Consider the following 56,592-nt stretch of genomic DNA (forward strand, 5'->3'; position numbering starts at 1 on the left):
CGCCGACGCCGCTGAGGCCGGCATCAACCGCATCTGCCAGGACCAACAGCTCGCATGGTCCTTCCTGGCCCACACCGGACTGGAAATCCACCCTCCAACACCACACAACTAACGAAAAGCTCAGTAGACGCACGCGCCTTTGCGGTAGTGACGGTCATGGATTGGTCAGGTGGTGCCACTGGATGGTTTGGTCGCAGATCGCGTCCAGGAGTGCGGGGTCGTGGCTGACCATGAGGGCGGCCCGGTCGTCCTCTCGTACCTGGGCGAGGAGGAGGTGAAGGAGGGTGGCGGCGCTGGAGGCGTCGAGCATGGCGGTCATTTCGTCGCAGAGCAGGTAGCGCGGATGGGCGCCCAGGGTGCGGGCCAGGCAGGCGCGTTGGAGTTGGCCGTCGCTGACTTCGTGGGGGCGGCGGTCCAGGAGGTCGGGGGTGAGCCCGACCAGGGCCGAGAGGCGGTCGGTTTCCTCAGGTGGTGCCGTGGGTGGGAGGTGGGCGGAGACGATGCGGCGGAGGGTATGGCGGGGGTCGGCGGCGGCTCTGGGGTGTTGGAAGACCACGCCGATACGGCGGCGCTGGCCGGCGGGTGCGGCGTAGCGGAAGCGTTGGACGGGTTGTCCGTCGAGGTGGAGCCGTCCGGTGCGGGGCGGGTGCAGGAGTGCCAGGACGCGGATGAGGGTGGATTTGCCACAGCCGCTGGGGCCTTGAACACCGATGATGCGACCTGGTTGGAGGGTGATCGACAGGCCGTTCAGGACGTTGGGACCGTGGCGGTAGCCGGCGGTCAGGTTGGTGGCGCTCAGCATCACGGGTCTCCAGCGGGATTCGTCGTGGTCTGTCGCGCGGGCTTGTGATCGAGGACCGGTGAGCCGTTGGGAGGGTGGGCGCAGGCGAGTGCGCGGCCGTTGGTCAGGCTGGTCAGGGTGGGGTCGTCGCGGCAGGTGTCGCGTTGGGGGCAGCGGGGCCGGAAGGCGCAGCCCGGTGGCAGGTCGGAGAGGTTGGGCGGGTGGCCGGGCAGGGGATGCAGGCCGCGGCTTGGAGTGGCGGCCAGGAGCCCTTGGGTGTAGGGGTGCCAGGGGTCGTCGAGCACTTGGTCGGCGGGTCCGCGTTCGACGATTCTGGAGGCGTACATCACGGCGAGGTCGGTGGCGGCGCGTTCGGCGGCGGTGATGTCGTGGGTGATGAGCAGGACGGCGCGGCCGTCGTCGGCGAGTGCGCGGAGTGCGTCCATGGTGTGGTCGACCAGAGGGCGGTCCAGGCCGGAGGTGGGTTCGTCGGCCAGGACGATGTCGGGGTCGGCGGCCAGGGCGAAGGCGAGTACGGCGCGTTGTGTCATTCCGCCCGACAGTTCGTGCGGGTAGCGATCCAGGGCGGCGGGATCCAGGCCGACACGTTCGGCGAGCCGGTCGGCCTCGGCGCGGCGGTCGCGTGTGCCGGGACGCAGTTCGCGCAGCGTTTCGACCAGTTGTGCGCGGACGGTGCGTACGGGGGTCAGGGCGGTGGTGGCCGACTGCGGGACCAGGGCGATGCGGCGGCCGCGGACTTGTCGTGCCAGGACGCGTTCAGGTGCGGTCGTGAGCTCCAACGGGGTCGGGTCGCGGTGCAGCCAGACCTGGCCGCGCACTTCGGCGTTGCCGGGCAGCAGGCCGAGCAGGGCCGAGGCCAGGACGCTCTTTCCGCAGCCGCTTTCCCCGACGAGGGCGAGCAGCCGTCCCCGGTGCAGTTCGAACGACACGTCGGTGACGGCTTGGACGATGGAGTCGCGGAGCCGGAACCGTACTGACAGATCCTGGGTGCTGAGTAGTGGTCCGGGTCCGGTCACAGCGCCAGCTCCGATCGCCGCCGGGGGACGATCCGGTCGCGCCACCAGCCGGCCAGGCCCGCCACCGCCAGGGTGACCGCGATGAGGACGCCGGCGGGTGCGGCGATCGTCCACCAGGCTCCGAGCAGGACATCGTCGCGGCTGTCGGCGACCATGGTGCCGAGACTGGCCAGGTGCGGGGGCAGGCCCAGGCCCAGGAAGCTGAGTGCGGTCTCGTGCCAGACCGCGTGCGGTAGTAGCAGCACCGCTGCCAGCGCCGATTGCGGGGCGACCGCGGGTAGCAGATGGCGGGTGAGGACGGTCATGCGGGACGCGCCGCCGGAGATCGCCGCGTCGATGTAGGGGCGTGTGCGCAATGACAGCACCTCGGCGCGGACGATGCGGGCCACGGTCGTCCAGTGCGTCAGTGCGATGGAGGCGATGACCGCGAGCAGCGACCCGCGATACAGCGCCACGATGAGGATGCCCAGCAGGAGGTGGGGCACGGCGTTGACGCCGTCCACCAGCCGCATGACGACCGCGTCCACGATGCCGCCCGCCGTGCCTGAGGCGGCGCCGACCAGGGTGCCGAGCACCGTGGCGACCAGGGCGCAGGTGACGGCGACGATCAGGGAGACGCGGGCGCCGGCGGCGGTGCGGGCCAGGACGTCGCGACCGGCGTCGTCGGTGCCGAGCGGGTGTCCTGGCTCGGGGGCGTGCCGGACCGCGTCGTAGTCGACCATCCCGGTCGCCGCGTCCCCGGCCATCAGCGGCAGCGACAGTATGAGAATGATCAGTGGCGTCAGCACGGCCGCGGACGCGGCCAGCCGGACCCGCGCGGATGCGGCGGCGCCGGGCCGTGCTGAGCCACCGGGACGGCGCCGCCCGGCGGGCCGCCACGTCTGGAGCCGGGATGCGGACCCGGCGGCCGGTTCGTTCATGGCCTCATCCATCGGCGGACGCTCTCGGATCGATCAGCAGGACGGCGATGTCGGCGCACAGGTTTCCGGCCGGCACCGCTGCGGTCGCCAGGAGGGTGAGCGCGACCAGCAGCGGGAAGTCGACGTTCAGCCCGGCACGGACCATCGCCCCGGCCACCCCCGGCCAGGAGAACACCTCCTCCACCAGCACCACACCCGTCACCAGTTCGGGCAGGCGGGTGCCTACCGTGGTCACGAACGGCAGCAGCGCCACCGGCAGGCCGTGGCGCAGCACGACGGTGCGTTCGGGCAGGCCGCGTGAGCGCGCGGCGGTCACATGGTCGTCGGCGAGCGCGACCAGCAGTTGCTGCCGCACGGTCAGAATCAGCCAGGGGAGCTGCGCGACCCCCAGCACCAGCGCGGGCAGGACCAGGTGCCGGACGGTGGAGCCCGCCCCGGACGCACCGGTGGCGTCACTGACCCCGCCTGCGGGCAGCAGCGGCAGCGCCACCGCGAACACGGCGATGGCGCCCAGGCCGAGCAGGAAGGTCGGCAGCCCTTCCAGCGAGTGCGCGAGGGTGACGGTGAACCGGTCGATCCACCCCCCTTGCCTCCAGGCCGACACCACTCCCAGCGTCAGCGCGAGCACTACGGCGACGGCCAGGCCGGTGCCGGCCAGCAGCAGCGTCCAGGGCAGCCGTTGTGCCACCACCTCACTGACCGGCTGGCCGAAGCTGCGGCTGGTTCCCCAGTCGCCGCCCAGCACGTTGCCCAGCCAGTCGCCGTACTGGGACCAGATCGGCTTGTCGAGCCCGAGTTCGGCGCGGGTACGGGCGATGTCGGCCTCGGCGGCGGTGAAGATCCGCGTCCCGTAGTACTGGTAGACCGGGTCGAACGGCGAGGCCGCGCCCAGCAGGAACACCACCGCCGACACTGCCAGCAGCAACGGGACCGCCACCAGCGCGCGCCGCAACACCATCCGCCGGGCCACGCGCCATCGCCCCGGCTTGTCCAGTGAGACGCTCACGCGCGGGGCGCCCATTTCTCCAGGTTCCACCACGGCCCCCACAGCGGGACGCCGTGCGCGTGGGGATCGACGACCGGCTGATAACCCGACCATTGGCCGCGCACTACGTAAGTGTGCATCAAGAAGACCAGGAACACCCACGGCGGGTCTTCCACCAGCCGCCGTTGCACAGCCCGGTACGCCTGAGCGCGTGATGCGGTGTCGGTGGCACGGCGCGCCTTGTCCAGCTCGGTGTCGACGATGGTGTCCTGGTAGGAGCCGGGGTTGTTGAAGCCGTCCTCGGCCTGCGAGGAGTGCAGCAGCCCATAGACGACCAGATCGGGATCGAGCGGGGTGCCGCCGCCCATCAGCAGCGCGTCCCGCTTCATCCTGGGCTCGATCGCGTCCCAGCCCAGCCCGACCAGGTCCACCTTGATGCCGACCTTGCCCGCATCAGAGGCGAACCCGCCGGCCAGTGCCTTGCGGACCGAATCATCGGCCGGATACATCAGCGTGAACCGCGCGGCCTCGCCGCCCCTGAAGCGCACGCCATCTTTTCCGGCCCGCCATCCCGCCGCGTCCAGGATCCGCGCCGCCTCAGCCGGATCGTGCCGGAACACCGCCGACGGGTCGGCGAACTCGCGCAGCACCTGCGGGACGGGACCGTAGGCGGGTTCGCCGCGTCCGGCCAGCAGCGCCCGGATCATCCCGTCCCGGTCGACCGCCAGGTTCAGTGCCCGCCGGATCGCCAGATCGCCGGTCACCGGGTTCTTCTGCGGCAGCATCACGCCGCGGTAGTCCGCGCTGTCATGGCCGTACACCCTCATGCCCTCGACGCCGGTGAACGTTTCCGCCAGCGCGGGCGGCAGGACCGTTCCATCGAAGTCCCCGCGCCGCATCCGCTGCGCACGCGTGTTGTCATCCGGGACGAAGACGATGGTGACCTTCTTGATCTGTGGCGCACCGCCCCAGTACCGGTCGTTGGCGGTCAGGACCAGGCGCTCCCCCTTGCGCCACTCGGCGAACCGATACGGCCCGGTGCCGACAGGACGGCTGTTGAACGGGGAGGCCTCCAGCTTGCCTCCGGTCAACGCCTCGGACGGAACGATGCCCAGCGTCAGCTTGTGCACGAACGGCGCATAGGGGTACCGCAGCCGGAACTCCACCGTGCCGGGCCCGGTCTGGCGTACCTGCTCCAGCATCCTGTACGAGGAGGCCACCGGCGAGGCCGCCTTGGGATCCAGCAGCGTCCGGTAGGTGGCGATCACGTCCTCGGGTCCGAAGGCCGACCCGTCGTGGAAGGTCACACCCGAGCGCAGCCGTACCGTCCAGACCTTCCCGTCCGCCGACGGCGTGGGCACAGTCGTGGCCAGTGCCGGCTGCGGGCGGCGCTGTGCGTCGTGCGTCACCAGCCCGTCGAAGATCTTGCCCTTGCCCTCTTCGGCGAAGCCCATCAGCGGGTGCAACGCCTCGTCTTCGTAGGGGTCGGCCAGGACCAGTCCGTCCTGCGCCGTCTGATCCTGGGGAGCGGCGCACGCCACCGCCATCGCCGCGGCCATGGCCGCGGCCACGACATACCTCAACAAACCACGCGAAGTGTCGCTCACGCCCAGGACGCTAACCCGGCACGCGCCTTATTGCAATCTTCTCGCAGTTACCTGACACTTGCAATTGGCCTCGGCCGTCGCACGCGGTCATCGGCTGGCATCGATGCGCTGAGTATGGAGTCGGTCATGGGTCGTCCACCGGCGAAGCTTCGCCTCGTGCCCCGGCCTGGCCGGGCAGTGCTGGAGAGGGCGGACATCCTTGTCGGTCTGTACCGTGCGGCTTTCCGCGTGCCACCGTGGAACGAGCCCACCAGCATGGCCGTGATGTTCGCCTGTACCGGTGGCTTTACGTACGACGCCAGCGCCATGTCTGGCGGGGGGCCTGGCTGCCGAAGCCAGGCCGACTGTAATGTTCGTCGGACTCCGCCCTTGACGGCGATGCCAAACCGGCCCCGCGTACGCTGATCTTCGTCCACGCCCGGGCGTGGGAGCGGCGCCCGCCAGACCTGCGAAGGACCTGAGCATGACCCGGGCCTGGCGGACACCGCAGTCTGGATGGACGGGTCAGGCGTTCTTGGCCGCGGTGAGCCGGGCGGCGACGTCGTTCCAGTTCACCAGGTCCCACAGCTTCTCGACGTAGTCCGGGCGCACGTTGCGGTACTGCAGGTAGTAGGCGTGCTCCCAGGCATCGAAGACCAGCAGCGGCGTCGAACCGATACCGACGTTGCCGTGGTGGTCATAGACCTGCTCGACGATCAGCCGCTTGCCGAGCGGTTCCCAGGCCAGCACGCCCCAGCCCGAGCCCTGCACGGTGGCGGTGGCGGTGGTCAACTGCTTGCGGAAGGCATCGAACGAACCGAAGTGTTCGTCGATGGCCGAGCCGAGTTCCCCGTCGGGGCGATCGCCGCCGTCCGGTGACAGGTTGTTCCAGAAGATCGAGTGCAGCACATGCCCGGACAGGTTGAAGGCGAGGGTCTTCTCCAGCCCGACCAGCGCGCCGAACTGCTCCTTGGAGCGGGCCTCGTCGAGTTTGTCCAGAGTGTCGTTGGCGCCCTTGACGTAGGTGGCGTGGTGCTTGGAGTGGTGCAGTTCAAGGATCTCCCCGGTGATCGCCGGTTCCAGCGCGGCGTAGTCGTCGGGCAGATCGGGAAGCTGGTAGGTCGACATGAGGACCACTATTGCAAGTCACCCGCAATTGCATCAACTTTGCAGAGGTGCCTGCTCGCGACGATCCAGACCACGCCGCCGCACGGGTGCGCTAGGCCACCGGCCGCCTACGCCTGGCCGGCCACCGCAGCACGACTCCCCGCCGCCAGGTACTGGAAGTGCTGGCGGCATCGGAGGAGCACCTGACCGCCGAAGCGATCCACACCCGGATCGCCGACAGAGGACGCACCGTGGCCCCCTCGACGGTGTACGGACGCTGGCCCTGCTGCGGCAGATCCGTATCGTGCACACCGTGCCGGCCGACGGTCATTTCACCTACGGACTGGCCAATCACCCCTTGGTGCACGCGTTCGGAAGGGTGAAGAACGAGGCGGTCCTCTCTGCAGGACTACTGGGGTCGTGATTCGGCCACCTACGACCGCGCCGAGGCACACCGGCCTCGGTCGTGGACGCTGCCTGGCGCGGGGCGTTGCTGCGGCCGCCCCCCACCACCCGCTCGAATACTGAATGTCGGCACTGGCACCGGGTTCGTGACGCTGTCGCCGGCGGGGTTCGGGACGTGGTCGGGCTCTACCTGGGCGCGCTGGTGCTCGCGGTCGTCGAGAAGAGCCGGATGCAGGCGATCGACCGCACCGACGCGATTCTGTCGGGCGCCACCGGCCTGTTGGCCGTCCTGGACCTGGCGTCGGGGCCGGTGATCGCCCAGCACCACCGCCACCAGGTCCTGCGGTTCCTCAAACTGATCGACGCCGCCCACGGAACTGGACCTGGTGCTGGACGGCCACGCCACCCACAAGACCGAGAAGGTCGAGCAGTGGCTGATCCGCCACCCCCGCTTCCACATGCACCCCCGGCCGGTAGTTCATGGCTGAACCTGGTTCGAGCGCTGGTTCGCCGAGTTCACCAACCGCAAACCGCGCCGCTCGGCCCACCGAAGCGTCGTCGAGCTGGAGCGCGATGTGCGCGGCTGGGTCAACGAGTGGAACGAGGGCTTGAAGCCTTGGTGTGTGGACCACGCCCGCCGACGAGATCCTTGAAACCCTTGCCGACTACTGCCAGCGGATTAACGACTCAGGACACCAGGTGGTGCGACTGCGGGACTGACCCCGCTGATCACACTTGCAGCTTGGTTGCGTTGTGTCGGCGAAGCGGATTGTCGGTTCTGACTGCACCTGTGCTCCATGCGGACGTGGCGCTCACGGGGTCAGTTGGCGCGTTCGTGTTCTTGTTGGAGTGGGCGCGGAATTTCGGGCTCTTTTGGTTGGGGATCGGGGGTTGATGCATTTGGCGAGGGGTGGGGTGCGCGTAGGTTGCGGATTGTGCCCCAGATTCCCTGGCGGAAGAGGAGGACGACCAGGATGAAGATCGTGCCGGTTATTATGCCGGTTTCTTCGAAGCCGGAGGTTGCCAGGCGGTCTTGGACTTGGACTATGAGGGCTGCCCCTATGGCGCCGCCCCAGAGGGTGCCGATGCCGCCCAGGACGACCATCATTACGGCCTGGCCCGAAGTCGTCCAGTAGACGCCTTCGAGTGAGGCGAAGCCGTGGCCGATGGCGAAGACGCCGCCGGCCGTCCCGGAGAGGGCGGCGGAGAGGACGAAGGCCAGCAGCTTGTACCGGTCGATGGGGTATCCGAGGGCGCGTGCCCGGTTCGGGTTGTCGCGGATGGCCACCAGGACGCGGCCAAATGGTGAACGGACGATGCGCCAGGCGGCGAACAGGCCCGCGAGGAGGAATGGCAGGCCCGCGTAGTAGAAGGAGAACGGCTCGGAAAGGTCGAGGCCGAAGAACTCGCGGGGGATGCCTTGCAGGCCGTTCTCGCCGCCGGTGACGTCCCGCCACTGGTTGGCGACGAAGTACACCATTTGGGCGAAGGCCAGGGTGACCATCGCGAAGTAGATGCCGGTCAGCCGGACCGACAGGAAGCCGATCGGGAGCGCCAGCAGTGCCGCGAACGCGGCTCCGCCCGCGACCGCCACGGGGAACGGCAGGCCCGAGTGCAGGGCGATCAGCCCGGTGACGTAGGCGGAGCCGCCCCAGAACGCGGCGTGCCCGAACGACAGCAGGCCGGTGAAGCCGAGCAGCAGGTCGACGGCCGCGGCGAACAGCGCCCAGCAGGCGATGTCCAGCGCGATCGGCGGATAGATCATCCAGGGCAGGGCGAGGGCGGCGAAAAGGCCGATCGCCAGGAGGAGCGGCCCGGTCCGGCGGGTGCGGGCCAGCCTCGACAGGATCACCGGAAAGCCTCCTCGCGTCCGAACAGTCCGGCCGGGCGCCACAGCAGGACGGCGGCCATCAGGATGAACACGAGCGTCTGCGACAGCGCCGGAACGTAGAAGTTGCCGAGCGCGGTCACCACGCCGACCGCGAACCCGGCGATGACCGAGCCGAACACCGAGCCCAGGCCGCCGATCACCACCACCGCGAACACCACGATGATCAGGTCGGCGCCCATCAGCGGGTTGACCGCGCGCATCGGCGCGGCCAGCACCCCGGCGAACCCGGCCAGCGCGACGCCGAACCCGAACACCGGGGTGACCCAGCGGCCCACGTCGATGCCCAGCGCCCGGGTCAGCTCGGGACGCTCGGTGGACGCCCGGACGATCATGCCCACTCGGGTGCGGGTCAGCACCACCCACACCGCGCCGCACACCAGCAGGGACGCGCCCAGCACGAACACCTGGTAGGTCGGGTAGGTGAACAGGCCCAGGTCGATCGTGCCGCCGAGTTGCGACGGGCGCGGGTACGGCTGGGAGTTGACCCCGTACCGCCGCTTCATCAGGTCTTGCAGGATCAAGGCCAGGCCGAAGGTGAACAGAAAGTTGTAGAGCGGGTCCAGGGGCGTGAGCCGTCTGATGAACAGCCGCTCCAGGACGATGCCGGCCACGCCCAGCAGGAGCGGCACCAGCACCAGGGACAGCCAGAAGTTCATGCCGAAGGAGTCGAGCGCGATGAACGCGCCGAAGGCGCCGAGCATGTAGAAGGCGCCGTGGGCCAGGTTGACCACGCCCAGCATCCCGAAGATGACGGCCAGGCCGAGGGCGAGCAGGGCGTAGAACGCCCCGCTCACCAACCCGTTGAACGCCTGTTGGAGCACGCCGGCCGCCTCAGAGCTTGCAGGCAGGGTCGGGCTGCGGCTGGAACGCCTGCGCCGCCGGGATGGTCTTCAGGATCTTGATGTAGTCCCACGGCTCCTTGACCTGGCTCTTCGGCTTCACCTCTCCCAGGTAGGCGTCGTGCAGAAGCAGATGGTCCTGGGCGCGGATGGTGGCGTTGCGGGCGAACGCGTCCTCGAACTTGTAGCCCTCGAGTTGCTCGACCACGGCGTCGGACTTGTCGGTGCCGGCGCGTTGCACGGCCTCCAGGTACTGCAGGGCGGCCGAGTAGTTGCCGGCCATGTTGGCGGTCGGCCGCTGGCCGACCTTGGCCTGGAACTTGTCGGCCCAGGCTCGGGACTTGGCGTCGAGGTTCCAGTACCACATGTCGGTGTAGCGGGTGCCGGCCAGCGCGTCCGGGCCGAGCGAGTGGACGTCGCTGAGGACCAGAAGCCCGATGGCCAGGCCGACGCCCTTGTCGCGCAGCTTGTACTCGTTGTACTGCTTCACCAGGTTGACCAGGTCACCGCCGGCCTGCATGGTGCCGAGCACCTGCGGCTTGGGGTCGAGGCCGGACGCCTTCAGCAAGAAGGTGGAGAAGTTGTCGTTGGGGAACGGCGTCGGGTCGCTCTTCACCACGTTGCCGCCCGCGGCCTTGATGGCGTTGGCGAACGTCTTCTCCATGTCCTGCCCGAACGCGTAGTCCGGGTAGACGATGTACCAGTTCTTGCTCCCGGCGTTCGTCACCTCGGTGCCGGTGCTGTGGGCGAGCATGTAGCTGTTGTAGCCGTAATGGAAGGTGTACTTGTTGCACTGCTTGCCTTCCATTTCGGTGCTCGCGGCGCCGACGTCGATGAACACCTTCTTCTTGTTCTTGGCCGTGGTGGCGACGGCGAACGCGGCCGAGGAGGTCGGCACGTCCAGGATCACGTCGGCGTGCCGGCGGTCGTAGAGCTCCTGCGCCTTGGAGTTGGCGATATCCGGCTTGTTCTGGTGGTCGGTGGAGATGACCTCGATCTTGTCGGTCACCGCCTTGTCGCCGTATTTGGCCTTGAAGTCGGCCACGGCCATTTTGACGGCCTCGACGGATTTACGGCCGGAGGTGTCGGCGTAGATGCCGGACTGGTCGTTCATCACGGCCAGCACCACCTTGCCGTCGCTGATCTTCCCGCCGCCACCGCCGGGTCCGCCCCCGCAGCCGGCCAGGAGCAGCCCCGCGGCGGCCAGGCCGCCGGTCCAGCGCATGAGCCTCATCAGGTCTCCTTTGTTTCCCAATCCCGGTCGAGGTAGGTCAGATGCCGAGGTAGCCGAGCAGTTCGTGCTCGCGTTCGCGGACCTGGTCGTTGTCCATCGACTCCACCACCCGGCCCTCGGCGAGCAGGTAGTGGCGGTCGGCGACGGTGGCGGCGAAGTGCACGTTCTGCTCGATCAGCAGGACGGTCACCCCGGCGGCCCGCACCTCGCGGAGGATGTCGCCGATCTGCTGGACGATCAGTGGCGACAGCCCTTCGGTGGGCTCGTCGCACAGCAGCAGCCGGGCGCCGGTCCGCAGCATCCGGGCCAGGGTGAGCATCTGCTGTTCCCCGCCCGACAGCTTGGTCCCGGGGAACCGGCGCCGCTCGCGCAGCCTCGGGAACGTCTCGTACACCCGTTCCAGCGGCCACGGCCGCGGGCCGTCGGTGCCGTCGGCCTTGTGCACCGGCGGAAGCGTCAGGTTCTCCTCCACCGACAGGGTGGCGTAGATGCCCCGGTCGTCCGGGACGAAGCCCAGGCCGCGGCGGGCCCTGCGGTGGGGGGCGAGGCGCGTGATGTCCGTGCCGGCCAGCGTGATCGTGCCCGTCGTCCTGCCGTACGCGCCGTGCAGTCCCATCAGGCAGCGCAGCAGCGTGGTCTTGCCCGCGCCGTTGCGGCCGATCAGCGTGACGATCTCGCCCTTGTCGACTCGTATCGACACATCGCGCAGGGCCTGCGCCTCGCCGTACCAGGCGGACAAACCGTCAACGCGCAGCATCGGAGTCTCCGAGGTAGGCGGTGATGACCCGCGGGTCGTTGCGGATCTCGGCGTACGGGCCCTCGGCCAGCACGGTGCCGCGCTGCAGGACGGTCACCCGGTCGGCGAGGCTGGCGACCACGTTCATGTTGTGCTCGACCAGGACCACGGTGCGCCCCGCCTTGATCTTGAGGATGAGCTCGATGGTGCGGTCGACGTCCTCCATGCCCATCCCGGCGGTCGGCTCGTCCAGCAGCAGCACCCTGGGGTCCAGGGCCAGCGCGAGCGCCAGCTCCAGGGCGCGCTTGCGCCCGTACGACAGCGAGCCCGCCGGGACGTCGGCGTGGCCGGCCAGCCCGACCTGGTCGAGCAGTTCGTCCGCGCGCCCGGCGAAGCGGTCCAGCGTCCGGTCCGAACGCCAGAACCGCCAGCCCAGGCCGGTGCCGCCGGCCAGCGCCAGCTCGACGTGCCGGCGCGGGGTCAGCTCGGCGAACAGGCTGGTGATCTGGAACGACCGGGCCAGGCCCAGCCGGGCGATCGCCTCGGGGGCACGCCCGGTCAGCTCCACCCGGCCCTCCAGCAGGACGCGGCCGGCGGTCGGTTTCAGGAAGCCGGTGAGCAGGTTGAACAGGGTGGTCTTGCCGGCGCCGTTGGGCCCTACCAGCGCGTGCACAGCGCCTTCGGCGATGTCGAGGTCCACCCCGTCCACGGCCCGGAACCCGCGGAACTCCCGGACCAGGCCCCGGGCCGCCAGGATGGGGGACGCCGGGGCCTGCGTCGCGACATTGCCTTCCATCAATGCGAACACACGAAGCTCTGGGCGCTGTTGGCGTCGCCCGAACGGTACTTGGGCCAGGACGGGTAATCGCACAGCGGACGGGTGATGCCGGTGCGGCCGTCAATGGCCACCGGCTTGGCGGGCGCCCGCCCCTTCTCGACCCACTGTTCCAGGGCCGTGAGCGAATCCCAGGTGCCGGCGAAGGCGACCGGGCCGAAGTTCGCGTGGTTGACGCCCGGAATGAGGTAGTACCGCAGGAACTTCCGGGTCTGCGCGGGGCCCACCTTTGCCTGCACCCGCCGGTAGTAGTCGCTCGTCGAGCGGTGCGAGACCAACTCGTCCGCGCTGCCGTGGAGGAGGAGCAGTTTCCCGCCGGAGCGCATGAAGGGACGCAGGTCGGAGTTGTTGCGGTCCTGAATGGTGGACAGGTGGCTGATCCGGGGAAGCCACTTGCCCGGGTGCCGGGGGTCGATGGAGAGGGAGTTGTAGCCGGGGTCCCTCGTGAGGAAGTACTTGACCCACTGGTCCCAGAACTGGAGCCCGTATCCGGCCGTCGACGGCATCGGGTTGGCGGGCGCGGTCGTGCCGAAGCCGAGGAAGGGCGTTCTCATGTCGGCCCCCGAAAGGAGGGGGAAGCCGGGGTATTCCCGCTCGCCGCTGGCGAGCCGGTACGGCCAGCGGAACGGTTTGGACGCCGCGACCACCGAGGCGATCTGCGCGTCGGACAGGCACGTCGGGCCCGCGTCGGCACCGTGGGGGCAGCGCAGCACCCGCGGGTCGAGCTCGCAGCCGTCGGCGTTCGAGACGATCTTGTCCTTGATGCCGTCGCGTCCGTCGCACGCGGCGATGGCGCTGTTATAGATGAGCCCCTGCTTCTCGGGCCCGGGGAATGCGCCGGGACGGGACATGATGCGCGCGAGGTAGCCGAGATAGATGATCTCGGCCGCGTTGTTCCATGCCGGGTAGGCGGAGATGACGCCGTCGAAGGAGCTGGGCCACCGTTGGGCGACGACCAGGGCCTCGCGACCGCCCGTCGAGCCGCCCGCGAAGTAGGTCCGGGCGGGCCCTGTGCCGTAGCCATGGCGGATGAGGTACATGGCGGCGTCGTGGGTCTTCTTGAGCGCGTCTCCGGCGGCGAAGTTCCGCAGTGCCTCGTCGTTCACGCCGAACGATCCGTCCAGGGATCCGGTGGGGCCGGCCTGGTGCCCGGAGTCGCTGGCGTAGGTGGCGTATCCGCGGGCCAATGGCGTCGGCCGATCGGCACGGCCGAGCGGCACGTTCATCGCGACGTCGGGGATGGTGCCGTTGTATCCGCCGCCGCCGAACATCATCGTTTTGCGGTTCCACTCGGCCGGCATGGCCACCCGCATCCTGATGTCCGGCGCGGCGGGGTCGACCGGGAAGAGCGCCGCGTCGACCCGGCAGTAGTCGACGGTCACGCCGCTCACGACCTGCGTCACGGACGTCGCCGACTCGACCCGGCCGCCCTTGGTCGGGAGGCCGATCACCGACGCCGGGATCGTCTTGCCCGTTAACCGCGCGCAGGCCGGGGCGCCGCCCGCCGCGAGAGAAGGCGCCGGTCCGAGGGCTATCACCGTGCCCACCGACGCTACGGCGATCGCCAGCCCGGCACGGATCGGCTTGGGTAGTCGACGGGCTCGCGGTGCTTGGCTCATTGCGGACCTCCTCGGGATCACATGGCACGCTGTGCCGTCAAATCCGCCAGTCTCGGCACCAAGTGCCGCTACTATGGCACGCGTCATAAGAGCTCGCAAGGGTCCGCAAGGGTCCGGGCATCGGCTGACTAGACTTCGCGCCACACCACGTCTTAGGGGGGCCGTCGGTGACTTCTCGGCGAATACTGGAGACCAAGTACCGGATCTCGGAGACGGCGATGGCCCTGTTTCTCGAGGAGGGCTACGAGAACGTCACCGTCGAAGCCGTCGCGGGCGCGTCGCGGGTTTCCCGCCGCACCGTCTTCCGGCACTTCGAGAGCAAGGACGAACTCGCTTTCCCCGACCACACCGAACGCCTCGGGCTGGTCCAGCGCCGCCTTGTCGAGTCCGATCCCGACACCGATCCGGTGGAGGCCGTGATCGCGGCCACCGAGGAGTCGCTGCGCGACTTTCTCGGCCGGCCCGAACTGGTCCTGCGGCGTTACAAGCTGACGCGCGTCGTCCCCGAACTGCGGAAGCGGGAGGTCATCGAGCACGAACGCTACGTGGCCCTCACCCGCGCGTTCCTGCGCGAGCGCCTTCCACCGGACACGCCGCCCTTTCAGCCGATGGGCCTCGCCGCCCTCATCGACGCCATCCACCGGTCCGCGCTCGGCAACTGGGCGCGCAGCGGCGGCAAGACCGACGCCATGGCCGAACTCTCGGCGGGAATGGAATGGATCCGCCGCCTGCTGGCCAGCCAATCGACCTTCTCCACCGCCCCGCTACTGCTCGCGGTGCTTCCGGACGCGCCGCAGACGCGCCGCGTCCTCAGTTCCCTGAAGGACGCGGCGCAGGAACTGCTCTGAAGAACTGCGTGACCTCGGGACGAGGTCAGGAATCGCGTTCGGCTCCGATGAGCACATAGCACATCAGGGCCGGCTTGTCGCTGCGGTTGTGCCAGGCGTGGCGCGTTCCCTGCTGGACGACACAGGCGCCGGGAGTGAGTTTGACCTCCTTGCCATTGTCCAGTTCCAGGTGCAATTCGCCTTCCAGGCAGATGCCGTAGTCGATCGTGTCGGTGGTGTGCATGCCGGGGTTGTCGGGCTCGAACACGTCCATCAGCCCGGGCAGCTTCTCGCCGGCCTCCGCCGCCAGTTCCTTCGGGTCGCCGACCTGCTCCGGGGCGGACGACTCCGGCGCCCACCGCAGGAACAGGATGCGGGTTCCCCCGACGCCGGGGAAGAACGGCGACAGCTTCGGCCGCCGGGGCTTGGTGCCCACGGTGGCATGCCCGTCCTCGGTGCCCCAGAACATGTAGAACTGCGAGCCGGGGATGGCGCCGACGCTGATGGGTTCGCCGGGCTGGTCGGTGACGAACACCGAGGTTCCGTCGGGTTCGCGGCCGGTGACGATGAGACGGGGTTCGATGGCCATGATCTCTGCTCCTTCGCGCCTTCGAGGGTGGGTGGCGGAACGCCGGCGGAGCGGGACGCCGGTCTGGCGGAACGCCGGCCGAGCGGGACGCCGGCCCGGCGGGACGCTGGCCTAGTGTTCGTGCAGTTGTCGCAGTTGCCGCTTGGAGAACTTGCCGGTGGCGGTCTTGGGGATCTCGGACACGAAGACCACCTGCTCGGGGATCCACCAGCGGGCGACGTGGCCTTCCAGGTGCTTGCGCACGTCGTCGGCGTCGAGCTCGGCCCCGTCCTTGGGGACCACGTAGGCGACCGGCCGTTCGCCCCACCGTTCGTCGGGCACCCCGATCACGGCGGCCTCGGCGACCCGGGCGTCGGCCATGATGGCGTTCTCCAGCTCGACGGAGGAGATCCACTCGCCGCCGGACTTCACCAGGTCCTTGGTCCGGTCGACGATCCGCACGTATCCGTGCGGATCGATGGTGGCGACGTCTCCCGTCCTGAGCCAGCCGTCCTCGGTGAAGGCCGGGCCGGGCTCGGTCTCCCCGAAGTAGCGCGCCGCGATGGTGGGCCCCATGGCCTGTAGCTCTCCGGGCGTCGTGCCGTCCCAGGGCACCTCCTTGCCGTCGTCGCCGACCAGACGTACCTCGGTCAGCGGAATCGCCGGCCCGGGCGAGCCGATGACGGCGCGCTTGGTGTCGGGGTCCAGGTCGTCGTGCACGGTCGCCAGCCGCGAGGTGGTCACCACCGGGCTGGTCTCGGTCATCCCCCAGGCGTTGGTGAGCGGCAGCCCGATGGCCTCCTGGTACGCGCGCGACAGCGCGTCGTCGACCGCGCCGCCGCCGGAGATGATCATCCGGACGCTGGACAGGTCGTGCTGGGTGAGGTAGGGCCGCATGCCGCGCCAGACGGTGGCCACCGCGCCGGAGAACGTGACGCGGTACCGCTCCATCAGAGAGATCAGCCCGGCGGGGTCGGTCATCGGCCCGGGCAGGACCAGATCGGCGCCGCTCAGTATCGCCGCGTACGGCAGTCCCCAGGCGTTCACGTGGAACATCGGGACGACAGGCATGATCACGTCGCGCTCGTTGATGCCGAAGCTGTCGACCGCCAGCAACAGCACCGCGTGCAGGACGACCGAGCGATGGCTGTAGAGCACGCCCTTGGGATTGCCGGTCGTCCCGGAGGTGTAGCAGAGCGCGGCGGCGGTGTTCTCGTCGGGTATGGAGAACTCCCGATCGAGGGGTGTGACCTCGGCGAGGAGGGTCTCGTAGTCCAGGATCCGCGGGTCGTCCGGGATCGGCGCGTCGGCACCGTCGTCCATGACGATCGCGTACCGCATGCCGGCGTAGCCCGAGATCACCGGCCAGACGACGGGCAGCAGCGAACGGTCGATGAAGATCACGTCGTCGGCGGCGTCCTCGAGGATGTAGCCGATCTGCTCGCGGTACAGCCGATGGTTGACGGTGTGCAGGATCCGGCCGGCGCACGGCACGGCCAAATACAGCTCGACATGCCGTTGGCTGTTCCACGCGAACGTCCCGACGCGGGCCTGGTCGGGAACCTGCAGATGGTCCAGCACCGCCGCGAGGCGGCGGGTGCGCTCGCAGACCTCGGCCCAGGTCGCCACCGTCTCATCGTCGGCGGCGCGGCGCGTCACCACGCGCTTGTGCCCGAAATAGCGCTCGACCCGCCGGAGGACCAGCGGAAGGGCCAGGGCTCTTTCCTGCATCAAACCGTGCATCCGGTCGGCGTCCCTTCTCGCAGGACAACTTAGTGAGCGCATAGTTAGTACTCTGCGGGTTGGTTGTCAACACTTGACGCCCGCCGGAAACCGCAGTAACTATGCGCTCAGTAAGTGCGCGTGGGCGCCACAGACCAGGGAGAGTCCGGCATGCGCAAGGGAATCGTGGTCACGGCCAAGCCAGGGGTCGACGACCTGGCCGCACGGGCCGAAGAGCTCGGGTACGACAGCTTCTGGGTCTACGACACACCGATGGTCAACGGGGACCCCTTCATCGGCCTGGCGCAGTGCGCCAAGGTCACCGACCGGATCAAGCTCGGCGTCGGGGTCACCTCGCCGGCCCTGCGCTCGGCGCCCGCCAGCGCGGCGGCCTTCGCCAGCCTCAACGCCCTCGCTCCCGGCCGCGTCATCTGCGGCATCGGCACGGGCAACACCGCCCGCCGCACGCTCGGCATGAAGCCGACGACCATGGCGACCCTGGAGCGCTTCACCGGCCAGCTCCAGGCCCTCACCTCCGGCGGGACGACCGAGTACACCGAGGGCGACAGGACGCGGGAGATCCGCTTCCTGCACGTCGGCGACTACGTGAACACCGAGGCCCCGATCGAGTTCGTCGTCGCCGCCTTCGGCCTCAAGGCCGCGCAGATCGCCGGACGACGCGGGGCGGGCACCATCTCCTTCGGCCTGCTCGACCCCTCGACCTGGACGGCCTTCGTCGAGGCCCGCGACAACGCGGCCAAGGAAGCCGGCGTAGAGGTGCGGGGCGACTCCTACGTGATGACCTCGATGCACATCCTGGCCGACGGCGAAGACCCGTACGGCCCCGCCGCGCGCGACTCCATGGGGCACGTCGCGATGGCCCTGCTCACCTTCGCCGCCGACAACCCCTCATTCCAGGAGAATCTGGAACCCGAGGAACGCGACGCCGTACAGCGCCTCCTCAAGCGGCGCGGGACGACCGCCACGGCCGACGACCGCCACTTCGTCCTCTACGAGAACTACCTCGGCCGCATCTACCCCGAGGACCGCGACCTGATCGTGCCGTCCCTCGTCGACAAGCTCGGCCTCGTCGGATCCCCGGACGACCTGCGCAAGCGGGTCGCGGCGCTGGAGGCGAGCGGCATCGACGAGATCGTGATTCAGCCCGTGCTGGACCCCGAGCGGGAGATGGCCGACTTCGCGCGGCTCTTCTGAGCGTCGATGGCGGCGAAACGTGGTTCGCGGCGCCGTGTCGCGCCGGCGATGATCCGGCTCGACGACGCTTCCGAGCGGCTGTGGGACGCCGAGCTCCCCGACGTGGCGAGGGCCCTGCTCAGCTCCGCGGTCCTGTGCTTCGCGGCCAAGGGATTCCACGCGACCACCACGCGGGACATCACGACCAAGATCGGGGTCTCTCCCGGGGCCCTGTACGTGCACTTCGAGTCCAAGGAAGAGGTGCTGTACGAGATCGTCCGCGTCGGCCACACCCGGGTCCTGGAGGATCTGCGGCGGCTGCCCGCCGACGAGGACGCGCGCGGCTACCTGTGCGGCGTGGTCGCGACGTTCGTGGCGTGGCACGCCAGGCACCACACGGTCGGCCGGGTCTGCCAGTACGAGCTGGGCGCGCTGTCGCCCGAGCACTACGACAAGATCCTGGCGCTGCGCGGTGAGATCAACAACATCTTCCGGGAGGCGATCCACCGGCGCGTCGGAGATGCGCGCATCTCCGACGCGCCGGCGTCGGACGCGAAGGTCGCGCCGGTGTCCGACGGGGACGTGAACGCGATCGCGCGGGCGATCCTGTCCCTCGGGGTCGATCTGGTGCGCTGGTACCGGCTCGAAGGCACCGACACCCCATCGGCCCTCGGCGAGTTCTACGCCGACCTCGCGATCAGGATGACCGAGAGCGGGCGGGCACCGGGGCCGACGGAGTAGGGCGTCACGCCACCGGGACGGCGACCCGGATGGCGAGCATGCGGGCCTCGCGCGCCGCCTTGCGGGCATCCTCGTGGAAGTCGGGCGCGGCACACGCGAACAGGGTCCTGCCGTCCGCGCCGCCCAGGCCGCAGGCGTACACCGGTGTGCCCGGCTTGATCTCGTCGGTGATCTGTCCGCCCTCGACCACGCGCACCAGCCGCTCGCCGATGGCGTCGGCGGCCCAGAGGCCGCCCTCCGCGTCCAGGCAGCAGCCGTCCGGGGCGACGGAGACCTGGGCGAGCGCCTCGCCGACGGCGCGTTCGGTCGGGAGCGGCCCGAACTCCGCCCACACCCGCCGGTTGGTGAGCGAACCGTCGTCGGCGATGTCGAACGCCGTGATGCGGTTCCCGAACGTCTCCGCCACCAGCAGCACGTTCTCGGGGGTGATGACGCTGCCGTTGGGGAACCACAGGTCGTCGGCCACCTTCGTGACCCGGCCGTCGGGGTCCACCCGGTGCAGCGCGGCCGTCTCCAGCGGGTCGCCGGCCATCAGGTCGAAGCCGAAGTTGCCCACGTAGGCGCGGCCCCGCGCGTCCACGACCATGTCGTTGACGTGCCCGGTCGCGTGGTCGGCCAGGTCGGCGTGGACGGCGAGCGTCCCGTCCGGCTCCCTGCGCAGGATCCTGCGGTCGACCATGGAGACCACCAGCAGCCGTCCGTCGGGCAGCCAGCCGAGCCCGGACGGCTGGTTCTCGACGAGCGCCTCCTCGCGCTGTTCGGACCCGTCCTCGGCCATGGACATGACCTGGTGGGTGTAGAAGTCGGAGAACCAGAGCCTCCCGCCGCGCCAGCGCGGCGCCTCCAGGAAGCGGAAGCCCTCCGCCACGGTCGTCGTTTCGGTCATTGTCGTCCTCCCTTGGCGCTGACTGTTCCTGACGTCCGGTGAAGCGTCGCGTCCGCACGATGGGCTCGGAGCCGGTCCATCGCCTGATGCAGTCCGGGGCTCTCGATGGCGACGATCCCTGCGAGCAGCACGGCGTAGAGGAGCTGGGTGGAGTAGTCGGGCATGGCCGTGACCGCGACGACCTGGGCGAGCAGCGCCACCGACAGCGCCCCGGCCAGCAGTCCGAGCGGGGCGCCGCGGCCACCGGCCAGGGACACGCCGCCCACCAGCGCGGCCACGGCGGCGAGGATCAGCGGTTGCAGGCCCGGATCGGGGTTGGCGGAGGCGTGGCTGTAGCTCAGCAGGGCACCGCCCAGCGCGGCCAGCGTGCCCGACAGCGTGAAGATCCCGGCGATCCGCCGGTCCACGTTGACGCCCGCGACCCGGCTGGCCCGGCGGTCGTCGCCGATGGCGCGCAGTTCGCGTCCCAGCTTGGTGCAGCCCAGGACGAGCGCGGCGATGAGGAAGGCCACGAGCGTCAGCAGGCTCCGGGGCGAGAAGATCCCGGCGATGGTCCGATCGACCCACAGCGTCGCACCGTCGTTGCCGAAGGTCTTGCTCTGGCCTCCGGAGATCGTGTACGCCAGCCCCAGCAACGCGATGTAGGTCGCGAGCGTGACGGGAATGGACGGGATCCGCAGCCGCGCTATCAGCCCGCCCTGCACCGCGCCGATGGCGGCGCCCGCCGCCACCGCCGCCAGTACACCGAGAACGGGAGCCGTCCCGCCGACCTGGACGGCGAGCATGCCGCCGAACGCATAGGTCCCGGCCACCGACAGGTCGAACTCGCCCGCGATCATCGTGATCCCGAGCGCGAGGGCCAACAGGCCCAGCTCGGCGAAGCCCTGCAGCGCGTTGTAGACGTCGAAGGTCTCCAGGGCCTTGCCGCTCACCATCGGCGAGCACGCGAACAGGACGAGCACGGCGGCCAGGGAGACCGCGGGGATCAGACGGTCGGGCGCGGTGAGCCGAAGGCGCGTCATCGGCGGCCTCCGTTGGCGCGCACGTACACGAAGACGACGACGGCGAGCACGAGGAGTCCCTTCACGAGTATTTGTACGCCGGTGGAGAACCCGCGCAACAGCAGTACGTCCGAGATGAGGGAGATCAGCACCGCGCCGCCCAGGGTCTGCAGGGCCGACCCCCGTCCACCGGCGATCGCGGTGCCGCCCAGCAGCACCGCCGCGATGGCGTCCAGCGAGAGCGTGCCGCCCAGCGTCACCGTGGCGGAGGTGTTGAACGCGGCGAGGAACACCCCGGTCAGCGCGATGCACGCGCCGAAGAAGGCCCACGCGATCACGGTCACCCGGCCGACCGGCAGCCCGGCCGCGCGGGCCGCGGCCCGGTTCTCCCCCACCAGGTACATCTGCCGCCCGGCGGTCGTGCGGCGCAGCGTCCACTCCGCGAGGACGGCGACCGCGAGCAGGACGTACACGGCCAGCGGCAGGGCCAGCGGCGTGGCGTTCAGCGCGTCGAACGCCTTCGCCTTCGGGTAGACGGTCGTGCCGTCGCTGAACCAGGTGGCGGCGCCGCCGAGCGCGAACCCGGCGGCGATGGTGAGCACGATCGGGTTGGCGTTCCAGTAGCCGATGATCGCGCCCTGCGCCGCGGTGAGCGCGACCCCGGCCGCGAGCCCGATCAGCAGGGAGACCGCCAGCCCCAGCTGCTGCATGCTCAGGAACAGCATCGCCACCATGGTCGCGGTCTGCGCGGTGGCCAGCGACACCACCGAGCCGGAGATCATCACCAGCGTGGCGCCGATCGCGGTGATCCCCACGAACGACGACGAGGCGAGGATCGCGCGGGCGTTGTCGGCGGTGAAGAACCGCGGTGTCGTCACGGCCAGCGCGACGAGCACCAGCACCAGGACGGCGGGGCCGATGTCGTACGCGCTCGGCCGCCAATTGCCGGGCATCCCGGTGGCCGGCGCGGGATCGGCGGCGCCCTCGGGCCGCGGGTGCGGCGCGGCCGTCACCGCGCCGCCGGTGGAGTCGTCGGCGCTCGTCATTCTTCCCCTGCTCCATATGTCATGTCGCGCATCAGCCTTGCGCTGTCGGCATCGCCCTTGTACCTGCTCACCGCCCGGCCGTCGCGCATCGTGATGATCACATCGCCCAGTTCGAGCAGCTCCTCCAGCTCGGTGGACGCGAAGACGACCACGAGCCCGGAGTCGGCGGCCTGGCGGAGCAACCGGTGGATCGCCGCCCGGCCGCCGATGTCGACGCCGCGGGTGGGCTCGTCCAGCAGCAGGGCGTGGACGTCGTCGCGCTCCAGGCACCGGCCGACGAAGACCTTCTGCTGGTTTCCGCCGCTCAGCGTCGCCACGCGATGGCCGAGCCGTTGCTGCGGCAGACCGGACCGTTCGGCGAGCGAGCGGGCGGCGCGACGTACCCGCGGCAGGTTCAGCACGCCGCCCCGCCCCAGGCCGGGCAGCCGGGTCGCGACGAGGTTCGACGCGACGGACTTGTCCAGGAACAGTCCCTCGGACTTGCGATCGTTGGACACGAAGGCGATCCCGGCGCGCGCGGCGCCGACCGGGTCGCGGAACGGAACCGGGCTGCCGTGCAGCTCGACGGTTCCGGTCGCCTTCGGGTGCAGTCCCGCCAGGGCGCGCAACACGTCGGACGCGCCGCTGCCGAGCTGCCCCGCCAGCGCGTAGATGACGCCCTCCTGCGCGGTGAGGGTGAAGTCCTCCAGCCGTCCGGGGACGCGCAGGTGCTCGATCCGCAGCGCGTGCGCGAGGTCCCGGGCGGGCTCGCGGACGGCGGCGGGACGGTGCGGCGCCTCGCCGAGCATCTGCACGATCAGCTCGTCCACCGTCAGGTCCTTCGCCGGCGTCGTGGCCACCTCACGGCCGTCGCGCAGCACCGTCACCGAGTCGCACAGCTCCAGCACCTCCGACAGCCGGTGCGAGACGAAGACGACCGAGCAGCCGGTGGCGGCGACCCGCCGGATCGCCGCGAACACGCCCTCGCTCTCGGCGTCGCTGAGCGTGGCCGTGGGCTCGTCCAGGATCACCAGCCGGGCGTTCTGGCCGAGCGCCTTGGCGATCTCGACCAGTTGCCGGGTGCCGATGCTCAGTGTGGACAGCGGCTGGTCGGGGCTGATGTGCGCCAGGCCCAGGTCGTCCAGGATCCGGCGGCAGCGCGCCACCGCCTCGCGCCGGCGGCTGACGAACGGCGCGTCGATGTCGCCGAGCAGCACGTTCTCCAGCACGGTCAGCGCCGGTACGACGCTCAGCTCCTGGTCGACCAGCGCCACGCCCGCGCGCTGGGCGGCCCGGCGGCTGCGCAGCTCCACCTCCTTCCCGCCGATGACGATGCGTCCGGCGTCGGGCGTCAGCTCCCCCGACAGCATCCGCACCACGGTGCTCTTGCCCGCGCCGTTGTGCCCGCACAGGCCGTGGATCTCGCCGGGCCCGACGGTGAAGGAGACGTCCCGGACCGCGGGGACGCCGTTGAACGAACGGGCCAGACCCTCGACGCGCACCTCGGTGCCGCCGTTGGACCGCCCAGTCTCCTGCGCGCTCACGCGTGGCTGCATTGCTCGGCGTACTGGTCCACGTTCGCCTTGGTGATCCGCGCCTCCTTGACGATCTCCTGCCGCGGCGGCTTCTTGCCCGTCAGGTACCGGACGACGTAATCGGCGGTCTGCGCGGCGATCGTGCCGGGATCCTCGGTGGCGGTGCCGTACAGCTCGCCCGCCTTGATGGCGTCGATGCCGGCCTTGAAGCAGTTGCCGCCGGTGACGACCAGTCCCTTCTTCCCGGCGACCGGGAAGCCCGCCTGCTTGGCCGCCTGGATGATGGGCAGGGCCATGTAGTCGGCCATGCCGTAGGCGGCCTGCACCCCGTCCTTGCCGTGCTTGGCGAGCAACTGGCGGGCGATGGTGCCGGAAAGCTGCGGATCCCAGTTGGCGTCCTGCTCGTCGACGACCTTGTACTGCGGCGCGGTCGCCATCACGCGGTTGAAGCCCTTCATGCGGTCCTGGGTGACGAGCATGGACTTGGTGCCCGCGAGGACGATGACGTTGCCCGACTCGCGGCCCTGCGCCTTGAGCCCTTCGATGATGTTCTGCGCGGCGAACTCGCCGAGCTTCTCGTTGTCGGAGAGCACCGCCATCACGTCGTTCGCGACCGCCGGGTCGGGACGGCCGTCGACGGCCAGCACCGGGACCCCGGCGGACTTCGCCTTCTTGATCGGTACCACCATCGCCTTGGTGTCGAGCACCGCGGTGACGATCAGATCCGGCTTCTGCGCGATGGCCTGGTTGAACTTCTGGACCTGGGTGCCGGGGTCCATCGTCGTCAGATCGTTGATCTTGACGCCGGTGGACGCCAGCCGGTCCGCGAACACCTTGTTGTAGTAGGCGCCCCACGGGTTGGACTTCCCGTAGCCGACCAGAGCGATCGTCTTGCCCTGGAGCGACTTCCCTGAGGTGCTCGCGGAGCCCGACCCGCCGCCGCACGCGGTGGCCAGCAGGGTCAGCCCGAGCACGCCGGCGGTGAGACCGCCGCGCAGTGGTGTGGTGATGCGGAACATGGGCTTCTCAACCCCTCCGGGGGGATGACCGAAAACTGAATAAGCGCATAGTCACCATTACCATGAAGTGTGTCAAGAGTCTCAACGGCCACGGCCGGACACGGCACCATGGACAGATCACCCAGCGCGGCACAGGTACCATGCATCGGTCCCGAAGGAGGCGAGCGACGCGGATGGCCAAACGGCAGGCCCGATTCACCCCCCAGGAGATGGCGGCCGATCCGCGCCTGCATGACCACTCCCCCGAGCTGTGGAGCGCGGACCTGGCGGAGGTCCCCCGCGGCCTCCTGACCTCCGCCGTGCGCTGCTTCGCCGCGAACGGCTTCCACGCCACGACCACGCGTGACATCGCCGAGAGCGTGGGCCTCAGCCCGGCCGCCCTCTACGTCCACTTCCCGTCGAAGGAACTGGTCCTGTTCGAGATCATCCGGGTCGGGCACGAGCGCGTCCTGGAGTACGTCCGGCACCCGTCCGTCCTGGACGAGCCGGACGCGGCGGCCCGCCTCCGCGCCCTCGTCTCCCGGTACACCGCCTGGCACGCCCGCCACCACGTGACGGCCCGCGTCTGCCAGATGGAGCTGGCCGGCCTCACCCCCGAGCACTACGACCAGATCCTCGAGCTACGCCACCAGACCAACGACCTCTTCCGCGAAACGGTCGATCGCGGCGTGGCCGACAAGACCTTCGCCCAGTCCGACGTGCGACGAGTAGCCCGCGCGATGCTCTCCCTGTGCATCGACCTGGTCCGCTGGTACCGCCTGGACGGCCCCGACACCCCCGAACAACTAGGCGACTTCTACGCCAACCTGGCCTTGAAAATGGTCACCAACCCTGACTGATGCCGCGCGGGAGAGTGGGCACATGGTGCCGCTCTCGCGAGCGCGTTGCCGCGCAACGGTGCGCCTGCCACGGCGTCGGCGTCAAGCGCCTGACCGTCCTGGAACATCTCGACGGCATGCTTGTCCCCGGCCTCGACCTGCGACGGGACATCTGCCGGGAGTACCTTGTCCTGCACTCGTCGCCGGCGAGCGGTGACCGAGGCGTTGCCTTTTGACGGCACCATTGTTGGACGCTCGGAGGCTACGCCCGGCCAGGCGGTGGTCGCCGGGTCTGCTGGTCTTCGGTGGCTCTGCGTTCTTGTTCGCGGACACCATAGGCGGCCTGTCGCACGGCTTCCTGGCTTTCGAATCCCGAGCCCAGAGCCCCGCCGAGGGTGGCCGCGGAACTGGCCAGCCACGCCAATGACACGAAATCCACGAACCGCACGCCGGTCTGATCAAGCGCCTTGGCGAATGGCGTTCCGCGGCCCAAAGGGCCGGTAGGCCGTGAACATGGAAAGCCTGCCGGCCCACCCGCCGATGCCGGCGGTGCCCCAGATCCGTCCGGCAACTCGATCATTGTCATTCAGCGCGACAGCGACGAGCCCGCCAAGTAGGCCGGCGTCACTTCGGCGGGTTCTCGTAGCGGACTCAGGCTGCCCCGCTTGGGGCGCCGGGCGTGCGGCCGGTCTCGGTTGCGTCGCACGTGGATGATGTGGGCCAGCCACAACTGGCCGGGCCGATCGACGACAAACCGCCGGTTACCAGATCATGTGGCCGCGGCGCCGTCTCATCGGGCACTGTGGTGCGCTGCTTGGCGCGGATCAGGCGCTGGCGCCGCCGTCGATGACCAGGTCGTGGCCGACGGCGAAGCCCGCTTGGGGTGATGCGAGCCAGAGCACGGCGGAGGCCGCTTCGGCGAGTGTCCCGACTCTGCCGATCGGCAGTGCGGTCTTCATCCGTTCGGCGCGGTCGTCCTCGGTCTCGCCGGGTCGCAGGGACATGGGTGTGTCGATGGGGCCCGGGCTGATCGCGTTGATGCGGATGCCCTCCCCGATGTACTCCTTCGCGGCCGCCCGGGTCAGCGCGCTCACGGCCGCTTTGGAGGCCGCATAGGCGCCGAGGAACGGCAGTCGCATGTGAGCGCCCAGGTTGGAGGCGGTGTTGACGATCACGCCGCCGCCATTGCCGCGCATGTGGGCGATCTGGTGTTTCATTCCAAGGAAGACACCGGTGAGGTTCACGGCCAACTGGCGGTCCCAGGCGGCCTCGTCCATGTCCGCTAGTGGTCCGGCCTCGAACACTCCCGCGTTGTTGAATGCGATGTGCAGGCCGCCGTGCCGCTCCACGGTGGTCGCGACGAGCCGGGCGACGTCCGGGGAGGAGGAGACGTCGGCGGTCACGGCGCTGGCCTGGCCGCCTTCGTCCTCGATCAGCTTCACGGTCTGCTCAAGAGGGCTGATGCCGCGCCCGGCGACCACCACGGTCGCGCCTTCTCGGGCGAAGGCGAGTGCGGTGGCCCGGCCGATGCCGGATCCTCCGCCGGTGATGAGGGCCACCTTGCCGGTGAAACGAGTGCTCATTCCGCATTCCCCTTTACTTTCTTGGTACGGCGCGTGGGCGCCGAGAACAGGGCGGTGACGAAGAGAACGGCGGCGGCGATGCGCAGGGCGAAGGCATAGCCGCTAGACGGGTGATGCGAGTACGCGGTGCCGAGGGAGACCAGTACCGCGAGACCGAGGGGAGGGCCGATCTCCATCGCGGTGTTCAGCAGCCCGCCCGCCAGGCCGGTCTGGTCATCTCGCACGCCTTGCATCGCGGCGAGAGTGGCGGCAGAGAACGTCACACCGGCTCCGAACGGGAAGACGAGCAGCCCGGCGTAAGGCATGTCCAGCAGGCTGAGCAGAAGCAGGCCGGCGGCCGCCGCGACCAAACCGATCGCCAACACGCGATGGATTCCCAGGCGGGGGATGAGCCTTCCGGCCAGCGGGCCGGAAGCGAAAATGGCGGGGGCGGGCAGCAGGAAGGCGGCCGACGTCTCCAGCGGGGACAGTCCGCGGATTTGTTGCAGGTGGAGGGAGAGCAGGAAGAACCCGGTGGCCATCGCCCCGGCGCAGAAGGTCACGGCGATCAGGGGCAGGATCCGTCTCCCCAGGAAGGGCAACGGCATCAGCGGGGCCGAAGAGCGCCGCTCGGCCAGCCCGAACAGGACGAGCAGCACGACACCGCCGAAGACCATCCAGCCGGAGCGCTGCAGCCCGTAGATCAGCACGGCCAGACCGGCGGTCACCAGTACCGCGCCGAGCCAGTCGATCCGCTTCCTGCCCTGTGGATGATCCACGGGGAACAGCCCGGAGGCCGCGGGCACCGCGACGGCCGACATCACAACGGGCGCCAGGAACACCCACCGCCACGACACCCACGTGATCGCTATACCCGACAGCACGGTTCCCGCCGTCGCGCCGGCGCTGCTCAGCACGCCCCACATCGCCAGGGCCCGCCCTCGGCGATCCGGGTCAGGGAACACGACGCCCAGCAACGCCATCGCCGCCGGTGCCGCCAGCGCCGCACCGATACCCTGGGCGAACCGGGCGATCATCAACATGCCGGACCACGGGGCGAGGGCGGCCGCCACCGACGCGGGGCCGAAGATGACCATGCCGGTGACGAAGACTCGTCTACGCCCCAACGAGTCCGTGAGCCGCCCGCCGAGCAACAGCAGCCCACCGAACGCCAGGCCATAGGCGGAGCTGACCAGCACCATCCCCGCATCGTCGACATGCAGATCCCGCTGGATGGCGGGCAACGCCACGGTGATGACCGTGATCGTCGCGATGAGCGTGATCTGCACGGTCCCGAGCAGCGCGAACGCCATCGACGCACGGCGCCTATTTAAACCGATCGTTCTGTTTTCTGGGCACACAGAAGCGCCGCTTCTCACCAGGAACACTTCCTCAGTCCAGGACGGCCAGCGCCTGTGCGGTGGCGTCACGGATCCTGCCGGGGTCAGGATGCGCGCGACCCAGGACACGGAGGCCCTGCATCATGACGAGCAGAAAACGGGCCAGAGCACGCGGGTCCTTCTCGCCTGAGATCTCGCCTTGCGCGCGCGCCCGGGTCAGCGCCGAGGTCAGCGCGGTCTCCACAGTGTCCCAGCTCGCCTCGACCCTCCGGGCGATCTGCGGATCGCGCGGCATGACCTCCACGGCGGCGTTGACGACCATGCAGCCGCGCCTGCGCTCATCGCACAAGGATTCCTCGGCGTATGCCTCGACCAGCGATCGTACGGCCGGAAGGGCCGGTCCCGGCTGGGAGAGCACCTCGACGACATCGGGGTCGCGGGTCTGCAGGTACCTCTCGAACGCCTTCACATAGAGGTCGTGCTTGCCGCCGAAGGTGGCATAGATACTCGCCCGAGCGATACCCAGATGCTGGACCAGGTCGGCCATGGACGTCGCGTCGTACCCCCGCTCCCAGAACAACTCCAGCGCCTTCTGCAGGGCCTCGTCCGGATCGAACTCCTTGGTCCTCGCCACACCCCGCACCCTAGCCGTATCCAGATCGAACGGTCAAATATAAGTGGCGAACCGAACCCTCACACGTAACTGGGCTTCGTCCTCGTGATCTGGTCCGGCGTTGCCCGCTTTGTGTGCCTGGGGGACGGGAGAGGCCACCCCTCGCATCCGTAGCCACCACACCATTCGTCCCCGACGGGTCCCCGGCTCCGCGTCCAACGCACGTCAGGCGTTGGACGTCCAGGGCCGGGCCGCTGACCCCACTTGTCTCGCTCGGTGCCCCTGCTGCTTCACGTCGGCATGGTCCACATGCGGCGGTACAGCCCCTCTTGCCGTACCAGAGCCTCATGCGTGCCGCGCTGGACGACCCGTCCGTGATCGAGCACGACGATCTCGTCGACGGCGTCCAGGCCCGCCAGGTCGTGGGTGATCAGCAGTGTGGTCCGTCCCCGGGTGACCCGGAGGAGGTCGGCCGTCAGCTCGGCGCGGGTCGACGGGTCCACATGGGCGGTCGGCTCGTCGAGGATCAGCAGTCCGGGGTCGGCCAGTACGGCTCGGGCCAGGGCGAGCCGCTGACGTTCACCGCCGGACATCTTCACGCCATGGGTCCCAACGGGGGTGTCCCACCCTTCGGGTAGGGACTCGATCCACGGCAGCAGACGGGCCGCGTCCGCGGAAGCGCGCAGTTCGGCGTCGGTCGCGCCGGGACGGGCCAGCCGCAGGTTCTCTTTGAGCGTGCTGTCGAAGATGTGCGGGTCCTGCGGGCAGCCGCCGATCACGCGGCGCACGTCGTCGGGGGCGTACGCCGTCAGGTCGCGGCCGTTCAGGGTGACGGTGCCGCCCTGGTGGTCGAGGAACCGCAGCAGGATGGCGGCGACGGTGCTCTTGCCCGCGCCGCTGGGTCCCACCAGGGCGACGCGGCGGCCGGGTTCCAGGTCGAGGTCGATGCCGTCCAAGGCCCACGGCGCGTCCGGTCCGTAGCGGGCGCGGACGTCTCGCAGCCGCACGCCGACCGGGCGTTCGGGCGGTGGAAGCGGGGTGGACGGTTCCCGGACCGGAACCGGCGCGTCCAGCACCGCGGTGATCCGCCGGGCGGACGAGCCGGTGTCGGCCAGCCGGGCCGCCGCGGCGGGCAGCGGGGCGACGGCCTCGAAGGCGGCCAGGGCGGTCAAGGCGAGCACGGCCAGCGGGACGTGGCCGAGGTCGCCGTTCTCGACGGCCGCCACGCCGAGCAGGAGTACGGCCCACACGGTCAGGCCGGTGACGGCGGTGCCCAGCCCGGCGCCGAGTGCGTGTGCGAACGCGTTGCGCCGGGCCTGTCGGGTGAGCTCGCGGTCGGCCGCGGTGATCGCGGCGACCGCGCGGTCCTCCGCCCCGAACGCGATCAGGTCGTGGGCACCGGAGAAGGCGTCCACGACTCGCGTGGTGAGGTCTCCGCGGGCGGCGGTGGTCCGGCGTGCGGCCTGCCGGGCGACCGACACCGAGCAGGCGGGGACGGCCACGCCGGCGACCAGCAGCCCGGCGGCCAGCACCCCGGCGGCCGGGGCCAGCAGGAACGCGCAGACGGTGACCGCCCCTCCTCCGGCGAGCGCGGCCGCCGCGGGCGGGATGATCCCGCGAACGAAGAGATCCTGCGTGGTGTCGACGTCGGAGACCAGCCGGGCCAGCAGGTCGCCGGAGCGCAGGTCGCGCAGCCCGGCGGGGGCGATGCGGGCGAGCCGGCGGTAGATCCGCACGCGGACGTCGCCCAGCACGCGGAAGGCCACCTCGTGCGAGGTCAGCCGTTCGAGGTAGCGCAGCAGCCCGCGGCTCACGCCGAGCGCGCGGACCGCCACGACGGCGATGGTCAGCGCCGTCACGTTCGGGTGCTCGGCGGCCCGCGCGATCAGGTACCCCGACACGCCGAGCAGCGCGATGCCGGCCGCGGTCGTACCGGCCCCGGCCAGGACGGCCAGGAGCAGGCCGCCGCGCATCGGGCGGGCCAGGGTCAGCAGCCGCAGCAGCGGGGCCGTCATGGCGGTCATGACGCCACCGCCAGCGGCTCGCGAGTCCCCTCATGGACGACGAGGCGGCCGTTGTCGATCTCGGCGACGCGGTCGGCGACGCCGGTCCAGGTGTGGTCGTGGGTGACCAGGACGACCGTGCGGCCGGCCATGAGCCGTTCGACGGTGGCGCGGATCTCCCGGGCGTTCTCGCCGTCCAGGTGCGCGGTCGGCTCGTCGAGCAGCAGCACCGGCGCGTCCCGCAGGAACGCGCGGGCCAGCGCGATGCGCTGCCGTTCCCCGCTGGACAGCCGGAGACCGCGTTCGCCGATCGGAGTGCCGTATCCGCCGGGCGATCTCCGGATGAACGCGTCCGCCCCGGCGAGCTCGGCCGCGCGCCGTACCGCCCGGTCGTCGGCGCCGGGATCGCCCAATCGGATGTTGTCGGCCACGCTTCCGGTGAACAGGTACGGATCCTGGGGCACCCAGGACAGCCGCTTCCGCCATTCCGCGACGGGCACATCGTCGAAACCGGTGCACCCCTCGGTGGGCTGCACGAACCGCAGGATCACGGCGAGCAGGGTGCTCTTCCCGCCTCCGCTGGGTCCGATGACCACGAGCCGCTCCCCCGCCCCCACCTCAAGGGACACATCGGCGAGCGCCGGGCGATCACGCCCGGGGTAGCGGACGGTCACTCCCTCCAGGCGCAGCGGCGCGTCCTCGGGGGCATGGCCGGTCGCGGTGCGTTCCTCCGGTGCCGCGATGTCCAGCACGTCGAGGACGCGTCCGGCGGCGGTGACGCCTTCCATGCTGGCGTGGAACTGCGCGCCCACATTGCGCAGCGGCAGGTACGCCTCCGGTGCCAGCAGCAGAACCAGCAGCGCCGTCTCGTACGGGACGCCGCCGCCCAGGAGCCGCAGCCCGATCTCGACCGCGACGAGCGCCACCGCGAGCGTGGACAACAGTTCCAGGACGAGCGCCGACAGGAAGGCCACGCGCAGCGTGCGCATCGTCGCCCGCCGGTGCGCGCCGGTCACCTCGCGGATCACCTCCGCCTGGGCCTTGGCGCGGCCGAACACCTTGAGGGTGGGCAGGCCCTCGACCACATCGAGGAAATGGCCGCCCAGGCGTTGCAGCAGCGTCCATTGGCGTTCGGTACGGGCCCGGGTGTGCAGGCCGACCAGGATCATGAAGATCGGGATGAGCGGCAGCGTGGCGGCGATGACGCCCGCGGAGAGCGGGTCGGCGCCGCCGACCACGGCCAGCACGGCGAGCGGGGTCAGGCAGGCCAGGACCAGTTGGGGAAGGTAGCGGGCGAAGTAGGCGTCCAGCGCGTCCAGCCCCCTGGTGGCCAGCGTCGCCAGCTCGCCGGGCTTGGACGCGGTCGCTTCGGCGGCGCGCTCGTCGTGCTCCGGCGACGCGTCCATCCAGCCCGGCCCCAGGCGCAGCACGTGCTCGACGAGCGCGCGTCGTAGCTGGGACTTGACGGCCGAGGCCGCGCGCAGAGCCATGGCTTCCGCGCCATAGGCCGCCAGGGCACGTCCGGCCACCACGATCAGGAGGAGCACGAACGCGGAGGCCAGGGGCGCGACGCCCTGCCCGTGAAAGGCGCCTGCGAGGATGCGTGCCAGCAGTACGGCCTGCGCCAATACCAGCCCCGTCGTCACCAGCCCGAACAGGACCGTGCCCGTGAGGAAGACACGCGCGGCTCTGGTGTGGGCCGGCAGGCGCGGATCGAGTGGCTTCACCGGGCCGCCCCCGCACCGGCGTCGGGGGCGATGATCTCGCGGGTGAGACGCCGGCGGAACACCCAGTACGTCCAGCCCTGATAGGCCAGCACCACAGGGGTGAAGAGCACCGCCACCCAGGTCATCACCTTGAGCGTGTAATCAGTGGAGGCCGCGTTGTGGACGGTGAGGCTGAAGGCGTCGGCGGTGCTGGACGGCATGACGTTCGGCCACAGGTCGCCGAACAGGGTCGCCACGGTCAGCGCGATCGCCACCGCGGTGCCGGTGAACGCCCAGCCCTCCCGGCCGCGCAGCACCGCCGCGATGCCGCCCAGCAGCGCGACCGCCGCCGCCCCGGCGGTGGCCCAGGTCATCGGCTTGCCGTGCTCGATCTGGGTGACCGCCAGGAATCCCGCCGCGATCACGGCGACCGGCGCGCACAGCCGGGCCAGCAGGCCGCGGGCCCGCCACCGGATCCCGCCGTCGGTCTTGAGCGCGAGGAACACCGCGCCGTGCAGGGTGAAGACCGCCAGCGTGGTGAGCCCGCCCAGGAGCGCGTAGGGGTTGAGCAGGGTGAACAACGTCCCGGTGTAGTGGTGCTCGGCGTCGAGCGGGACACCGCGCACGATGTTGGCGAACGCCACGCCCCACAGGAACGCGGGGACCAGTGAGCCCCAGAAGATGGCGCGGTCCCAGTTGCGCCGCCAGCGGGCGCTGTCGACCTTGCCCCGGTACTCGAACGCGACACCGCGCACGATGAGCGCGAGCAGGATCACCAGCAGCGGGAGGTAGAAGCCGCTGAACAGAGTGGCGTACCACTCGGGGAAGGCGGCGAAGGTGGCGCCGCCCGCCACCAGCAGCCACACCTCGTTGCCGTCCCACACCGGCCCGATGCTGTTGATCATCAGGCGGCGGTCGACCTCGGTGGTCCCGCCGCCGTCGAGGGCGCGGCGGCGGGGAGCCAGCACGGGCAGCAGCACGCCGACGCCGAAGTCGAAACCCTCCAGGACGAAGTAGCCGGTCCACAGCACCGCGATGAGCGTGAACCAGACGGTGGTCGGTTCCATGAACGTCTCCGGGGACTCAGTACGAGAAAACGGGCATGGGCTCGTCGGCGCCGGGCGTCTGGTCCTGCGGCGGCGGGCCCTGCCGCGCGTACCGGGCCATCAGCGCCCCGGCGACGACCGCCAGCGCCGCGTACAGAACGGTGAACACGGTCAGCGAGGTGACCACCTCGGCGGTGCCGACGTCGGGCGAGACACCGTCGCGGGTCCGCATCAGCCCCATGACCACCCAGGGCTGGCGTCCCATTTCGGTGAAGATCCAGCCCATGGTGTTGGCCAGGAACGGCAGCGCGACCCCCGCCAGCGCCGCGCGGTGGAACCACGGGCCGCCCGGCAGCCGCCCGCGCCGCGTCAGCCACAGCCCGGCCGCGGCCAGCAGACCGGCCAGCAGGCCCATGCCGATCATCAGCCGGAAGGTCCAGTAGGTGATCGGGATGACCGGCGTGTAACTGCCGGGGCCGTAGCGTTCCTCGTAGGCGCGCTGCACGTCGTTGACGCCCTCGACGGTGCCGTCCGGCGCGCCGGTGGCCATGAACGACAGCACGTGCGGCACGCGCAGGCTCCACAGCTCCTCGCCGCCGTCGAGCGACCCGATGGTGAACAGCGAGAACGAGGCGTGCGAGGTGGTCTCGTACAGCGCCTCGGCCGCGGCCATCTTCATCGGCTGCTGCTCGGTCATCACGCGCGCCTGAACGTCCCCCGACACGGTGACGCCGAGCGCGGCGACCAGCGAGAACACCAGTCCGGCGCGCATCGCCCGCCGGAACAGCGGCACGTCACGGCCCCGCGCGAGATGCCACGCGCCGACGCCGGCCACGAACATCCCGCCGGTCAGGAACGCCCCGAAGATCACATGCGGGAACGTCACCAGGGTCGTGGGGTTGGTCAGGACCGCCCAGATGCTGGTGAGCTCGGCGCGGCCGGTCTCCGGATCGAGCCGGTACCCGACCGGATGCTGCATCCAGGAGTTGGCGGCCAGGATGAAGTACGCCGACATGATCGTGCCGAACGCGGCCAGCCAGATCGTGGCCAGATGCAGCCGCGGCGACAGCCGTCCCCACCCGAAGATCCACAACCCGAGGAACGTGGACTCCAGGAAGAACGCCAGCAGCCCCTCCATGGCCAGCGGCGCACCGAACACGTCACCGACGAACCGCGAGTAGTCCGACCAGTTCATTCCGAACTGGAACTCCTGGACGATCCCCGTGACCACGCCCATGGCGAAGTTGATCAGAAAGAGCTTCCCGAAGAACTTCGTCATGCGCAGATAGAGCGGGTTCCTTGTCCGATGCCAGGCGGTCTGCATGCCCGCGACCAGCACCGAAAGCCCGATGGTCAGCGGGACGAAGATGAAGTGGTACACGGTCGTGATCCCGAACTGCCAGCGGGACAGATCCAGGGCGTTCACATCTCTCCTCGGGATGGTTCACGTAGGCACGCCAAAGTCGTTCCAAGGGGCGCCCCTTGCCGGGGCGCCCCTTGTGGGGATCGGGGGTCGGTGGGTCACTTGAGGACGGGGAAGCGGCGGACCAGGGCGGTGCCGTTCCACCACTTGCCGAGTCCCAGGGTGGTTCCGGCGCTGACGAGCGCCAGGCCGATCAGGACCATGGCATAGATGAGGTGGTCGTCCATGAACGGGTTGTTCTCCGGGGGCAGGACGGCGGTCCACATCAGCACCAGCAGCAGCGCGCCGGCACCGGCCGCGATGCGCATGGCGATGCCCAGGATGAGCGCGATGCCGATACCGGCCAGGCCGATCATGAACAGCCAGTCGGCCCAGGTCTGCCCGGCCAGGTCGTTGTAGAGGCCGGCGAACGGGCCCTCGGGGCTGTTCTTCAGGAATCCGGTGGTGGGGCTGCCGCCGTCGATCCAGGCGCGGGCGGCGGGGGTCTCGTGGCCCAGCCCGAACGTCTTGTCCAGGAACGCCCAGGCGAACACCCAGCCCAGGGCCAGGCGGGTGATCGCCCACACGTACCGGGCGGCGGGGGTCTCGGTGAGGGGTGCGGGTGCGGCGGCGTGCAGCACGCGGACGGTGAAGCCTTCGCGGGTCTTGCCGGTCGAGACAGCCATGATCGTCTTCTTTCTCGCCTGGCCTCGTTTCCTTTTACGGCTGTTACTCAACCGCGGCGGCCACGCCCGTCCCAGAAACGAACGGCACACAAGCGAAAGGACCTTGGTCCCTCATTTCCACGTCCCATCGGGGCCATATGCCGTGCCGCATGAGACTTTTGCCCCTCCGAAGCCGGCCGACCGGCGGATTAGCGTCGCCAGACGCGAAGGAGTTTCGTGCTGGAGGTCGTGATGCGAGGCTCGGGCATCGGCGCGTTGTGTACGCGCGTGAACCGGCTGCGGCGGCGGTGCGGATTCGATCGCAACGACCTGCGCCGCGACATCGACCGCGCACAGACCCGCATCGCCTGCGGCCTCGTCCTGTGTTTCCTGGCCGCCGCCCCGGTCGCCGGGTCGGCCGCCGGTCAGGCCGCCTACGATCGCGGGATCCGGGTCGAACGGCACGAGAAGGCGACCCGCCATCTGGTGACCGCCACCGTCGTCGAGGTCGGCACACGCACACCGGGCGCCCAGCCCGGCGTCTGGGTGACCTGGACCGAACCCGACGGCAGCCGGCACACCGGCACCGCCGCCGTCTGGCGCGGCACACCCGACACAGGCGAAACCCAGCGGATGTGGGTCACCGACTCGGGCAAGCCCACCGTCCGGCCCCGATGGCGGTCCCAAAGCGTCTTCGACGCCTGGGCCGCCGGGCTCGCCGCGGCGCTGGGCGTGGCCCTCCCGCTCGCGCTGACCTACACGCTCGTACGACGCCTGAACGACCGCCGCCGCTACCGCGGCTGGGACGCGGCCTGGGCACGCCTCGACCACCGATTCAGGCGCTCGTGACCGAATCGTCGACGACCGCGCGCCGTGCTGCCCGGTATCGGCTGCCCGGTATCGACGTCGGCAAGGACGCAGGGGCCAAGAAGACCCCCACCCGCAGGTGACAGGAAGGGACGCGTGCCCCGTCGGCAGAGGTGGAATCCCCCGACGGGGCTGTGTGCCGCCCCTTACCGGCTTCGCGCGATGGCGGCCGGGCAGTGGGAGTGGTGGATCACGCCGTGGCTGACCGAGCCGAGCCTGGGAAGGTCGAGCCAGTTGTGGTCGTGCGCCCCCACGACGACCAGATCGGCGGTGCGGGACGCGTCGGTCAGCGCGGCCACCGGGTGCGCACCCAGCACCTCTTCGGTCACCTCGACACTCGGATGAGCCTTGCGCCAGCGCGCGTGCGCTTCGATGATCTGCCAGCGCATCTTCTCCTCCGCGGCCTTGACCTCCACCGGGTCACGGATGTCGGCCAGATCGCCCACCGGCCGCCAGGCGTGCAGCACCCGGACCCGGGCCTCGCGTACGGCGGCGGCCTCGAAGGCGTACTTCAGCGGCACGGCGGGATCGGCGACCAGGTCCAGACCGACGACGATCTCACCGTGCGGCGACGTGGCCTCACCCCGCACGATCACCACCGGGCCCAGCGCGTGCGAGGCCATGCGCAACCCGATCGAGCCCAGCATCAGGCCGGCGAACCCACTCAGGCCGCGATGCCCCACCACCAGCTCGAAGGCATGCCGGGACTGGCCGCGCAGGGCCGTGGCCGGGTGCTCGGCCACCAGCTCGGTGCTCACCTCGATCCCGGGACGGTGCGCACAGGCCCGCCGCCGGGCCGCGTCCAAGATCTCCTCCCCGGCGGCGGCAACGGTGTCGGCCGCCCGCCTGGGGGCGAACAGCGGCAGCTCGTACAGGCTCTTGTCGATCGAGTGCACGATGTGCAACCTGCGGCCACGCGCCGCCGCCTCCTCGGCCGCCCACAGGACGGCACGGTCCGCGCCCGCGGAGGCATCGGCGCCCACGACGATGGGATCGGACATCATCCTCAGCTCCTCCAAGGGAGAAGAACCGCCGGATCGGGGGTCGCGATCCGGCCTTTCTCCTTTCAGAGTCGTTGTGGCGGCGTGGTGCGTTGTAGGGGCCAAGGTCCCGTACGGGCAGCGGAACGCGAGAGCAGGGCATGGCCAGGGACCACGGTCCTTTCCCGGCCCGAGGCCCGGTCAGCCACCGAAACGGCACAAGGCGCCGATGCCCTCCGCGGGAGCGTCCACGGTGTCGGGCTCAACGATCCTGATCTCGGCGCCGGTGAGGATGGCGGCGCGTACCGCGACATCGGCCAGGGCGGCGCGTCTGTGAAGTCCGGCGCTCCCCGTGGCCGGCAAGGTCATCGACGCCTCGGCGCCGCCCGGGACGAACCAGGCGGTACGGCGATCCTCGGCATCGTTCACGACCACCAGAACGCGGACCCGCCCGTGTGCCAGCGCCTCCAGCGTCGCGGACGCGCCCTCCGCCACCCAGCCGTTGGCGTCGCGGCCCTCGCCGATCCTGCGCAGGACGCGCCGGTTCTGCTCGTCCACCCAGGCCCGTAGCTGCTGCTGCACATTCAACCCGCCACGGTGCCAGGTGCCGTCCTGGCCACGGCCGCCGGGGACGTACCGGACGCTGACCTGGTGGCGCATGCTGCCCGGCAGGCCCTGGTCCACGGCGTGCAGCGCGCGCGGATCCCCGGCCAGCAGCAACAGCCGTGTCCGCCCGCCGACGAGCTGATCCTTGAGGACGTCCGCGACACACGATCCGGTGCGTTCCCACCCATCCTGCCCAGGGTGCCGGTGGCGCCCGCGCCGATCCCGCGTGCGCGTGGCGCCGTCGCCGACCGGGGCCGTCACGGTACGCACGACCATGGGGGCGGTGCCGCCGGGATGGATCTCGATGTCGGCTCCGTCGCGACCGACCACAGCCAGTACGTACGGCGGCTGGTGCTGCAACCAGGCGAGCACGGGAAGGATGCGGGGCAGCGCGGCACGGACCACCATTTCGGTTCGGCACGCTCCGGGCATCTGGAACACCGTGGGCTCGTCCTCCCCGTCCACGATGAACGCCGCCAGCACCGCCGGGCCGGGTGGCATGCCCAGCACCCGCCGTGTCAGCGACTCCCGTACCCGGGCACCGACGCCGAGCCCGGCCAGCTCGCGCAGAACCGCACGCCACCGGACCGCCACGTCGGCATCGTCCGGCCGCCCCGAAATCGGGAAATAGGCCGACACCACCGGCCCGCCTGACATCAACCGGCGCAAGGCCAGGACATCGGAATCCGCTCGCACCTCCATAAGACCAGACTTCGACCGCACCAGCGGCCCGAGCAGAGCCGAAAGTCCACCCTTCCGGGGGGCATCCGCACCCCGCGGCCTCCTATCGCCCACTATCTCCCACGCTTGGGACCTTGGTCCCACGCAACACGTGGCCTGCGGCCCTCTTTCAGGCCCACACGGCCCGGTAGCGTCCTTACTGAGGACGACCACCACCGTTAGAGGCGAGGGGAACGGTGCCATGAGCGCCCACGACGCGACCACCATCCGGGTGTTCCTGATGGACGACCACGAGGTCGTCCGCCGGGGCGTGGCCGCCCTGCTGTCCGCCGAAGACGACATCGAGATCGTCGGGGAGGCCGGCACCGCCGCCGAGGCCCTGGCCCGGATCCCGGCCGCCCGTCCCGATGTGGCCGTGCTGGACGTACGGCTGCCCGACGGCGACGGCGTCAGCGTGTGCCGCGAGATCCGCTCGGCCATGCCCGAGGTCGCCTGCCTCATGCTGACCTCCTTCGACGACGAGAACGCCCTGTTCGACGCCGTCATGGCCGGTGCCGCCGGATACGTCCTCAAGCAGATCCACGGCTCCGACCTGGTCGGCGCGGTCCGCACCGTCGCCTCCGGCCAGTCTCTCCTCGACCCCCGCTCCACCGCCCGCATGCTGGAACGGCTCCGCGAACGCCAGGAACGCAAAGACCCGCTCCAAGCCCTGACCGGGCAGGAACGCCAGATCCTGGAACTGATCGGCGAAGGACTGACCAACCGGCAGATCGGCGAACGCATGTTCCTGGCCGAGAAGACCGTCAAGAACTACGTCTCCAACCTGTTCGCCAAGCTCGGCATGCACCGCCGTACCCAGGCCGCCGCCTACGCCGCCCAGCTCAAGGCCGAAGACGCCAAAAGCCGCAACAACGACTGACACTCGCAACCGCCGGCCCAGGGCCCGGCACCTGCACGACGTTCGCCCGGCTCGAAGGAGCGCCGGTCACGCGGACATCGCGTCCTCGAAAGCAGGACCTTCGTCCCTGATGTGACGGCCCCCACAACGGGCACCCTGAACCCCATGGAACTCGACGACGGCGGGCTGGAGATCCTCGACTTCGAGACATGCCGGGTCCTGCTCGCCAAGACGCCTCTGGGACGCATCGTCTTCACCGACCGCGCCCTGCCCGCCGTCCAGCCGGTCAACTACATCGTCGCCGACGGGGACGTGATCATCCGTACCTCCCCCACGTCCCGGCTGGCCCACGCCACCCGGGACACCGTCGTCGCCTTCGAGATCGACGACTTCGACGCCACCTCCCACACCGGCTGGTCCGTCGTGGTGATCGGAAAGGCCCGCGCCGTCACCGACCCCGCCGAGCTGACCGCCCTGCGCGCCCTCCCCCTGCGTCCCTGGGCACCCTGCGAACGCCGCCACTACATCCGCATCCGCCCACAACTCATCACCGGCCGCCGCACCCCCACCCGGACTCCTATCCAGGCCGGCCGGTGAAGATTCGGACCGTTCAGGTACGGAGTACGTCCACTCGGGGGAGGTCGCGGTGTTGGTGGTGGGCGTGAGCGATCTCGGCGAGGGTGTGGCGGCCGAGGGCTCGGTAGGCCGCAACGAGCAGCTCGTGCGCCTGGCGTTCCCGTTCGGCGTCTCCCCCGCTGGCCCAGTGCAGGTCGCGCCCGAGAGTGAGGGCGCCGGCCGGGTCGCCGGCGGCGCAGCGCCGTAGGGCCTCGGTGACCCACGCGGCGACCGTGCCAGGTTCGCCGGTCAACTGTTTGTGCAGGTTGGTGCACCAGTCGTAGCGGTCATAGGGGCGTTGCCCATCACGCGGTACGACCGGCTCGCCGTCGACCAGCGCCCCGCCGCCGTCCAGGGTCTCGAATCGGCGCGGGTCGCCGTCCTCAAGCACCCCGGCCTCGTGTCGGTACCTCTCGTGGTAGGCCGTGCCCTGCTCGGCTCGGTCACCGGTCTCGACGGTCATCAGGACCTCGCGCAGCGCCCGCAGCCTGAAGCGCTCCTCCGCCAGGTCCGCGCTGATCAGTTCCTCGCCGGCCTCGTCGTCGAGGTGAGCCTGACGCCATTCGATCCTTGCGCGTACCGCCTCCAGCGGGGTGCCGGACGGCAGGCCGACCCCGCCGCCGTCGTTGTTGTAGTAGGACGCGACGCCGGTGCAGGTGCGGCCGTCGTCGTACCACAGCCCGAAGTGCAGCCCGTCGGTGCCGCCGTGCATGAAGGTCAAGAACTCGGGCGGATCCCGGTAGTAGCGACCATGCACCCGGACGTCCAGGCCCTCGCGTGGCGGGCGCGCGGGATCCTCGAACACATCCATGATCCCGAACGGTTCGAGTTCCGTGTCGTGGAGCGCATCCCGCTCGACCGGCCCGAGGGACAACAGAAACAGCCAATACCGGAAGATCGAGTCAGGGAGTTCGATGCCCCAGTCGTCGGCGAACCGCCGTTCGATCGCGGCCCGGTCCCGGGCCACCCGGGACTCGGCGGCCCGCCGGGCGGCCGCATCCGGCGGCCGATGGGCCGACCGCCAGACGGCGTAGTCCCGGTCTTCGGCCGCGCGGCGAGCGGCGCGCCGCCGCTCGCCGGCCAGTTCACTCCGGTCGGCCCGCATCTCCCCGAAGATGACCTGCAAGAGCCGCTTCTCGGGCGTCGACTCGTCGGTGGGGTGACGTTCGTTGTGGCGCCGCTCGGCCACGAAGCCCGGAAACCAGAAGTCGTCATCGCCGTACACCACGGCGGCGGCGGAGGCCGGAGGTAAGGCAACGACCTCCCGGTCGAATCGCTCCAAGGCGGCCGACCGGAGCCGCCTCACCCGCTCGTCCACACGTGAGGCGTGGCGGCAGTACGCGTCCCACTCCCCGGCCAGGTCCTCTTCCGGCTCATCGACCAGTTCGTGGAAGAACGTCAGCTTCTCTATGCGGGCCAACCTGGTGTGGTCATCAACGACCTCCGCCCTGAGAGCCGCGATCACTTCTTCGTCCGATTTGCCGTTCAGCCATTCGGGTAGCGCCACGCGGGCGAGCCTACTGGCGTCGATCTTGTAACCGCGCCGCCCGGCCCTTGAGGCTTGGGCGGGCTGGGCGGCGCGGCTTCGGGTTAGTTGCCGGTGATGGTGTACAGGGCGATAAGGGTGGTGACGCCCGCCGGGATGGGTTCGCCCAGTACGGGGATGGCAGCCGTCAGGATGCCGACTACAGTGCCACCGACCACGGCCGCGATACGCCGGATGGTGGTGGGGCGTAGCCTTCTCATGGCGGATCCTCCGATCTGATCCTGTGCATGGTCACGAGTTGAGGTCCTGCCGGATGGCTCTCCCTGTGGCCGCAGGGGGAGCCATCCTTCCCGTATCGGGAATGATCAGTGGCGGCCCATCGTGCTCACCTCCTTGTCGTTGCGGTACAGGGGGCACGGTGGGATCAACGGTGCACTCTCGCCGAGTTGTCCACACTAGGCGCGGGGTGTTTTCGCAGGTCGAAGCCGGACAAATGCGGGAACGGACCGGCGCGATCGATCGCCACGCCTTGCCTTTTCCGGCCGAAGGCGAATTGCGGGACAATCCTGGCATGGGGCGAGGGGAGGTGCGCCGTGCCGGAGGAGGAGGGCCAGCCGAGGCGGCGGGGACGGCCGCCGACGATACGGGTCGAGACCGATGAAGCCGCCGCGCTGGTGGAGTTCCTCCAGGAACTGACCAAGGACTGGTCGGTCCGGCGGATCGCGGATGTGATCGGTCGATATTCCAAGACCACGTGGGCGAAATTCCTCAACGGCTCGGAGCTGATCCCTCCCTACTTGCTGGAACAGTTGGTGGCCAAGGTGGTGCCCGAGCCCCGTCTTCGGCAGGAACGCCTGAAGAGGGGGCTGGAACTGCTGGACAAGGCCGAGCGGGCCGCCGCCGGGAAGCCGGCGCCGCATGAGATGAGCCTGCCGGAACGGGAGTTGCGGCGGCGGCTGGAACAGTCCCAGCACGGCATGATCGAGGCCCAGCAGCAACTGTTGAAGATGACCAAACTGGCCAGCGGCCTGGCCATCCTCGTGAGCAAGCTCCAACTGCGCTGCGACGACTTGGAGAAGGCGCAGCGCCGGACGCGTCGTGACCTGAGCGAGCAACGACAGCAGTTCGAACAGCGCCTTCAAATCGCCGAGCAGCACTTGGCGGAGGCCCACCAGCGGCAACAGGAGGCCGAAGCGCTCCGGCTGGAGACGCTGCAAAGGGTCGAGCGCTACCGCCTCGCACTGGCACAGGAGGCCGCGACCCCGCCGGATGCCGCGGACGACGAGACGGGCACGGTCCTCGAACCCACACCGGAGGAGCTGGCGGAGTACGACACGCTGCTGGCGTACAGCACCGCAAGCCTGGACGAGACCGGCCGGGCCGTCGAGGAGCTGCGGCGCCAGTTGGGCATCGCTCCCCCTGAGCCTGATCCCGCCAGGTCAGAGCGCCCCCGAATTGTCCGCGGACAAGTCCAGGACAACTCCGGAGCGATCACACCCGGGGCCACCCAGGCAACGCTCCCCGCCCACAGCGACCCCGATTTGTCCGCAGACAATGCCGGACTCGATCCGGGGGTTCCCACCACGGCCGAACCCACCAGCATGGCCGCAGGAGGGGAGCAGGACGCCCAAACCAGCGCCGAGGGAGCGCAAGGAGCGGTGCCGTCCGGCGGCGCACGCCGGGCCGTGCCGTCACGCATCGGCCGGGTTGCGCGCACGATGGCCGGGTACGGTGCCGCCGTTCTCGGGCTCGTCCTGGCGGTCGCCGTTCTGGGCGTCATCCTCGCGTACTTCACAGACACCTCGACGGACCCCAGGTATCAGAGTGGTGACAGGCCGCGGACCAGGTCACACGAGGAGGCCACCAACTGCACCTACATGCTCTGTGCGACCACGACCAAGCTCGACGCCTACGACTGGTCACTGAACGGCGGCGCGAAGATCAGCACTGTGTTCGGCACGATGGCGCACTCGCCTCTGTACCTCCGGGGCGCCGTGGAGCGCCTCCCCAGCACCTGTAGCGGCGCCCGCGTGAAGTGGACCATCCACAGCGGCAGCCGGTTGATCCTGTCCGGAGAGGTCGGCGATCAACGGACCCAGTACCGGCTCGACCAGCGCATCCCCAAGAACGCGCTGGTCGCCGTCTCGGCCTGGCGGGCCGATCGGCAGCCCTGCGCCGTGGTGTTCCGCTGGAAGAACCCGAAGGTGACCATGCCCGCGCCCTTCCGTCGATGAGACCGCGTCAGCGCCGGAGGATCTCGGAGGTGGCGGCGGCCAGCTCGTAGTGCCGTCTCCAGTCGGGGCCCGACGCCATGAGGACGACGCGGTCGGCTCCCGCCTTCGCGTATGCGGTCAAGGATTCGGCCGCCTCGTCCGGATCCCCGGTGACGGGTATGGTCGCGGCCTGCTCGGCCGGGATCCCGTACCCCTGGGCCAGGCCCTCGACAAGGGCTCGCCGCGCCGTGCCGTCCGCGTGGAAGGAGGTCGGGACACCGACGGTCACGGACGGTGCCGGACGTCCGAGCCCCGCGGCGCGCGACCTCAGCTCGGCGAGCCCGGCGGTGAGGTCCGCCGGTGTGATCGCCGATGGGAACCAGCCGTCCCCGAACCGTGCGGCACGGCGGAGGGCGACGGCGCCGTTGCCGCCGATGAGCACCGGGGGCATGGACGCGGCGGGGGCGAGGGTCACTTTGGGGCGTCCCGCCTCGGAGTCGAGCGCGGTGGGCCGCCCGGCGAGCAGATCGGGCAGGCCGGCCAGCGCGGCGTCCGTGCGGGCTCCGCGGTCGGTGTAGGGGACGCCGACCGCGTCCCAGGCGGCGGTGCCGTGCGGCGGGCCGCTGACGCCCACCCCGAGCAGGACGCGGTCACCGGAGACGTGTTGCAGCGCGCCGATCTGCTTGGCCGCCCATGCCAGTGGACGCAGCGCGAGGATCATCACGCTGAAACCCAGCCGGACGCGCTCGGTCGCGCCCGCGGCGGCGGCGAGCGCCACGGTGCTGTCGACGATGGGGACGGCGGGGATCAGATGGTCGGCCGCCCACACCGACTCAAGGCCCAGGTCCTCGGCATGCCGGGCCGCCGCGCGCACGTCCCGGCCGCCTTCCGCGCCGACCCGTGTGGTGGGCAGTCCCACGCCGATCCGCAATGCCATGGTTGCTCCTCTATACGGGCGCGGCCTGGTCGTGGCCGCGGTCAGGGGATGAGAAGGGTCTTGCCGACCGTGTCGCGGGACTCGATCGCCCGGTGCGCGTCGGCGGCACGCTCCAGCGGGAAGGTCTGGCCGATGATCGGCCGCAGCCGTCCGGCGGCGGCCTCCGCCAGGGCCGCGGTGGCCATCGCCCGTACGTCCGCCGGGGAGGTGAACAGCTGGGCGCCGGTGACGAGCGCGACGGCACGCTCGAACACCTCCCGCACGGAGGCGTCGGTGGGGGCGCCGCTCGCCGCGCCGAACATCACGAACCGCCCGCGCGGGGCGAGCAGGTCGAACGACGCCCGGCCGATCTCGCCTCCGACACCGTCGAAGACGATGTGGACGCCTCCGTCGGCGATCTTCCGGACGCGGTCCGCCCAGTCCGGTTCGCGATAGTTCACGGCGACGGCGGCGCCCAGTTCGGTGGCGAGGTCGAGTTTGCGCCGCGAGCCGGCCAGCGCCACCACCTCGGCGCCCGCGGACGCGGCGAGCTGGACGAGGAGACCGCCCACTCCGCCACCCGCCGCCTGCACCAGCACCCGCTCACCGGCCTGCGGCGCGGCGGCGCGGATGAGCGCCATCGCGGTCCGGCCGTCCGCCAGCAACGCCACCGCCTGCGCGGTCTCCAGCTCCGCCGGGACGGGGATCAGCGCGTCCTCGGCGACGGCCACGCGTTCGGCGTACCCGCCCGATCCGCCGGTGCTCGCCACCACACGCGTCCCGAGCAGCGCCGGATCGCCGCCGGGTCCGAGGGCGACGACGGTGCCGCCGACACCGTTGCCGGGGACGACCGGCAGCTCGGGGAGCGGCACGGGCGCCGATCCGGATCGCACCTGTGTCTCGATGAACGGGATGCCGATCGCCTCCACACCGATCACGACCTCGCCCGCCCGAGGTGAGGGCTCGGGCACGTCGCCCGGCCTGAGCACCTCGGGACCGCCGAACTCGCGTAGCCACACCCCGCGCATCACGCCTCCCCGAACCACCGATTATCGGAGCGTTCCGCTCCGCACTATATCGGAGCAAAACGCTCCGAATGAATAGACTGGGGCCATGGGCACATCGACGCGGCGCGGTCCCGGCACCACCGAGCGCGCGAGGCCACGCGGCCGGCAGGCCGAGGCCCAGCGCAACGACCAGTTGGTCCTCGAAGCCGCACGGGCGGTCTTCGCCGAGCAGGGCGCCGACGCCCCCGTGGCGGCCGTGGCCGAACGCGCGGGAGTGGGCATGGGCACCCTCTACCGGCGTTACGGCAGCAAGGAAGAGCTCCTCCAGCACCTGTGCCTGATGTCGATGAGCCAGAGCATCCAGGCCGCCGAGCAGGCCCTGAGCCAGGAGACCGACGGCTGGTCGACCGTGGCCGCCTTCGTCCGCAGGTGCGTGGCGGCGAGGGTGGGCGCCTTCTCGTCGGTCGCCGGCACCATCGCGGTCACCGACGAGATGACCGCCGCCAGCGAGCGCGGCCGCGAACTGCTCGGCAAGCTCGTCGAACGCGGGCAGGCCGATGGCACGCTACGTGCGGACATCGTTCCCCTCGACGTCTCCTACCTCATCGAGGTCTTCGCCCGGCTCCCCCGCGGAACCGCCGAGCAGGACAACGTCGTCCAACGGCAGCTCGCACTGGCTCTCGACGGACTCAGGGCCTGCGGTCAGCCGCACCTGCCGGGGGCTCCCCCAAGCGACCGGTACTACCAGGCACGCTGGTACGGCGACGCCGGCGCGTGAACGACCACCTGAGGATTCCTCAGGTCCCTCCACCGGTCACGGGTCCCGTCACCTGCTGATCGTTCCCGATGACCGCGACACGGAAGCCGCCCCGCGCCGTATCGGGCATAAGGCGGTGCAGCTCGTGCCTGCCCGTCGAAACCGAGGTTTCGGACGGCGCACCGGGGAAGGGCGTCATCACGACGGGACCGCACACCACCCCGTCGCCAGGAGCAACGCCATGGGTGATCGATCGGAAGCCATGCCTCGGCAGGACGTGGCCTCCTGCCGCGCCCGATCGAGGAAGAGGAACACGCGAAAGCAGGGGGATTCGCATGACATCGGAGAACGAGCGGGCGGAACGCGGAGCGAGTGAGGAGATGAGCGGCGCCCCGCTCACGCCCACCGAAGAGGAGACCTCGAAACGTCCGGCGGAACGCCCCGAGGAGTCGCCGGGCGCCAAGGAACCGCCGCCCTCGGTGGACGAGGCCACCCTGAACCACCCCGACCCCAACGCCACGCATCTGGAGGACGCCAGTCCGGACGATTTCGAGTGAACGCTCAACCGGACGAAACCCCAGGAACACGCCCTCGCTCGCGGCGACGCCGCTCAGCGCCTCGTACGCGCGGAGGCGCTGCGCCAGGCCCTGGACAGCGAGGAAAGCCCGAGCGCGGCCGTACGGGCCTGCGCCGACGATTTCGCCGAGGCACTGCGACATCGACAGCGGCTCCTTCCCCGCCGAGGTGTCGGCGCTGGAAACCGACGCGCGGGCGATGGCGCACCTGATCGAGGAGTTCGGCAGGCCCTAAGAGCCGGTGGCTTCATCACTTGGCAGGCGGGCGTACAGGGTTTGGGCCGCCTGTACGGCCAGTGACTGAGCCTGTTCGACCGTCGTCGGGGTCCCGGCCGTGCCCGGCTTGAAGTACTTGAGGGTCAGGCTGCCGGAGACGCCGCCCCGATGGAACACGACCGTGGCGTAGGAGGCCGCCTGCCCAGGGGGTGGCGTACGGGCGAAGGCCCAGGTGCCGAGGCCGGTGCCGTGGAGATAGACGCGGCGCCGCTCGGTGTGCGCTTTGCCGTCGTGATAGTCGTCCTGGACCGCCATACCCGCCACTTCCGGGGCGGACCTTCGTCTCTGTGCCTGATGGGCCTCAAGCCGCAGCGTCAACAGGCTCTCAGTGCCGCGCCATTCGCACGACTTCTCCTTCTCCTTTTTCGTCGTTGTCGTCGCCGGCCGGCCCGCTCCCGGGACGAAACGCGCGACCTCCTGCGCCGTCAGCCGCGTACAGGGATCGGGAGCCACCGGACCGTCCTCCATGAAGGAGAAAAGAATCGACGCCAATAAGGCGGCACCGAGTACGACGGAGAGGAGAGGTGCGATCCTCTTGCGTACGACCGGCTTCTTCAACAGTTCCGATATCCGATGTTCAAGGCCCGAACGCGACGGCACCATAGAGCTCCTGGCGGTGGGGGAAGTGTTCGGATGATAACGGTCCAGGAGCCCGGTCGGGTCACGGGGGCGCCCACGCGTCCGTGGCGGTGACGCGCGGCTCCCTCGTCCCGGTCAGCGCCGATCGGCGTGCTCGGTGCAGGTTTGGTCGAGGTTCTTCTCGACGACGACCGGTGATCGCAGCGCCTGGGACGTGATGGTGCGTATGTTGCGGTAATCGGGACGCCAGGTGTTGATCAGCGGTGGTGTGAACTGGACGCTGTGCAGGCCGGCCTGCCGGATCCGGGGTGGGAGACGCAGAAGGGACGGCAGCACGCGGACCGGGATGTCGGTGTTGACGGAGTACTTGAACACCTGGGTGAGGCGCTGGAAGCTGCGCAACACCGTGACGGGGTCGGCCTGGTGGACCAGCGCCCACATCAGGCACTTCTGGCGTGCCATCCGCGCATAGTCGCTGCTGGCGGTACGGGAGCGCCCGTACCAGAGGGCCTGACGCCCGGTAAGCCGCTGGCATCCGGCCTCGATGACGCCTCCCGCGACCTGCTCGCGGGGGACGGGGATCGGCTGGCGCACACACAGCCGTACGCCGTGCACGGCGTCCACGATCTGCCGGAAGCTGCGCATGTCGACCATCGCGTAGTAGTGAACGGGCAGGCCGACGATGTGGCCATAGGTGCGCTTGAGAAGCTCGGCTCCGGGGTTGCGGGCTCCGGTCAGGCGGGGGTGGGCCTTCCCGAACTCGTACACCTCGTTCAGAAGCCGCTTTCCGGAGTAGCGGACGCGGCGATGGCCGTTCCAGACCGGAACATGCTGGAGGTTGCGCGGCAGGCTGATCAGCACCGTCCCGCCCGTCCTGGTGTCCACGCTGGCCAGCGTCATGCTGTCGGTGCGGACGCCGGGACGGTTCACGTCCGCGTCGCCGCCGAGCAGGAGGACGTTCAGCCGGGGTGGGAGCGACGTACCGGCGGGCGGGGCTCCCTGTCCGGCGGCCGAACCGGCCTGGGGGCCACTGGTGAAGACGGACGTGATGAGGTCGTGTTGCAAGTAGCCGTAGCGGGCCACGGCCAGCGGCGGAACCGCCGTGACCACGCCCAGTAACCCGACCAGCGCGGCGCCCGTGACCCTGGTCTTTTGCGAGTTCCACGCAGGGCGGACGCAGGAGTAGGACCAGACCAGCAGGAGAGGCCAGGCGACGGCGGCCAGCACCGAGACGACCACTAACGCGAGGAGCAACCGCGGCCGGACGGCCAGTTGCATCAGGTCACCGCGGAACGCGATGATCGCGAACACGGCCGTGGCCAGGGCACAGAGGTGCACGCCCAGCAGGATCCTCCCGATCGATCGGCGGCCGGCGTGCAGATGCGCCAGGCCCGGCAGCACGGCCGAGGCGGCGGTCAGCAGCAGCGCGCGGCGCGGCGCGATCCGTTCCCCGCCGGACCGAGGCGGTGTCTTCTCCATTGTGCGCGTTGTGGTGTCCATGAGACGGCCTCCCATTCCGAATGACATGGGGGGTTTATTGGCGGTCTTGACTGACATGGCCGTCAGATTCGTATTGTTCGGATCATCTGGCCTTGCCGATTTGAATCGATCGAATCGTCAGCATTCCCGGATCCACGGGCGACATTCTGGGCGGAGGTAAATCCTTGATAAGGTCGCATGGTCGGCTTGTCCAGAGCGTGTTTCCTGGGGATTGTGGGGTGATCGGGAAGTAATGCCGGACCGACCGTTGTCGTCGAATTCTGCGTTGCGGCTGATACCTGATGAGTTGTGGCGGAACGCCGAGCCGCTGCGCGTGGCGGCGTCTTCCAGGCGAGTTGGGGGTCTTCGCCTCCGCGGCCTCGCGGTAGGCGGCTGTGCCATGGCCGCCTTCCACCAGCACCCCGAACCCACTGGCGGTCTGGTCGGCCATCATGTCCTCGATGGGGATCTCGCTGAGCCGCCCGTGGAGGAACCGCAGCGCCTCTACGGCCCGTTCGACATCAAGCTGCGCGAGTTCCTTGACGTGGACGGTCACCCAAAGCTCAGTGACCCTCCTCGCCAGACGACAGGACCCGGCTGAAGGCTGTCCCGTCCGGCAGGCCAAAACTGCTCTTGATATCGACGCGTCACAGCATGAAGTGCTCCACGCTGCGAGTGGTCACGCATGCCGCTGCGAGTTCGGTCCGTCAGTGGACGCGAGCCTCAGCGCTTGCGGAGGATCGTCCAGCCGAGACGCCCCAAGCAACGGGAACGACCGCACGTGCGTGCGCCCAATTCGCTGGGCGGCGTGGGGACTGCGAGCGCGTTGAGCCTCTGTGTGCGATTCTGTGCGAAGCGTGGATCCGAGGATGTCAAGATGAGCAGCACCGTCGAGGTGTATCTGCGGTATCCGGGGGATGCGGTTGCCGCAGTGGCACGCGTTTCCTTGTCTTTGGGTGCGCGGGGGTACTTCGGCTCCCCGTTGGAAACCTTCAGGTTCACGCTATGGCCTCGGGTTGGAGGGCTTCTCGGCGTCGATCTGTCGGCTGTGGAGGAGGACTTCGGAACCGCGTTGTCACCATATGACTTCGAGCTGTCGATGGAGCTGATGGACGCGCCGGCGCCGGTACGCGGGGAGATGCGCGAACGGGCAGGACGGGAGGTGTTCGATCGGCTGACCGCGCTGGAGGTCCCGTTGGCTTACGGCGACCACGCCTACCTCTTCGCCGACTTCCTCCCGGGAAGGGGTGTACGGGAGTTGCCTCCTGGCACCGGCTGGGAGGAGGATGACCGGGACGCCTGGTTCGAGCCCCGCCTTCACGGCGCCGCACGGCCTGCGGACAAGGCGAATCACGAAGCGCCCTTCCGTCCCTTCGGGTCGGTGCGGGTCTTCGAGACCGACGGGCTGGTCCACCTCGTGCCCTGGGGCGACGGTGCCGCGATGGCGCCTGTGGCGTCGGTACGCGCGTCATCGGGCCAGGCCATTCTGGGCCGCATGCTGGCCGAGACCCTCGGACGGTCACGGCAGGGGGCGGGAGCGACCACGGCGGATCCCTGGTCCTGGGTGACCGGCACCGCCGGACGGGAGCCCGGTGACTACGCACGCGCCGCGGTGTCCATCGATATCGACGTCACGGAGAGCGCGATCACGGCGGTACCCCATGGAGGGATGACGGAACCGGCCGGCGACCATGTCACCCAGGGACCCGTGGTCGAGTCGCTGGCGGTGCGTCAGTCCGGCCCCTGGGACGACACGTCCATGGGAGACCTCGTCCTCCGGCTCATCCGCGAGACACGCGCCCGCGTCCCCTCGTAGTCGCCGCAGGACCTTCATGACGCGCGTCGCAACACCCGGAGGTTCAGGACGGTGGGGCGGGGATCGGGTTGGCGGCCAGCGCCTCGGCGGCGGCCACCAGGTTGGAGGCCATCGCCCGGCCCGTGCTTTCCGACCAGTCCCGGCCTTCCCGGCTGTCCAGGTAGCTCGGCCCGGGTCCGGGGCCGCGGTTCCAGTACGTCCACGCCTGCCCGGGGATCGTGTAGCCGAAGTCGTTGAGCGCGCCGCTCAAGTTGTTGATCACGTGGTGCGCGCCGTCCTCGTTACCTGTGACGATCACCCCGGCGACCCGGTTGAAGGCGACCGGCCGCCCCTCGTCATCGGTCTCCGACAGCATGGCGTCCATCCGTTCGATCACCCGCTGGGCGATCGAGGACGGCTGGCCCGCCCAGGTCGGCGACGCCAGGACGAGGATCTCCGCGTCCAGCAGGGAACGATGCACCGCGGGCCAGGGGTCGCCCTCGCCGAGATCGGTCGCCACGCCTGGCGGGATGTCGAGGTCCACGGCCCGGATGCTCTCCACCTCGACGCCCCTGGCTCGCAGCTCGTCCTCGACCACCGTCGCGAGCGCCTCGGTGTTGGATGCCTCGGGCGAGCGCTTCAACGTGCAGTTGATCACCACGGCGCGCATGGGCGTCTCCTTCCGGTTCGCGACCTGCGCACGCTGAGGTACCCCGGCTGGTCTTCTCAAACGTGAGCGGCCGTCCGCCATCACGGACCGCGGTCGTAAGGTGGCCGGCATGGCCGTTCGCCGTATACCTCGCCGGCTGGCGCGTGCCCCGATCCCGCTGTTCCGGCACGGGTTCGGATGGCTGCTCGGGAAGCGGATCATGATGCTGGAGCACCGCGGGCGGAAGACCGGCCGCCTGCGTTACGTGGTGCTGGAGGTGGTCGACAGGGAACCGGGCGCTCTCGTCCTGGTGTCCGGATACGGCGCCGCCTCACAGTGGTTCCGCAACGTGGTCGCCGATCCGTCCGTCCGCGTCTGGAACGGCCGCATCCGCGGCGCCCCGGCACGGGCCACGATCCTGCCCCCAGCGCAAACGCGAACACGGCTGGAGTCCTACCGGGCGCGCAACCCTCGGTCGGCCGCGGCGCTGGGGCGCATCCTGGGCATCGCCGAACTCTCCGGTTCCGAACAGATCCCCGAGGACATCGCCCAACGGCTGCCGCTGGTCCGTGTTCGCCTGCTCGACGAGCCCGACGCCACGAAGTCGGCCCATGTCAGCGGATCTTGAGCGCGCCGGTGTTGTGGACGATCCGGCCGCCGACGATGGTCAGGACCGCGCTGATCCGCTTGATCTCGTTCTCCGGGACGGAGAAGTAGTCGCGGTCCAGCACGACCAAATCGGCCGGCTTGCCCTTCTCGATCGACCCGAGCCGGTCGTCCGCCCGCAGGAACCAGGCGTTCTCCCTGGTGAACGCGCGCAGGGCCTCCCGCCGGGTGATCTGCTGACCGTCGTTGACCAGTTGGCCCAGGGCGTTCACGCCGGTGACCGCGTACTGCAGATGCGGCCATGGCGTGAGCGTCGAGATGTGGACGCCGTCGCCCTCGATGCCCGCCTTGATCCCGTGGTCGAGGATGGTCCGGAACGGGGCGCCGCCCGACCCCGGCGTCCCGGTGATCCAGGTGAACGCGCGCATGACCACACCGGCGCCCAACGCGTGCAGCCGGTCCAGGAGGTCCTCGGTGACGACCGGGACGTGGTGGACGATGTAGCGGTCCCCGGTGATGCCGAACTCGCGGTCGACCGCCTCCCACCCCTCGACGACCTGGGTCAGTTCCGCGAGGTCGGCGACGGCGTTCTCGTTGCGCCAGCCGGCCTCGGCGACCAGCCGTTGCGCCTGGAACCACACGTCGCGGGGCGACAGCGGCGCGGCCCACTCGCCGATGCCACCGGTCCACTGCACGTCGTCGCCGAAGAAGGTGAACTGGTTCCTCAGGCGTTCCCGCAGTTCCGGCAATTGCGGGTCGCTCTGGTTGTGGAGGAAGTTGAATTCCATCCGGATCGTCGTCTCGCCCTTCGCGTGCAGGTGCAGCAACGGGTCGTACATCCGGTAGTGGTCGAGGTTGGACAGCACCTGGCGTGGATGCAGCGGTCCCGGCGTCGGGAAGAGCACTTTGTCGCTGTGCGCGGTCAGGCCCATACTGGCCGAGTACGCCATCATGTCGCGGCTGCTGCGCAATCTGTCGTCAAACGTCTGCTGCCGCCGCAGAAGGTAGAGCGCCGTCGTCGCGGGTGTCGGGACGCCGAACCCGCCGGTGGCGATGAGCCCGTTCTCCGCCACGTTGACCTTGACCGCGTCCGGGTGCGGGAGCGGCCCGTCGTCGACCTTGTCGAAGAAGCGTTTGCCGGCGCTGTTCGTGACGGCGGGTCCGGTGAAGTTCTGGTAGAGCAGCACCGGCCGGTCCGGTACGGCGTCGTCAAGTTCCGCCAGGGTCGGCAGCCGCCGTTCCGCCCACTGGTTGGGGTGCCAGCCCCCGAGAGCGGTGATCCACTGGCCGGACGGGACGCCCGGCCGGCGGGCGGCCAGTGCCTCCTGAACGTCCGCGATGGACTCGGCCCGTTCGACGGCGGCGACATGGAACCCGGGCCGGTTCGCCAGGCTCACCGAATGGATGTGGCTTTCGATGATCCCGGGGATCACCGTGCGCCCGCGCAGGTCGATGGTCCTGGTGACCCCGTCGCCGTGGTCGCCGCCCCGTCCCACGGCGGTGAACCGGCCGTCCTCGATGACCACCGAGGAGACGACGCGGTCGCCCCGGTCCATCGTGTGGATCTTCCCGTTGACCAGCCGCAGCCGTTCCCCCGGCCCGCCGTGCCGGTCGTGGCCGCCATGGCCCGGGGAGGCGCCTGCCGGTGCCGCGGTCAGCCCGCCCATCGCCAGGACGGCTCCCGTCCCCGCCCCTGCCCGGAAGACGTTCCGGCGCGAGATGCCTTCGGTCCGTTTCCGATCGTGGCCGTCGCCTGGGCTCATCGATGACACCGCCTTCTCACGGTGAATGCCCGTACAGGAGTGGACGTGCGGATGCCAGGAGTACAGGCGCCCCGAACATCCCCGCACATCATGAATAATCTCGATGCGTAAATCAATTAACGGGCGTCATTCCCGTTCTTCCGCCCGGCGAGAACGGCCTTGCATGTTCGCGATACACCTGCTTCGGCCGCCTCCGGAAACGGCAATTATCGTTCGAGCGGAAGACGCGAATGACCCTCGCGGCCGTCGGATCTCCGCTCCCTGACGCCGCGGCCACAGGGCCTGAGCTCGGCGCGCCCTGCGCAGGTCACCGGGCCTGAGCTCGGTGAACGTGGATCGTCGTTGGGCATCGTTACACTCCGATCGTGCCATCGGCACGCAGGCACGACCTCGCGGCGACGCCCGACCGCGATGCCCCTTCTCTCAGGAGAACCGGACGAGATGACCGCCCGTATCGAGTGGCCTGAACTTCGCGCGTTGATCGCGGCGCGGATACCGCAACCGGTGATCGCGCGGCTGGCCCCCATACCACCCGCCGAGCTGAAGCATCTGCGGCCGAAGCTCAAAGCGCTGCGTACGGAGCTTCGCAGGGAGCTGTTCTCGGGCGACATGGTCAGGTACGACCGGGCATTCGATCAGCTCGCTCCGCTCTACCTCGCCGGAATCATGAGCTCGGAAAGCCCCGCCGAGGCTCTGGACTGGCTCACCAGCAGCCGGTTGAGGGACGCCTCCTGGTGCTTGGAGAACGGCGGCTCCACGAACCCCGATCAGAGAGAGGTGCTTCGGCTCCTCCTCCTCGATCACCGGGACACCGCCTGGCAGCGGGAGCTCGCGGTCCGGTTGGCGAACTGGCTTCCCGATCGTGGCGATGCCCGGCGATGGAAACTGCTCGAAGGACTGATCCTGTGGTCCGGGGCGGTGGTGCCGGCGACGGATGGCTATATCGTCGGATGGGTCCGAGAGGCCGGTCACGCGGGTCACTACGGCGCGTCCGGCGGCAGCGGTCCCTGGTCGTGGCTCGCGGAGCTGGGATCGCACCTCTCGATCCCGCATCACACCACGCTGCTCGAACGGTTGCGCGCGGAACCACGGCTGGCCGAGTTCGTGCGGCGCATGTTCGAGGTCGCCGACATCGGCGCGGCGCTGGCCGCCGGGCACACCGCGCGGTTCGGCCCGGACAACGAGTGGCCGAAGGCCCTGACAAAGCTGGCCGATGAGGGTGTGCTGGACCGCGGTGAACTGCTCGATCTGTGTACGGCCAAGCTGCTGCGCGGTGACAGGCCGGGAAATCTGCGCGGCTTCGTCAGGCTCCACGAGGAACTCGCGCCGACGCTCGACGAGGTCGCGGACCGGCGGAAGACCTACATCGGCATCGTCGTCGGCGGCGCCGGCACCGTCGCGAAGATCGCTCAGGCGGCGCTGCGCGACCTCGACAACGCCGGCCGCCTGGAAACCGACGCACTGCTCGACATCGCGGCCGCCGTCCTGGTCCGGCCGGAGAAGAATCTCGCGACCGCGCAACTGGCCTGGCTGGACGCCGCGGCCCGCCGGGACCCCGCCACGGCCGGCCCGCTCATGCGTGTCGCGGCCACCGCGTTCACACATCCCGGCGGCAACGTTCAGGAACGCGCGGTCCGTCTGATCGTCAAGCACGCCACGAACATCGACTCGGCGATCCTCGCCGAACTGCGAGAAGCCGCGGGCGACCTCAACGCCGCATTACGTGACGAGGCACGACGTGCCCTTGGCGTCAAGGTGAGTTCTTCAGGTTCGGGCCTCCAGGTTTCTCCTCAACCCGGCTATCAGCCGCGAGCCATGCCGCCGCCCATCGCGTCGGCCGTGGAACTGGCCGAGCGCTTCGTCCCGGCGCTGGCGGGTCGTGCCGTCGATCCGCTCGACGCCGAACGCATCATGGAGGCGGTCGTCGTCGAACACCACCGGGACCCACAGGCCCTGGTCGAGGCGCTGAGCCCGCTGGCACGACGGTATCCGCCCGAAGGACTTGAGGGATGGGAACAGCGCGGCGTTCCCAAGGCATTGCGCTGCGTCTTCGACGCGGTGCTGGGGCTGGACACGCGAGACCGGCAAGTGATGTACGAGCTCTATCGGGGGAACAATGACCGGCCACCGGCTCCTGAGTGGGCCACGCTCTACCGGACTCACGAACTCATCAAATACCTCGTCAAAGGCGACACG

Annotated in this window: 52 protein-coding genes (1 of these 52 only partly in view); 14 read left to right on the top strand and 38 right to left on the bottom strand. The window is 70.0% G+C overall.

The features are described 5' to 3' along the window. Positions 1 to 154: 154 nt before the first annotated feature. From QSK21_RS00005 to QSK21_RS00030, 6 genes are all read right to left on the bottom strand, one after another. Positions 155 to 802 (bottom strand): ABC transporter ATP-binding protein, encoded by a 648-nt coding sequence (locus tag QSK21_RS00005; RefSeq protein WP_285692473.1) that lies wholly within the window; start codon positions 800 to 802, stop codon positions 155 to 157. Then, on the bottom strand, positions 802 to 1,818 hold the full coding sequence (locus QSK21_RS00010; RefSeq protein ID WP_285692475.1) for an ABC transporter ATP-binding protein: 1,017 nt from the start codon (positions 1,816 to 1,818) through the stop codon (positions 802 to 804). The genes QSK21_RS00005 and QSK21_RS00010 overlap by 1 nt, the downstream gene beginning before the upstream one ends. Then, positions 1,815 to 2,738, bottom strand: a complete 924-nt coding sequence (locus QSK21_RS00015) for an ABC transporter permease (protein WP_285692477.1) — start codon at positions 2,736 to 2,738, stop codon at positions 1,815 to 1,817. The genes QSK21_RS00010 and QSK21_RS00015 overlap by 4 nt, the downstream gene beginning before the upstream one ends. A 4-nt stretch (positions 2,739 to 2,742) precedes the next feature. Next, the gene (locus QSK21_RS00020; RefSeq protein ID WP_285692479.1) at positions 2,743 to 3,744 is read right to left on the bottom strand and encodes an ABC transporter permease; all 1,002 of its coding nucleotides are present in this window, start codon (positions 3,742 to 3,744) and stop codon (positions 2,743 to 2,745) included. Beyond that, positions 3,741 to 5,330 (bottom strand): ABC transporter substrate-binding protein, encoded by a 1,590-nt coding sequence (locus QSK21_RS00025; protein ID WP_285692481.1) that lies wholly within the window; start codon positions 5,328 to 5,330, stop codon positions 3,741 to 3,743. Before QSK21_RS00025 ends, QSK21_RS00020 begins: the two co-directional genes overlap by 4 nt. Positions 5,331 to 5,834: 504 nt before the next feature. Then, a complete protein-coding gene (locus QSK21_RS00030; RefSeq protein ID WP_285692483.1) occupies positions 5,835 to 6,437 on the bottom strand; it encodes a superoxide dismutase in 603 nt (200 codons plus the stop codon). A 113-nt stretch (positions 6,438 to 6,550) separates the two neighbouring features. Here QSK21_RS00030 and QSK21_RS36025 point away from each other — a divergent pair, with 113 nt between their 5' ends. Next, positions 6,551 to 6,799 carry a transcriptional repressor gene (locus QSK21_RS36025; protein WP_352231240.1) on the top strand — a complete coding sequence of 83 codons (249 nt, stop codon included), beginning with the start codon at positions 6,551 to 6,553 and terminating at the stop codon, positions 6,797 to 6,799. A gap of 842 nt (positions 6,800 to 7,641) precedes the next feature. Here QSK21_RS36025 and QSK21_RS00035 read toward each other — a convergent pair. Genes QSK21_RS00035 through QSK21_RS00060 form a run of 6 tightly spaced genes read right to left on the bottom strand, consistent with a single transcriptional unit; the run spans position 7,642 to position 13,975 of the window. Beyond that, positions 7,642 to 8,673 (bottom strand): branched-chain amino acid ABC transporter permease, encoded by a 1,032-nt coding sequence (locus QSK21_RS00035; RefSeq protein ID WP_285692485.1) that lies wholly within the window; start codon positions 8,671 to 8,673, stop codon positions 7,642 to 7,644. Next, positions 8,670 to 9,533, bottom strand: coding sequence for a branched-chain amino acid ABC transporter permease (locus QSK21_RS00040; protein WP_285692486.1), 864 nt, complete (start codon positions 9,531 to 9,533; stop codon positions 8,670 to 8,672). Before QSK21_RS00040 ends, QSK21_RS00035 begins: the two co-directional genes overlap by 4 nt. A 10-nt stretch (positions 9,534 to 9,543) precedes the next feature. Next, positions 9,544 to 10,785: an ABC transporter substrate-binding protein gene (locus QSK21_RS00045; RefSeq protein ID WP_285692488.1), complete on the bottom strand. Its 1,242-nt coding sequence runs from the start codon at positions 10,783 to 10,785 to the stop codon at positions 9,544 to 9,546. Between the two features lie 37 nt (positions 10,786 to 10,822). Beyond that, on the bottom strand, positions 10,823 to 11,542 hold the full coding sequence (locus QSK21_RS00050; protein ID WP_285692492.1) for an ABC transporter ATP-binding protein: 720 nt from the start codon (positions 11,540 to 11,542) through the stop codon (positions 10,823 to 10,825). Next, on the bottom strand, positions 11,529 to 12,317 hold the full coding sequence (locus QSK21_RS00055) for an ABC transporter ATP-binding protein (protein ID WP_285692494.1): 789 nt from the start codon (positions 12,315 to 12,317) through the stop codon (positions 11,529 to 11,531). The genes QSK21_RS00050 and QSK21_RS00055 overlap by 14 nt, the downstream gene beginning before the upstream one ends. Then, the gene (locus tag QSK21_RS00060) at positions 12,317 to 13,975 is read right to left on the bottom strand and encodes a tannase/feruloyl esterase family alpha/beta hydrolase (protein ID WP_285692495.1); all 1,659 of its coding nucleotides are present in this window, start codon (positions 13,973 to 13,975) and stop codon (positions 12,317 to 12,319) included. Before QSK21_RS00060 ends, QSK21_RS00055 begins: the two co-directional genes overlap by 1 nt. A gap of 167 nt (positions 13,976 to 14,142) precedes the next feature. Here QSK21_RS00060 and QSK21_RS00065 point away from each other — a divergent pair, with 167 nt between their 5' ends. Next, positions 14,143 to 14,823, top strand: a complete 681-nt coding sequence (locus QSK21_RS00065; protein ID WP_285692496.1) for a TetR/AcrR family transcriptional regulator — start codon at positions 14,143 to 14,145, stop codon at positions 14,821 to 14,823. 25 nt (positions 14,824 to 14,848) lie between these two features. Here QSK21_RS00065 and QSK21_RS00070 read toward each other — a convergent pair whose 3' ends face one another. After that, positions 14,849 to 15,391, bottom strand: coding sequence for a cupin domain-containing protein (locus QSK21_RS00070; RefSeq protein WP_285692497.1), 543 nt, complete (start codon positions 15,389 to 15,391; stop codon positions 14,849 to 14,851). 111 nt (positions 15,392 to 15,502) lie between these two features. Next, on the bottom strand, positions 15,503 to 17,101 hold the full coding sequence (locus QSK21_RS00075) for a long-chain fatty acid--CoA ligase (RefSeq protein WP_285692500.1): 1,599 nt from the start codon (positions 17,099 to 17,101) through the stop codon (positions 15,503 to 15,505). Positions 17,102 to 17,263: 162 nt separating this feature from the next. Here QSK21_RS00075 and QSK21_RS00080 point away from each other — a divergent pair, with 162 nt between their 5' ends. Both QSK21_RS00080 and QSK21_RS00085 read left to right on the top strand, forming a co-directional pair. After that, complete coding sequence (locus tag QSK21_RS00080) at positions 17,264 to 18,307, top strand: LLM class flavin-dependent oxidoreductase (protein ID WP_285692502.1); 1,044 nt, start codon at positions 17,264 to 17,266, stop codon at positions 18,305 to 18,307. 6 nt (positions 18,308 to 18,313) lie between these two features. Beyond that, a complete protein-coding gene (locus QSK21_RS00085; RefSeq protein WP_285692505.1) occupies positions 18,314 to 19,027 on the top strand; it encodes a TetR/AcrR family transcriptional regulator in 714 nt (237 codons plus the stop codon). A 4-nt stretch (positions 19,028 to 19,031) separates the two neighbouring features. Here the strand turns inward: QSK21_RS00085 and QSK21_RS00090 are convergent, their stop codons facing one another. Genes QSK21_RS00090 through QSK21_RS00110 form a run of 5 tightly spaced genes read right to left on the bottom strand, consistent with a single transcriptional unit; the run spans position 19,032 to position 24,493 of the window. Beyond that, on the bottom strand, positions 19,032 to 19,913 hold the full coding sequence (locus QSK21_RS00090) for an SMP-30/gluconolactonase/LRE family protein (RefSeq protein WP_285692506.1): 882 nt from the start codon (positions 19,911 to 19,913) through the stop codon (positions 19,032 to 19,034). Continuing rightward, entirely contained in the window at positions 19,910 to 20,935 is a 1,026-nt protein-coding gene (locus QSK21_RS00095; protein WP_285692508.1) for an ABC transporter permease, read from the bottom strand. The genes QSK21_RS00090 and QSK21_RS00095 overlap by 4 nt, the downstream gene beginning before the upstream one ends. Beyond that, on the bottom strand, positions 20,932 to 21,960 hold the full coding sequence (locus QSK21_RS00100) for an ABC transporter permease (RefSeq protein ID WP_285692510.1): 1,029 nt from the start codon (positions 21,958 to 21,960) through the stop codon (positions 20,932 to 20,934). The genes QSK21_RS00095 and QSK21_RS00100 overlap by 4 nt, the downstream gene beginning before the upstream one ends. Continuing rightward, the gene (locus QSK21_RS00105) at positions 21,957 to 23,483 is read right to left on the bottom strand and encodes a sugar ABC transporter ATP-binding protein (protein WP_285692512.1); all 1,527 of its coding nucleotides are present in this window, start codon (positions 23,481 to 23,483) and stop codon (positions 21,957 to 21,959) included. The genes QSK21_RS00100 and QSK21_RS00105 overlap by 4 nt, the downstream gene beginning before the upstream one ends. Further along, on the bottom strand, positions 23,480 to 24,493 hold the full coding sequence (locus QSK21_RS00110; RefSeq protein WP_285692514.1) for a sugar ABC transporter substrate-binding protein: 1,014 nt from the start codon (positions 24,491 to 24,493) through the stop codon (positions 23,480 to 23,482). The genes QSK21_RS00105 and QSK21_RS00110 overlap by 4 nt, the downstream gene beginning before the upstream one ends. 173 nt (positions 24,494 to 24,666) lie before the next feature. Here QSK21_RS00110 and QSK21_RS00115 point away from each other — a divergent pair, with 173 nt between their 5' ends. After that, positions 24,667 to 25,332: a TetR/AcrR family transcriptional regulator gene (locus tag QSK21_RS00115; protein ID WP_285692515.1), complete on the top strand. Its 666-nt coding sequence runs from the start codon at positions 24,667 to 24,669 to the stop codon at positions 25,330 to 25,332. Positions 25,333 to 26,135: 803 nt separating this feature from the next. Here the strand turns inward: QSK21_RS00115 and QSK21_RS00120 are convergent. From QSK21_RS00120 to QSK21_RS00155, 8 genes are all read right to left on the bottom strand, one after another. Then, the gene (locus QSK21_RS00120; protein ID WP_285692517.1) at positions 26,136 to 26,894 is read right to left on the bottom strand and encodes an SDR family NAD(P)-dependent oxidoreductase; all 759 of its coding nucleotides are present in this window, start codon (positions 26,892 to 26,894) and stop codon (positions 26,136 to 26,138) included. Then, the gene (locus tag QSK21_RS00125) at positions 26,891 to 28,186 is read right to left on the bottom strand and encodes an MFS transporter (protein WP_285692518.1); all 1,296 of its coding nucleotides are present in this window, start codon (positions 28,184 to 28,186) and stop codon (positions 26,891 to 26,893) included. The genes QSK21_RS00120 and QSK21_RS00125 overlap by 4 nt, the downstream gene beginning before the upstream one ends. Before the next feature lie 79 nt (positions 28,187 to 28,265). After that, positions 28,266 to 28,847, bottom strand: a complete 582-nt coding sequence (locus tag QSK21_RS00130) for a TetR/AcrR family transcriptional regulator (RefSeq protein WP_285692520.1) — start codon at positions 28,845 to 28,847, stop codon at positions 28,266 to 28,268. A 269-nt stretch (positions 28,848 to 29,116) separates the two neighbouring features. Further along, on the bottom strand, positions 29,117 to 30,850 hold the full coding sequence (gene cydC / locus QSK21_RS00135; protein ID WP_285692522.1) for a thiol reductant ABC exporter subunit CydC: 1,734 nt from the start codon (positions 30,848 to 30,850) through the stop codon (positions 29,117 to 29,119). After that, the gene (cydD, locus tag QSK21_RS00140; protein WP_285692524.1) at positions 30,847 to 32,556 is read right to left on the bottom strand and encodes a thiol reductant ABC exporter subunit CydD; all 1,710 of its coding nucleotides are present in this window, start codon (positions 32,554 to 32,556) and stop codon (positions 30,847 to 30,849) included. Before cydD ends, cydC begins: the two co-directional genes overlap by 4 nt. After that, entirely contained in the window at positions 32,553 to 33,602 is a 1,050-nt protein-coding gene (gene cydB, locus QSK21_RS00145; protein WP_285692525.1) for a cytochrome d ubiquinol oxidase subunit II, read from the bottom strand. The genes cydD and cydB overlap by 4 nt, the downstream gene beginning before the upstream one ends. Positions 33,603 to 33,618: 16 nt before the next feature. After that, the gene (locus tag QSK21_RS00150) at positions 33,619 to 35,007 is read right to left on the bottom strand and encodes a cytochrome ubiquinol oxidase subunit I (protein ID WP_285692527.1); all 1,389 of its coding nucleotides are present in this window, start codon (positions 35,005 to 35,007) and stop codon (positions 33,619 to 33,621) included. Positions 35,008 to 35,102: 95 nt separating this feature from the next. Then, entirely contained in the window at positions 35,103 to 35,669 is a 567-nt protein-coding gene (locus QSK21_RS00155; RefSeq protein WP_285692529.1) for a hypothetical protein, read from the bottom strand. Between the two features lie 216 nt (positions 35,670 to 35,885). Between QSK21_RS00155 and QSK21_RS00160 the strand changes: the two genes are divergently transcribed. Beyond that, positions 35,886 to 36,497 (top strand): Rv1733c family protein, encoded by a 612-nt coding sequence (locus tag QSK21_RS00160; RefSeq protein WP_285692531.1) that lies wholly within the window; start codon positions 35,886 to 35,888, stop codon positions 36,495 to 36,497. A gap of 164 nt (positions 36,498 to 36,661) precedes the next feature. On the opposite strand, the gene QSK21_RS00165 is transcribed toward QSK21_RS00160, so the two are convergent. Beyond that, positions 36,662 to 37,519: a universal stress protein gene (locus QSK21_RS00165; RefSeq protein ID WP_285692532.1), complete on the bottom strand. Its 858-nt coding sequence runs from the start codon at positions 37,517 to 37,519 to the stop codon at positions 36,662 to 36,664. A 177-nt stretch (positions 37,520 to 37,696) separates the two neighbouring features. Beyond that, complete coding sequence (locus tag QSK21_RS00170; protein ID WP_285692534.1) at positions 37,697 to 38,695, bottom strand: baeRF2 domain-containing protein; 999 nt, start codon at positions 38,693 to 38,695, stop codon at positions 37,697 to 37,699. 328 nt (positions 38,696 to 39,023) lie between these two features. Between QSK21_RS00170 and QSK21_RS00175 the strand changes: the two genes are divergently transcribed. Together QSK21_RS00175 and QSK21_RS00180 are read left to right on the top strand one after the other, a co-directional pair. Continuing rightward, a complete protein-coding gene (locus tag QSK21_RS00175) occupies positions 39,024 to 39,701 on the top strand; it encodes a response regulator transcription factor (RefSeq protein WP_285692537.1) in 678 nt (225 codons plus the stop codon). Between the two features lie 144 nt (positions 39,702 to 39,845). After that, positions 39,846 to 40,277: a pyridoxamine 5'-phosphate oxidase family protein gene (locus QSK21_RS00180; RefSeq protein WP_285692539.1), complete on the top strand. Its 432-nt coding sequence runs from the start codon at positions 39,846 to 39,848 to the stop codon at positions 40,275 to 40,277. A gap of 13 nt (positions 40,278 to 40,290) precedes the next feature. On the opposite strand, the gene QSK21_RS00185 is transcribed toward QSK21_RS00180, so the two are convergent. Further along, on the bottom strand, positions 40,291 to 41,802 hold the full coding sequence (locus QSK21_RS00185) for an ADP-ribosylation family protein (RefSeq protein WP_285692541.1): 1,512 nt from the start codon (positions 41,800 to 41,802) through the stop codon (positions 40,291 to 40,293). 83 nt (positions 41,803 to 41,885) lie between these two features. Further along, the gene (locus QSK21_RS00190) at positions 41,886 to 42,041 is read right to left on the bottom strand and encodes a hypothetical protein (RefSeq protein WP_285692542.1); all 156 of its coding nucleotides are present in this window, start codon (positions 42,039 to 42,041) and stop codon (positions 41,886 to 41,888) included. A 333-nt stretch (positions 42,042 to 42,374) separates the two neighbouring features. On the opposite strand from QSK21_RS00190, the gene QSK21_RS00195 reads away from it, so the two are divergent. Further along, positions 42,375 to 44,015 (top strand): coiled-coil domain-containing protein, encoded by a 1,641-nt coding sequence (locus QSK21_RS00195; protein WP_285692543.1) that lies wholly within the window; start codon positions 42,375 to 42,377, stop codon positions 44,013 to 44,015. Between the two features lie 7 nt (positions 44,016 to 44,022). Here the strand turns inward: QSK21_RS00195 and QSK21_RS00200 are convergent, their stop codons facing one another. Both QSK21_RS00200 and QSK21_RS00205 read right to left on the bottom strand, forming a co-directional pair. Next, entirely contained in the window at positions 44,023 to 44,931 is a 909-nt protein-coding gene (locus QSK21_RS00200; protein ID WP_285692544.1) for an LLM class flavin-dependent oxidoreductase, read from the bottom strand. A 41-nt stretch (positions 44,932 to 44,972) separates the two neighbouring features. After that, positions 44,973 to 45,938 carry a zinc-binding dehydrogenase gene (locus QSK21_RS00205; protein WP_285692545.1) on the bottom strand — a complete coding sequence of 322 codons (966 nt, stop codon included), beginning with the start codon at positions 45,936 to 45,938 and terminating at the stop codon, positions 44,973 to 44,975. 85 nt (positions 45,939 to 46,023) lie between these two features. On the opposite strand from QSK21_RS00205, the gene QSK21_RS00210 reads away from it, so the two are divergent. Together QSK21_RS00210 and QSK21_RS00215 are read left to right on the top strand one after the other, a co-directional pair. Next, the gene (locus tag QSK21_RS00210) at positions 46,024 to 46,695 is read left to right on the top strand and encodes a TetR/AcrR family transcriptional regulator (RefSeq protein ID WP_285692546.1); all 672 of its coding nucleotides are present in this window, start codon (positions 46,024 to 46,026) and stop codon (positions 46,693 to 46,695) included. A gap of 314 nt (positions 46,696 to 47,009) precedes the next feature. Then, a complete protein-coding gene (locus QSK21_RS00215; protein WP_285692548.1) occupies positions 47,010 to 47,231 on the top strand; it encodes a hypothetical protein in 222 nt (73 codons plus the stop codon). 249 nt (positions 47,232 to 47,480) lie between these two features. Here QSK21_RS00215 and QSK21_RS00220 read toward each other — a convergent pair whose 3' ends face one another. From QSK21_RS00220 to QSK21_RS00230, 3 genes are all read right to left on the bottom strand, one after another. Then, positions 47,481 to 48,128 carry a hypothetical protein gene (locus QSK21_RS00220; RefSeq protein ID WP_285692550.1) on the bottom strand — a complete coding sequence of 216 codons (648 nt, stop codon included), beginning with the start codon at positions 48,126 to 48,128 and terminating at the stop codon, positions 47,481 to 47,483. A gap of 111 nt (positions 48,129 to 48,239) precedes the next feature. Next, entirely contained in the window at positions 48,240 to 49,604 is a 1,365-nt protein-coding gene (locus QSK21_RS00225; protein WP_285692551.1) for an LCP family protein, read from the bottom strand. 82 nt (positions 49,605 to 49,686) lie between these two features. Further along, a complete protein-coding gene (locus QSK21_RS00230) occupies positions 49,687 to 50,139 on the bottom strand; it encodes a hypothetical protein (protein ID WP_285692553.1) in 453 nt (150 codons plus the stop codon). Positions 50,140 to 50,655: 516 nt separating this feature from the next. Here QSK21_RS00230 and QSK21_RS00235 point away from each other — a divergent pair. Then, complete coding sequence (locus QSK21_RS00235) at positions 50,656 to 51,399, top strand: hypothetical protein (RefSeq protein WP_285692555.1); 744 nt, start codon at positions 50,656 to 50,658, stop codon at positions 51,397 to 51,399. A gap of 43 nt (positions 51,400 to 51,442) precedes the next feature. On the opposite strand, the gene QSK21_RS00240 is transcribed toward QSK21_RS00235, so the two are convergent. Next, positions 51,443 to 52,048 (bottom strand): flavodoxin family protein, encoded by a 606-nt coding sequence (locus tag QSK21_RS00240; protein WP_285692557.1) that lies wholly within the window; start codon positions 52,046 to 52,048, stop codon positions 51,443 to 51,445. Positions 52,049 to 52,157: 109 nt separating this feature from the next. Between QSK21_RS00240 and QSK21_RS00245 the strand changes: the two genes are divergently transcribed. Continuing rightward, positions 52,158 to 52,655 carry a nitroreductase family deazaflavin-dependent oxidoreductase gene (locus QSK21_RS00245; RefSeq protein WP_285692559.1) on the top strand — a complete coding sequence of 166 codons (498 nt, stop codon included), beginning with the start codon at positions 52,158 to 52,160 and terminating at the stop codon, positions 52,653 to 52,655. Here QSK21_RS00245 and QSK21_RS00250 read toward each other — a convergent pair. Continuing rightward, positions 52,642 to 54,396, bottom strand: coding sequence for an amidohydrolase (locus QSK21_RS00250; RefSeq protein WP_285692560.1), 1,755 nt, complete (start codon positions 54,394 to 54,396; stop codon positions 52,642 to 52,644). The genes QSK21_RS00245 and QSK21_RS00250 overlap by 14 nt on opposite strands. Positions 54,397 to 54,837: 441 nt before the next feature. On the opposite strand from QSK21_RS00250, the gene QSK21_RS00255 reads away from it, so the two are divergent. Beyond that, positions 54,838 to 56,592 carry the 5' portion of a DUF7824 domain-containing protein gene (locus tag QSK21_RS00255; RefSeq protein WP_285692562.1) on the top strand. 1,044 nt of this gene lie beyond the right edge of the window, so 1,755 of the gene's 2,799 nt are visible here — the first part of the coding sequence; it begins with the start codon at positions 54,838 to 54,840; the stop codon falls past the right edge of the window.

It is taken from the genome of Actinomadura sp. NBRC 104412 (assembly GCF_030269515.1).
In the GTDB taxonomy this organism is placed as follows: Bacteria; Actinomycetota; Actinomycetes; order Streptosporangiales; family Streptosporangiaceae; genus Spirillospora.

What these genes read in the sequence shown, in the direction of transcription:
- QSK21_RS00060 (WP_285692495.1), bottom strand. Translation starts at nt 13,975, where the DNA reads ATGAGCCAAGCACCGCGAGCCCGTCGACTACCCAAGCCGATCCGTGCC.
- QSK21_RS00100 (WP_285692510.1), bottom strand. Translation starts at nt 21,960, where the DNA reads ATGACGAGCGCCGACGACTCCACCGGCGGCGCGGTGACGGCCGCGCCG.
- QSK21_RS00250 (WP_285692560.1), bottom strand. Translation starts at nt 54,396, where the DNA reads ATGAGCCCAGGCGACGGCCACGATCGGAAACGGACCGAAGGCATCTCG.
- QSK21_RS00070 (WP_285692497.1), bottom strand. Translation starts at nt 15,391, where the DNA reads ATGGCCATCGAACCCCGTCTCATCGTCACCGGCCGCGAACCCGACGGA.
- QSK21_RS00015 (WP_285692477.1), bottom strand. Translation starts at nt 2,738, where the DNA reads ATGAACGAACCGGCCGCCGGGTCCGCATCCCGGCTCCAGACGTGGCGG.
- QSK21_RS00005 (WP_285692473.1), bottom strand. Translation starts at nt 802, where the DNA reads ATGCTGAGCGCCACCAACCTGACCGCCGGCTACCGCCACGGTCCCAAC.
- cydC (WP_285692522.1), bottom strand. Translation starts at nt 30,850, where the DNA reads ATGACCGCCATGACGGCCCCGCTGCTGCGGCTGCTGACCCTGGCCCGC.
- QSK21_RS00115 (WP_285692515.1), top strand. Translation starts at nt 24,667, where the DNA reads ATGGCCAAACGGCAGGCCCGATTCACCCCCCAGGAGATGGCGGCCGAT.
- QSK21_RS00075 (WP_285692500.1), bottom strand. Translation starts at nt 17,101, where the DNA reads ATGCAGGAAAGAGCCCTGGCCCTTCCGCTGGTCCTCCGGCGGGTCGAG.
- QSK21_RS00050 (WP_285692492.1), bottom strand. Translation starts at nt 11,542, where the DNA reads ATGCTGCGCGTTGACGGTTTGTCCGCCTGGTACGGCGAGGCGCAGGCC.
- QSK21_RS00245 (WP_285692559.1), top strand. Translation starts at nt 52,158, where the DNA reads ATGGCCGTTCGCCGTATACCTCGCCGGCTGGCGCGTGCCCCGATCCCG.
- QSK21_RS00205 (WP_285692545.1), bottom strand. Translation starts at nt 45,938, where the DNA reads ATGCGCGGGGTGTGGCTACGCGAGTTCGGCGGTCCCGAGGTGCTCAGG.
- QSK21_RS00030 (WP_285692483.1), bottom strand. Translation starts at nt 6,437, where the DNA reads ATGTCGACCTACCAGCTTCCCGATCTGCCCGACGACTACGCCGCGCTG.
- QSK21_RS00125 (WP_285692518.1), bottom strand. Translation starts at nt 28,186, where the DNA reads ATGGCGTTCGCGCTGCTCGGGACCGTGCAGATCACGCTCATCGCGACG.
- QSK21_RS00190 (WP_285692542.1), bottom strand. Translation starts at nt 42,041, where the DNA reads ATGAGAAGGCTACGCCCCACCACCATCCGGCGTATCGCGGCCGTGGTC.
- QSK21_RS00240 (WP_285692557.1), bottom strand. Translation starts at nt 52,048, where the DNA reads ATGCGCGCCGTGGTGATCAACTGCACGTTGAAGCGCTCGCCCGAGGCA.
- QSK21_RS00080 (WP_285692502.1), top strand. Translation starts at nt 17,264, where the DNA reads ATGCGCAAGGGAATCGTGGTCACGGCCAAGCCAGGGGTCGACGACCTG.
- QSK21_RS00215 (WP_285692548.1), top strand. Translation starts at nt 47,010, where the DNA reads ATGACATCGGAGAACGAGCGGGCGGAACGCGGAGCGAGTGAGGAGATG.
- cydB (WP_285692525.1), bottom strand. Translation starts at nt 33,602, where the DNA reads ATGGAACCGACCACCGTCTGGTTCACGCTCATCGCGGTGCTGTGGACC.
- QSK21_RS00090 (WP_285692506.1), bottom strand. Translation starts at nt 19,913, where the DNA reads ATGACCGAAACGACGACCGTGGCGGAGGGCTTCCGCTTCCTGGAGGCG.
- QSK21_RS00180 (WP_285692539.1), top strand. Translation starts at nt 39,846, where the DNA reads ATGGAACTCGACGACGGCGGGCTGGAGATCCTCGACTTCGAGACATGC.
- QSK21_RS00110 (WP_285692514.1), bottom strand. Translation starts at nt 24,493, where the DNA reads ATGTTCCGCATCACCACACCACTGCGCGGCGGTCTCACCGCCGGCGTG.
- QSK21_RS00225 (WP_285692551.1), bottom strand. Translation starts at nt 49,604, where the DNA reads ATGGACACCACAACGCGCACAATGGAGAAGACACCGCCTCGGTCCGGC.
- QSK21_RS00210 (WP_285692546.1), top strand. Translation starts at nt 46,024, where the DNA reads ATGGGCACATCGACGCGGCGCGGTCCCGGCACCACCGAGCGCGCGAGG.
- QSK21_RS00045 (WP_285692488.1), bottom strand. Translation starts at nt 10,785, where the DNA reads ATGAGGCTCATGCGCTGGACCGGCGGCCTGGCCGCCGCGGGGCTGCTC.
- QSK21_RS00200 (WP_285692544.1), bottom strand. Translation starts at nt 44,931, where the DNA reads ATGGCATTGCGGATCGGCGTGGGACTGCCCACCACACGGGTCGGCGCG.
- QSK21_RS00155 (WP_285692529.1), bottom strand. Translation starts at nt 35,669, where the DNA reads ATGGCTGTCTCGACCGGCAAGACCCGCGAAGGCTTCACCGTCCGCGTG.
- QSK21_RS00055 (WP_285692494.1), bottom strand. Translation starts at nt 12,317, where the DNA reads ATGGAAGGCAATGTCGCGACGCAGGCCCCGGCGTCCCCCATCCTGGCG.
- QSK21_RS00095 (WP_285692508.1), bottom strand. Translation starts at nt 20,935, where the DNA reads ATGACGCGCCTTCGGCTCACCGCGCCCGACCGTCTGATCCCCGCGGTC.
- QSK21_RS00120 (WP_285692517.1), bottom strand. Translation starts at nt 26,894, where the DNA reads ATGAGCACTCGTTTCACCGGCAAGGTGGCCCTCATCACCGGCGGAGGA.
- QSK21_RS00165 (WP_285692532.1), bottom strand. Translation starts at nt 37,519, where the DNA reads ATGATGTCCGATCCCATCGTCGTGGGCGCCGATGCCTCCGCGGGCGCG.
- QSK21_RS00220 (WP_285692550.1), bottom strand. Translation starts at nt 48,128, where the DNA reads ATGGTGCCGTCGCGTTCGGGCCTTGAACATCGGATATCGGAACTGTTG.
- QSK21_RS00175 (WP_285692537.1), top strand. Translation starts at nt 39,024, where the DNA reads ATGAGCGCCCACGACGCGACCACCATCCGGGTGTTCCTGATGGACGAC.
- QSK21_RS00085 (WP_285692505.1), top strand. Translation starts at nt 18,314, where the DNA reads ATGGCGGCGAAACGTGGTTCGCGGCGCCGTGTCGCGCCGGCGATGATC.